Below are 57,671 nucleotides of genomic sequence, written 5' to 3' on the forward strand. Positions count from 1 at the left end.
TTGGTGGGGCGTGAGTGACTCGAACACTCGACCTACGGATTAAGAGTCCGCTGCTCTACCAACTGAGCTAACGCCCCGAAATAACCGGGAATAAAAAAGGCTGCACGGCGCAGCAGCTTTTTTCGGAATTCGTTTGGTGGGGCGTGAGTGACTCGAACACTCGACCTACGGATTAAGAGTCCGCTGCTCTACCAACTGAGCTAACGCCCCAACGAGACCGAGATAATATCGGCTCTTCCGCATGGGGTCAACCCTTAATGAAGAAAATCCGCAAAATGGCTCAGGCGAGCAGCGGGACGAGCTCAAACGCGAGTACCGCGAGCACGGCGCCGACCACGACGAGCAGCGAGCGCCAGCACATTCGCAGCGTGCCTTTGCAGGGCATGGCACCAACGACGATCGCACCGAATACCGCGATCGCGAACATGGTCACGAGTTGGGCGTTGGAGAGGTTGGGCATGAGCATCGTCGAATCTCCCTGCCTTGATTACGCGATGTGGAACGCGCTTCAAGTATAGAAAGCGGCACTCTCCAAGCAAAGCGGCGCGGCAACCGGGATTTCCCCAGTGGCCGCGCCGTGCGTGCTTGCGTTACGAAATTTCCGATGCGTTGCCTTTTTCGGCTGCCGTGCCGGCGTTTCGCCAACGTCTTGCCCGGATGATTCTACGATTCGAAGTTACTCGGGCAGATCGAGAATCAGAATGATGGTCCACGCGTCTTCGCCTTCGTGATGGTACTGACGTTCCACCACGATGAACGGTTGCTTCTTGTCGCCCTGGCCGAGGAACAGCACGTCGCCTTCGGCCGGCATGCATTCGATCGGTGGCAACGCGAGAGGAGTGCCCTTGGGGACGAGTCGTTCAGCCTTCTTGGCCGCACGTTCGGTCCACTCGATATCGAATTCGATCTGACTCACCGGATGATCCTGTCTATGCAAATTGAAACGGCTGCATGGTAGCACGCAGTCCGGGCAGGTCAAGACAAGTGGAGGGCTACGCTCGACGTCGGTGTCGGAAACGAGGTGACGCAACACAGGCCGGCGATGCCGTCCTGCCTGTGCGCGTCATGCCGCGCCACCGGGGTACGGCGACACGGCGAGGGGCCGCAAGTGCACGGCGATGCCGTGGCAGACAACATTCAGGGGTTCGAGTGCCGCATCTCGCCGTTCTGGCGCGCGCGGACCAGTTCCTCGTATACCTGCGCGCGGGTCTTCGCCGGCACAGTGGCGCGATCGGGGAACGCCGGGTATTCGTAATCGTTTTGCGGGATGAGACCTTGTGCGCGGGCTTCGGCCAGTTCCTCGCGCACTTGTTCGCGCGACACTTGCGAGGCGGGCGAGGCGGATGACGTTTGTGCGATCCAGGCGAACTGCGAACCTTCGGGGTATGCGTCGCTGGTTCGGCCTGACTGTGCAAAGGCGCTCCCGGCGGCGGTGATCAGCACGGCCGACATCAGGGCTGAGGCAATGCGTTGGCGATTCATGATGAGTTTTCCTGTTTTCTTCGACTGCGGGCGGGCAGTGCATCGGTACCGGCACCTCGCTGGAGACGGTGCGGTATGCATTGCCTGTGGCCGTTGAAAGCAGGATAGGGGTTCGGCTATCGCAGAAAAACAGCGATTGCGCCAAGGAATCATTACGTAAATCGCAATAATGCAGGCGGACGCCATGCGAAAAAGGAACGCCACCTCGGCGGTGGCGTTCTTTTGCTCTGCGCATGGGAATATCGAGGTTGCGGCAACCGCAGGCCTGACTTCTGCAACGCGTCCCCGGTGCGACCGCAACGCGTTGTCAGCGCGTGGCGATCGCGACGGCGGCGCCTGCCATGACCGTGCCTGTCGCGCGATTCAGGCGCCGCACCGCGCGCGCGGAGCTGAGCAGTCGTCGCGCCCGTGCGGCGAGCGCGATGTACGAGCCGAACACAATGGCGAGCACCGTGAGGGTGACGCCGACGACTTCGAGGTAACCGAGTGCCGTGACGCGCTGCAAGTCGAGCAGGTTGGGCAGCAGGGCAAAGTAAAACACCACGACCTTCGGATTGCCCATGGTCACCGACAGGCCGCCAAGGAACAGGCGCCACGATTGTTCTCGCGGCGCGGCGCTCAACGGCTCGGTGGGCGCGATGGCGGGTGCGTGCCACATCTTCCAGGCGAGGTAGAGGAGATAGGCGGCACCCGCGTACTTGATCGCCAGGAAAACGCCCGAGAAGGTGTGCGCCAACGCGGCCACACCGAGCACGGCCAGCGTGAGCCAGACGACGTCGCCGATCGCGACACCGGCGGAAAAGGCGACCGCGCCTTGCGTGCCGCGTCCAAGCACGCGCGCCACGATCGCGGCGATGCCCGGCCCGGGCGTGCCTGCGCCCACGAACAGGGCCAGGGCGAAAGTCAGCAAATGTGTCCAGTCCATCGCGGTGTCTCCTCGCGGTGATGACGATCCGTTTGATTCGGAAGGGGGCGCTCACGGGGCCCCGACGATTACCCGCGCGTGCCGTCGCCCGTCGCTGTTACGGTAACTCGGGCGTCTCAGGCGCCGATCCAGGGCAAATTGCGGAAGCACCAGCCGCTGACGTGCTTGCGGTGGCCGGCGCTGTCCTTGTCGCCCTCGAAGCCTTCAAGGATGTCGAACGACTTCGTGAACCCGGCCTCATACGCGACCTTGGCAGCCGCCTTGGAGCGCGCGGCGCTGCGGCACAGGAACAGCAACGGTGCATGCTTGTCAGGGGCCTGCGACGTCAACTGCTCCAGAAAATGCTCGTTGGGCACGCCGCCCGGATACCGCACCCATTCGACGTTGGCGTACTGGCCGTCCGGCACTTGCGGGCGGCCCACCCAGTCGAGTTCGGCGCGGGTGCGCACATCGATCAGACGCACGTTCGCGTCGGCATTGAGCAGCGCCATTGCTTCTTCGGGCGTCACCGCGCCGGCGTAGGCGAGTTGTCCGGTGGCACGGCGTTGTTCGGCTTGTTCGAGAATGGCTTTGGCGCTTGTCATATTGCTGTGATCTCGCTGGTCGAAGGTTGTCCTTCATTCTAGCGTGCACTTTGCGGGAGGTGCGCATTCCGTGAATCGGACAAATGTCGCCCGGCGGTGGGCGTGAGGCGGACGTGCAAAGGCGTGGCGCGGTATCGCGCATCCGGACGGTGCGAGTCGCTGCACAACTTCGGATCGTCGGTGACCGACGGCAGCACCGAAAAGGTGCATAATCCAAGAATGCACCATATCGGGGATGTTTTGTGGCGTGACGCACCGAAATGGAGAATCGCGGTCCACAAGCGGGAATTCGGCGCTGGTCGCACCAGAATCGATTATTTCCTTAGAAATCAGGGGGGGAGGATGATGCGAGGCGAGTCGATGCAGCATTGGCACGCTTCCTGCTTAACACAGGCGAATCCGAACACGGAGTTCGTTAAGAGGGTGCGGCGACGCGGGCGATGAGCGCCAGCAGCGCCAGATTGAATCTTTCGGGAGATAGCATGAGCAAATCTGTGGCAGATGTGATGAATCTGGTTAAGGAAGAGGACGTCAAGTTCGTCGACTTCCGCTTTACCGACACGCGCGGTAAGGAACAACACGTCTCGGTGCCGGTGTCGCACTTCGACGCGGACAAGTTCGAGAGCGGCCACGCTTTCGACGGTTCGTCGATCGCAGGCTGGAAGGGCATCGAAGCCTCGGACATGCTGCTGGTGCCGGACGCGAACACCGCGTACGTCGACCCGTTCTACGAAGAAAGCACGCTGGTGCTGACCTGCGACGTGATCGAACCGGCCGACGGCAAGGGCTATGACCGCGATCCGCGCTCGATCGCCAAGCGCGCCGAAGCCTATCTGAAGAGCACGGGCCTGGGCGACACCGCCTTCTTCGGTCCGGAGCCGGAATTCTTCATTTTCGACTCGGTCCAGTGGAAGACCGACATGTCGGGCACGTTCGTGAAGATCAACTCGGAAGAAGCCCCGTGGTCGTCGTCGCAAGACTTCGAAGGCGGCAACACCGGCCACCGTCCGGGCACGAAGGGCGGCTACTTCCCGGTCGCGCCGGTCGACACGTTCCAGGACATGCGCTCGGAAATGTGCCTGTTGCTCGAGCAACTCGGCGTGCCCGTGGAAGTCCACCACCACGAAGTCGCAGGCCAGGGCCAGAACGAAATCGGCACGAAGTTCTCGACGCTGGTTCAGCGCGCTGACTGGACGCAGATCCTGAAGTACGTGGTGCACAACGTGGCGCACAGCTACGGCAAGACGGCCACGTTCATGCCGAAGCCGATCGTTGGCGACAACGGCTCGGGCATGCACATCCACCAGTCGATCTGGAAGGACGGCCAGAACCTGTTCGCCGGTAACGGCTACGGCGGTCTGTCGGAGTTCGCGCTGTATTACATTGGCGGCATCATCAAGCACGCCCGTGCCCTGAACGCGATCACGAACCCGTCGACGAACTCGTACAAGCGTCTCGTGCCGCACTTCGAAGCGCCGGTGAAGCTGGCCTACTCGGCCCGTAACCGCTCGGCCTCGATCCGCATTCCGTACGTTGCCAACCCGAAGGGCCGCCGCATCGAAGCGCGCTTCCCGGATCCGATGGCCAACCCGTACCTGGCATTCTCGGCCATGCTCATGGCCGGCCTGGACGGCGTGCAGAACAAGATTCATCCGGGCGAGGCTGCCGACAAGAACCTGTACGACCTGCCGCCGGAAGAGGATGCAAAGATCCCGACCGTGTGCGCGAGCCTCGAACAGGCCCTCGAGTATCTGAACGAAGACCGCGAGTTCCTTACGCGCGGCGGCGTGTTCACCGACGGCATGCTCGATTCGTACATCGCACTGAAGACGGACGAAGCGCGCCGAGTGGCCATGACCACGCACCCGCTCGAGTTCGAACTGTACTACTCGCTGTAATCGAATCGCTGCGCAGGGAATGCGCCGGCATGACGGAACGCCAGCGGCCGACCGTCATGCTCGACATGCAAGGGGGGATGGCCGCGGCCGTCCCCCTTTTTTATCCGTCGCCGCAAGGCGAATTCCAGCGTAGCGGATCATGAACCTATCGCCCCGATCCTTGATGAAAAGTGTCCGCGCTGGTGCGAAAGGGCAGACTGCAAGTCCACACGCGCCTGCCACTGAAGACGCGCCTCCCGGCGTTGGCGCCGTGCCTGGCCAGGCGTCTGTGTTGCCCGCGAGTGTCGATCCGTGGGAGGCAAAGCTCCTGGCCACCGGCATCCTGCCCGGCCTCGAAGCCTTGCCCACCGTGCTGCTCGTGCTTGAAAAGCACTCGCTGCGCGTGGTCTTCGCGAACCCGGCGGCCGAGGCCCTGCTCGCGCTCTCGCGCCGCTCGCTGTCGCAGATGACGTGGAACGACGTGTTCACGAATGGCGAGGTGCTCGCGTCGACGATGGTCGACCTCATTGCCAACCGCTTTCAGACCACACGCCTCGATCTGGTGCTCGAGCGCACCGCGCAGGAGCCTTTGCACACACACGCGATCGTCGCGGCTCCCGAGTCGGCCCCCGATTTCGTGATCGTCGAGCTGATCGAGAACGAGCAGAAGCTCAAAAACGAGCGCGAAGAACGCATCATCGATCAGGCGCTGATGAACAAGCAGCTCATTCGCAATCTGGCGCATGAGATCAAGAACCCCCTGGGCGGCATTCGCGGGGCGGCGCAGTTGCTTGAATTCGAGCTGGACCAGCGCGAGTTGCGCGAGTACACGCAGGTCATTATCAAGGAGTCCGACCGGTTGCAAACGCTGGTCGACCGACTGCTCGAACCTCACCGGCATCCGTACATCGCCACCGACGTGAACATTCACGAGGTCTGCGAGCGCGTGCGCTCGGTAGTGCTCGCGGAGTTCCCGCAGGGCCTGTCGATCGAGCGGGATTACGACGTGAGCCTGCCGGATTTTCGTGGTGACAAGGAGCAACTCATTCAGGCGTTGCTCAACATCGTGCGCAACGGTGCGGAAGCCTTGCGCGAGCAGATCGCGCGCGGCGATGCACGCATCGTGTTGCGCACGCGCGTGGCGCGAAAGATCACGATTGCCAAGCGACTGCACAAGCTGGCATTGGAATTGCATGTGATCGACAACGGGCCTGGCATTCCCGCCGACATTCGCGATCGCATCTTCTACCCGCTCGTTTCCGGGCGCGAGGGAGGAAGCGGTCTGGGACTCACGCTGGCGCAGTCGTTCGTGCAGCGTCACGACGGTCTGATCGAATGCGAAAGCCGGCCCGGACGGACGGATTTTCGAATCCTGCTGCCCCTGGGCTGATTCGGCCCTCACGCCGTTGGCCGTAGCACCTGCGGCCGGGCATAGACGTTACACGGTGAACAATGAAGCCGATCTGGATAGTAGACGACGACCAATCGATTCGATGGGTGCTGGAAAAGGCGCTCACGCGCGCCAATTTGCCGGTGCGCAGCTTTACAGGCCCGCGCGAGGCGAGCGCAGCGCTTGAGCACGACTCGCCGCAGGTGCTGGTCTCGGACATCCGCATGGCGGGCGGGTCCGGGCTCGAACTGCTGCAAACGGTCAAACAGCGGTTTCCGGGGCTGCCGGTCATCATCATGACCGCATTCTCGGACCTCGACAGCGCGGTCGCCGCGTTTCAGGGCGGGGCGTTCGAGTACCTGGCCAAGCCGTTCGACGTGGATCGCGCGGTCGAGCTGATCCTTCGCGCGGTCGAAGAAAGTCTGCGTGAAGCCACCGATGATGAGCGCATCACCGAAGAGCCCGAGATTCTCGGTCAGGCGAGCGCGATGCAGGACGTGTTTCGTGCCATCGGGCGCTTGTCGCACTCGAGCGCAACGGTGCTGATCACCGGCGAGTCGGGCTCGGGCAAGGAACTGGTCGCGCGGGCGCTGCATCGGCATTCGCCGCGCGCGTCCGGACCGTTCATCGCGCTCAACACGGCGGCGATTCCCAAAGATCTTCTGGAGTCCGAACTGTTCGGTCACGAGCGCGGTGCGTTCACGGGCGCGCAGGCGACACGTCGCGGCCGTTTTGAGCAAGCCGAGAGCGGCACCCTGTTTCTCGACGAAATTGGCGACATGCCGCTGGATCTGCAAACGCGGCTGTTGCGCGTGCTCTCGGACGGCAATTACTACCGCGTGGGCGGGCACAGCCCGATCAAGGCGAACGTGCGCGTCATCGCCGCCACGCACCAGAATCTCGAAGACCGCGTGCGTCAGGGCCTGTTCCGCGAGGACTTGTATCACCGGCTTAACGTGATTCGTCTGCGCTTGCCGTCGTTGCGCGAGCGCAGCGAGGACATCCCGCTGCTGGTGCGCCATTTCCTGCAAAAGAGCGCGCGGGAGTTGGGCGTCGAGACCAAGCGCATCAGCGAGGCGGCGCTGGCGCATCTGACGCGCTTCCCGTTCCCCGGAAACGTGCGCCAACTGGAAAACCTGAGCAACTGGCTAACCGTCATGGCGCCGGCGCAGACCGTGGAGATCAAGGATCTGCCCCCCGAATTCCAGACGCTTGCGCCCGCATCGATTTCCGCCGGTGCAAGCGTCCCCGCGTATGCCGGGGCGCCTGCACCGGCGGGCGCCGCACCTGTGGGCGCTGGCGCGCCCGGTTATGGCGTCGGCGGCGGCGCATCGGTGTCAGGCGCGGCGGGCATGGCGAACGGGATGCCGATGGCATCGGGCGCGTCCGCACCCGCCGGGGTGGGCGCGACGCCCGGGGACATGGCCGGCGCGGAGAGCTGGGAGCCGATCTTGCGTCGCGAGGTCGCCCGGCTGCTGCGCTCGGCGTCGCCCGACGTCATGGATCAGCTCACGCGCCGCTTCGAAACGGCCCTCATCAACGAGGCCCTCGATTTCACGCGTGGACGAAAGGTCGAGGCGGCCAGCCGTCTCGGCATCGGTCGGAACACCATCACGCGCAAGATCCAGGAGCTCGGGCTGGAAACCTGAGGCGAATCGCGGTAGCCTTGCACGCTTTACGAACGAGCGACGAGGGGCCGACACATGGCAAAACGCATCCTGTTGACAGGCGCTACCGGGCAGGTGGGCTGGGAATTGGCACGTTGCCTGCAGGGCATGGGCGAGGTGCATGCGCCCGGCCGTCAGGCAATGGACCTGCTCGATACCGACAGCGTGGTGCGTACCTTGCGCGATTTCGCGCCCGACGTGATTGTCAATCCGGCGGCCTATACGGCCGTCGATCGGGCAGAGACGGACGAGGCGGCCGCGTATCAGGTCAACGCCGTGGTGCCGGGAATCATGGCCGAAGAAGCCCGGCGCCTCGGCGCGCTCGTCGTGCATTACTCCACCGATTACGTTTTCGACGGCACCTCCACCACGCCGTATCGCGAAGACGAACCCACCCATCCGCAAAATGCCTACGGCCGCACCAAACTGGCCGGCGAGGCCGCCATCGCGGCCAGTGGCGCGAATCACCTGATTCTGCGCACCAGTTGGGTCTATGGAACGCGCGGGGCGAACTTCCTGCTCACGGTGCAACGGCTCGCACGCGAGCGTGACGAGCTGCGCATCGTCGCCGATCAGCAGGGCGCGCCGACCTGGTGCCGAACGATCGCCGAGCTCACCTCCCAGGTATTGGTGCAGGGGATGGGCGAATCCGGAATCGACGCCGACTTCTGGCGCGAGCGTGGCGGTCTCTACCACCTGACGGCCGCAGGACAGACGACCTGGCACGGCTTCACCGAGGCAATCCTCGATTTGAGCCAACCGGAGAAGCGTCCCAACGTTGTGCCGATTCCGACTTCCGCTTATCCCTTGCCGGCAAAGCGTCCGGCGTATTCGGTGCTGGACAACGACAAGCTGGCGCGTACATTTGGCTTGCGGGCGCCCGACTGGCGTGACGCGCTCGCGCTCTGTCTCGCCTGACCCGACGCACGGTTGCCGCGTCCTCACGGCGCTGCGTGAAATCGGAAATTCCTTAGCGCGCAGCGCTCCGTTCCTTCGGCACTATGGTCGCTTTTTGCGCGCGCCCGGGCGCGCGCGAAGGAGCGATGCAGCATGCCGATTCCCTACGCCGTTTCCAGTCGGGGACACGCGTCGAATGCCGCCCACCTGCGCGATGCCGGCGGTGTCTCCCGCGATCCGGCATTGACATCCGTCGACGCCGCCGCGCACAGCGCCGCGCCCCCCGAGACGCTGCGGCGCATCTTCCTGCGAGCCAATGGCGACGAACGACGCGTGATGTCGTTGCAGGTGGCGTGGATGGTTCACGTTTTCACGCGCGATCGGGGCGGGGCTCGTGGTCACACCGTCGAGCGGCCGAACGTTCGCGCCGAGGCCGTGCGAGGCGACTTGCCGTTCGACAAGGCGGCTCTGAAACGGGCTTGGGCGACGCAGTTTCCCCACTTGTTGGACGATGGCCGGGCCGGGCCGGCGGTCAGGGACCTGATCGCGTGGTGTCGGGCACGTCGCGCGCCCGCTGCGGCCACGTCGCTCTGGCATTGGCTGCCGCTGGGGGAGAAAGCGGCTGCCGACGCGTCCGTCTGCGCGCAGCGGGTCATGCGCGAATGGCCGGCCTCCGTGCTTGGCGTTGCGCTGACGCTCTCGCAATTGCGCAACGCCGTGCTCCCCGATCTGCACCTTCCTAACGCCGATTTGCGCGGACTCGTGGCGCCGGGCGCCGACTTCCGCGGCAGTCATTTCAACGGCGCACGCTGGTGCGGCGCTTCGTTGCGCGGCGTGCGCATGACATACGCCAACCTGCTTCGTGCCGACTTCGAGCGTGCCGAGCTTCGCGAGAGCTGTTTCCGGGCGACCGATATCAGCGGGGCGCGGCTGGTTGCGACCGATCTGCGCGGCGCGGTCTTCGCTCATACGGTGGCGCGCAATGCCGACTTCAGCGAGGCACGATGCGATGGACTGGTGTCGACGAGCGCGCGGCTGGACGAGTCGTCGTTTCACCTCGCCGGCCTGCGTGGGGCGTCGCTCACGGGCGGAAGCGCGCACGGCGCGCGGCTGGTGGGGGCGGCGGCTCGGCGGTCGCGATGGACGGCCGTCGCCATGCGTGGCGCGAGATGGGTCGGCGCCGACCTGCGAAGTGCGGAATTCGGTCAGTGCGATCTGCGCGAATCGGACCTGCGGGGCGCGAAACTCAGCGACGTCCACTTCGACCGGTGCGATCTTCGCAACGCACGCTTCGCCGGAGCGGCGCTGAAGCGCGTGCGCCTGGGCGCGGGCTGCCAATTGGCCGGCACGCAGTGGCATGGGGCGCGGATTCGACTCGACGACGCATGGCTGCGACGTTTGGCACCGTCGGCGCTCGAGGGTGTCGTGCAATCGTGGATGACGCTCCCGCCCGATCAGCCGGCCACGCGTGCCGAAGTCTTCCGGCAATTGCTGATCGCGCTCGGCCCGAAACCCGGCTTGCTGGAGATGGCGCCGGAAGCGGTTCCGGCGATGCACCGCCTGCCTGGGTCCGTTCGGCACAGCGACTGGCTTGGCGCCTTGCTGACGGCATCCGGCGAGGCGGGCGGAGTGGGCGAGCACGAGGCGTTTGCAGGGCTTCGTAGGCAATGGCTGGTGCAGACGCTGCACGAACTTGGCGACACCCCGTTGCCCCGCCGTCGCGCCGAATGGGCGACCGCGCCGCTCGTCGCGGAACTGCATGCGCGATGCCGCCGCGCGGGCGACGAGGGCGGACAAGCCGTCTGGCCGCTTGCCGGCGCCGTCTGCCAGGCGCTCCATTGGACGGGCGAGGGCGTAGGTCAGACCGACGTGCGGCACGTGAACGCGCTGCGAGCCGCCTGGTCCTGTGCGCTGCCGCCAGGGGTCCGCGCGGCCTTGTCGGCGGACGGGGATGACCCGTCAGGCCCCGGCTACTCGGTGCTGCTCAGGGAAGATGGCGAGGTGGCGGCCCGGTTGCCGACGGCGCTGATCCGGTGCGTTCTCGGATCCGTCGACGGCGGCGCGCCCGAGGCGAGCGATATGTCGCTCGCGTGCGAAACGCTGCCGGGCTGGCGCTGGCGGGGCACACAGGTCGCGACCCGCGATCCGGAATCGGCGGTGGGTTATGGGCCGGGTACGATCGCGCACCTTCGGAGCCTGTTGCGCGAGTTCGGTTTTCTGTCAGGGCTCTGGCCACCGGAACCGCCGCTCGATGCGTTTGTTCGCCTGATGGGGCGTTGGTTCGGCGAGGAGGGCCGTCATCGTGCTGTCTGGGCATGCACGGAGCAAGGGCTTTCGCGGTCCTTCGAGGCCGGCATGGGTGGCGTGGATGGTATGGGAGGCACGGACGGGCCAGTGGTGTCGGTGGCCGGCCCCGACGCAAATGACTGCCTGAGCCTTGCCGACCGCCGCGAAGCGTTGCTGCGTGTCGGCCGGTCGCCGGAGCAGGTCCGTTGGCTACCGGCTGCGCAGGCGGACGTCGATGACGTGTTTCGTGGCGCTCCCATAAGCGCGTCGGGCTTGCCGGGCTCATCGAGCCTGTCGGCGCAAGAAGCGGCGCTTGGTCCCGCGGCGGTTCGCCGGGCCCGGTGGGCTGCCCTCGCGGCTGCCCTGAGTTGGCAGGCCACGCAACCGGCGTGGGGCAATATGCCGGGACGATCCGGCGCCACGCGATCGGCAGACGTGCTGGACGCCTGTCGGGCGTATGCGATCGCCGCGCTCAACGAAACCATGACCGACGTCGCAGCGTCGCGACATTTGCCGCAGGCGCTGGCGTTGCGGGCATGTTTGGCCGATCCGGGGAGCGCGACCGATCGCCTCGCCCTGCGGTTGGCCGAATGGTTGACGTGCGACGAGGTGAGGCAATTGCCGGGGCTGGCGCAGGCATGCGCACAGACACTGCCGTGGTTCTGGGCCATCCGTCTGCCGCTGCCGGGGCCCGCGACATCGCCGTTCGACGGCGCCGGCGCAATATCCGACCCGACAGCCGAGACCGGATGAGCGGGTAATTGACCTGCTTTTTGCCCCGTATTTCGCCCTCAGGTGCCTGGGGCTTTCATGGTAAAAATATGCACACGCATTCCGTTGCCACAAGCGGGTGGCGGTTCCGGCCGGCCGGGGCGTGTGTTTTTCGAAGTTGCCGACATTGGTGGGTTTTGGTCACGGATGCCAGTGCGAAGCGGGTCGCCCAAGACGCGTCCCCACGCGCGGGAATGCGGGGAAGACCGGAGCCTCGTTCCAGGTTTTCAAGGGGCTCACCCCCTCTCAGGCATCATGCACTCGACTGGTATCGCGTCAGGCTATCCGGGGTTCGTGGCGGTCAATCGTCGCGATCTTGACGCCCATGTTCCGCTTTCCTGGCCATTGTTCGACGCCGACGGCACGCCGTTGCTGGCCGCGGGCGAGCGTTTGCCGTCCGAAGCCGATCTGGACTGGCTGTTTACCATGTTCGCTCCGCACCGGCCGTTGCCCGAGGTCGCGGCGATCGGCGAGGCTGCCGGCCGCACCGAGGCTGCGAACGGGGCGTCGCCATTGGGCGGTGGGGCGTCGACCGTGTACTTGCAGGGATTGCCCGTGCCCTTGCCGATCGGGGCGTGGGTTCAGGTGCGGCTGTCGCCCGAGGGTGACACAACGCGCGTGCGGGCTCGGCTCATTGGACGCGCGCCGAACGGCATGCTGATCGTCACGCCACCGTCGTCGGCGCAGACGCGTTTGCCGGTGCAGGCCGGAGACAAACTCGCCATGTGGACGTTTCCCGGCGACAACCTTTACGAGTTCACCTGCGAAGTCGACAGCGTGCACCAAGGTCCGTTCGAGTATCTGGTGCTGTCGCGCCCGTCGCAGGTGCGCGAGACGCCCGTGCGCCGCACGCCTCGCGTCGATACGCGTCTGGTGGCGCGTCTGTCGCCGCTCGATGAATCGACGCGGGCATCGTTCACGCGGATGCTGGCCGAGCCCCGGGATACGCCCGAATGGCTCGTACTGGTGCGCGACATCAGTGCCGACGGCGCGGGTATTGTGACGAAAGCGCCGCTACCGCAGGATTGCCTGCATGTCGCGCTGCAATTGCGGGTCCCGATCGGCGCCGATGTCGTGCCGATCGTCGCCATGGCGGCCGTACGCGGTGTGGATGGACCACGGGCTGACGGAACCTGGGCCTACGGTCTGGAATTCATGCAAATGGACATGCGCAACAAGGCGGCGATCCGCTGCTTCGTCTACGAATCCCGCCTGGCGGACCCGCGCGGCGGTCAATGACCGGCACGCGGGCGCGGCTCAGTCCCTGAACGTGGCGACCACCGGCGCGTGGTCCGAAGGCTGCTCCCAGGTCCGGGGCACACGATCGATTTCGCACGCCGTGCAACGCTCGGCGAGCGTCGACGACACGAGAATGTGATCGATCCGCAGTCCCGCATTGCGGCGGAACGCGCCCATTCGATAGTCCCACCAGCTGAAGGTCTTCTCCGGCTGGTCGAACATGCGGAACGTGTCGCGCAGCCCGAGGCCTTGCAGTCGGGCGAACGCCTGACGCTCCTGGGGCGATACCAGGTTCTGGCCTTCCCATTTCGCCGGATCGTGCACGTCGCGGTCTTCCGGTGCGATGTTGTAGTCGCCCAGCACGGCGAGTTGCGGGTGCCGCTCCATCTCGTCGGAGAGCCAGTGGGTAAGGGCGTCGAGCCAGTTGAGCTTGTAGGCGAACTTGTCGGACCCCACGGCCTGGCCATTGGGGAAATAACCGCAGACGACGCGCACGCCGCCGATGGTTGCCGTAATCAGCCGCTGTTGCTCGTCGGCGAAATTCGGTAAATTCTTCACGAGGTCACTCGCCTCGCCGACCTTGGCGTGATTGACCAGCAGCGCGACGCCGTTGTACGTCTTTTGTCCCGTGAAGTGAGAGGTATAGCCGAGCGCTGCAAGCTCGGTGATCGGGAAGTTCTCGTCGGTGAGCTTCAGTTCCTGCAGGCACAGCACGTCGACGGGATTGCTGCGCAGCCAATCCTGCACATGGCCGAGACGGACCTTGAGCGAATTGACGTTCCAGGTGGCTAATTGCATGAATGTCCTTCGAAGTTGGGCGTCGGGCTCAGCCTTTGACGGCCGGTGCGTGGCTCGGCTGGTCGGATCCGGTGGCGCTCGCGACCGGCAATTGCGGTGCTTGCACGAAATCGTCCAGCGACAGTCCCTTTTCCTTGAGCAATGCTTCGAGCACCGGTTGCAGGCGGCCGAGGCTTTCCTGCACCGCTTCGCGCACCGTATCGACCACGACCTGCGTGCTGCGCTCGATCTCGATATTCACGCGCGTTCCGGCAACCTTTTCCTCGAACGTCGTCATGCGACGCGTCTCCGGAATGAGCCAGACCTCGAACCAGCCCTCCTGACGGTTGACTTCCGACACCGTGAGACTCGCGCCGTTGATCGCGATATAGCCCTTGGCGAATACATACTTCCGAAACGCTTCGGGTATCGCAATGCGCAATACGCGGTTCGTGTCCGACGTGCGCACACTGATGATCTCGGTTGAGAAATCGATGTGACCCGAAAGCGGGTGGCCGCCGATTTCCGCGCCATCCTTGGCCGCGCGCTCGACATTGACCTGTGCCCCGGCGCCGAAGCCGCCGAGTGTAGTGACGTTCAGGCTTTGCAGAATGACGTCGAACGACGCCGCAGTGGGCGAGAGCAGTTGTGTGACCGTCAGGCACACGCCATCGACCGAGACACTGGCACCCAGGGTGAGGTCTTCGCAGAAACCCTCGGGAAAGGCCAGCTCGAGCGTGCGCATGCCGTCGCGATCTTCGATGGACGACAGCGTGGCCGTGCCTTGAACAATTCCGGTGAACATCGTGATGTCGGTAAAAAGAGGTCTTAAGGGCGATGACGCCGTATTCTACTGCCTCGCGGCGATATGACGCTCGCAACGCGTCGTGCTACGATGCCGCCTTTTCCGCTGTTTCCACCATCTCCACGGTTTCCGCCATTTCGCGCGGAATGCAGGGTGGGGCGGCGTTTCGATTGAGCGACATGGGTTTTGAAGGCTGCCTGCTGGCGGAGAATTTCTACTACTGGGCCGAGACGTCGCCCGCGCCGCAAGGGCAATTCCACGGCGTGGTCCACTTCACCGGCTGGCGTGACGTGGACGACGTCATCGAGACGCTGGATCCGGCGCTCACTCACGTGACCCCGGCGTCATATCGCTGGGCCGACGACGCCCTCGAAGCGGCTCACGCACTGGCCGCATCGCTGGTGGCCGAGGGTGCGCTCGGGATCGATTGTTGAGCGCCGAAAGGCGAAAGCCGCAAGCAAAGACGAAAACGGTTCCGCGGGCCGTCCAGGCCCGCCCATCAATGACTGCAACATGACACAGACTAAATTTGAACTTCAGAAGCGTCGCGGTCTGAAGATCGGCGCCGGTGTGCGCCGAGGTCCGCCGACCGGCAAGCAGGTTGGCGCCCAGGGCAAGCGAAGCGCCGGGGGCAGCAAGCTGCTGGGCGCGCTGCTCGGCGCACCGGCCGATGACACGACGCCCGTCGACCCGGCCGGGCAGCGGGACAAGCAGGACTGAGCGGTCACCCGTCGGCTGGGCACTGGCAGCCCCGGCGGCACCTCGAGCGGATGCCCGGCATCGGATGTGAGCCAGGCGGCGACGTCGTTGACGGTGCCGCGCCCGCCGGTCGTTGTGGCGACTCCGATCCTGCGCCGGCCCGATTCAGGGCACGATCGCCAGGAACAGGAAGGCCGCGAAGAGCACCAGGTGAACGGCGCCCTGCAGCACCGTGGTGCGTCCGGTGCCCAGCGTGATCACGCCAACGAGCAGCGTGACGGCCAGCAACACCGTTTCCTTCGGCGCAAGGCCGAGTTCGATCTGCTGATCGAGCACCAGCGACACCGCCGCCACGGTGGGGATCGTCAAGCCGATACTCGCCAGTGCCGAGCCCAACGCCAGATTCAGACTCGTCTGCAGCTTGTTCGCCCGGGCCGCGCGCAGTGCAGCCAGTCCTTCCGGCAACAACACCAGGGCGGCAATCACGATGCCGACGACGGCCTTCGGCGCACCCGCCTGAGCGACCGCCTGTTCGACCGCCGGCGAGAGCTTCTTCGCCAACCCCACGACCGCGAGCAGCGCGACCACCAGCAGCCCCAGGCTCAGTACCGCCGTGCGACGCGACGGCGGGGGAACGTGCACCTCTTCGCTGGGTGCCTTGGCGAGAAAGTAGTCGCGGTGGCTCACTGTCTGCACGAACACGAACACCATGTACAGCACCAGCGAGATCATCCCTTCGAAGGCCAGTTGCGACGCCGTGAGGCCGGGGCCGATCACGGAGCTCGTGTAATTCGGCAATACCAGCGTGAGGACCGACAGGGCGCACAGCACCGCCAGCGCGGCGCTCGCGCCTTCCACGTGAAAGCCCTGCGTGTGGTGGCGCACGCCCCCGAACAGCAGGCACAGGCCGACGATGCCGGTCGACACGATCATGATCGCGGCGAACACCGTGTCGCGCGCGAGACCCGCCTTGTCGGGGCCACCGGAGAGCATGACCGACACGATCAGCGCCACTTCGATGATCGTCACGGCGACAGCAAGCACCAGCGTGCCGAACGGCTCGCCGACCTTGTGGGCGACGGTCTCGGCGTGGTGCACGGCGGCGAACACGGCGCCTGCCAACGCGGCGGCGCACAACACGAGCGCGGCGCCATTGGGCATGAATCCGGCAATACCCAGGACAACGAGGGCCACGATAGGCATATACATGGTCCAGTGGCCCAGCTTGGCGGTCTTTGAGGAGGACATCGTCGGAGACTCCAGAATTCGGGAAACGGGTGCGGCGCGAGATACGGCGGATCAGGCAACGGCGGGAACATTGCCCCGATGAGAACGTCGAGGCGGCGAATCATGGTCGCAGAAAAATGACACCCCGACAACCGAAAGACGTGGGTCGCGAGCGCGGCGACCCGCCAGTCACGGCGGCGCTGGAAGGCGCATGGACGCTCGATTGGCATCGCTCGCACCATGACCCCGACCCGGCATGCACGACGGCGTTCCTCGGTCAAACGGTGCTGCGTGCGCAGAGATGGCGGGCACGGCAGGCGAGCGGATGGACGCTCCGCCGTTGACACACCATCAGTGACAAGCGTAGTGTTTCGTTCATTGGTCTTACCACTAAATGCCAGAGCCGGCGGTTTTCGGTTGGCTTGCATCCTCGATTCATGTCTTTCGAACCCATTGTGCAGGTTTCCGTCTCGGAGCAGGTCGCGCAGCGCCTGCTCACGATGATCCGCACCGGTCTGCTCAAGCCCGGCCAGCAGTTGCCGCCCGAGCGCGACCTCGCGAGCATGCTCGGCGTCGGGCGTCCCGCGGTGCGCGAAGCGATTCGCGGCCTGGCGCTGCTCGGGCTGCTGCGCATCCGGCAGGGCGAGGGCACCTTCGTCGGCTCGCTGGAGATGCGCGAACTGCTTGAGCCGCTCGAGATGGTGATCGAGCTCAATGCGGGCACGCTCGAGGCGTTGTTCGATGCGCGTCTGGTGATCGAACCGGGGGTTGCCGCGCTCGCGGCCACTCGGATGCACGGCGCCGATCTGGCGCGCCTGCATGCGCTCGTCGACGACGAGCAGGCGCTGCTGGCGAGCCCCGAGCAGTTTGCCGCGGCGGACATGGCCTTTCATGAGGCGATCGTCGACGCCTGCGAGAACCCGTTCCTGCAGAGCATTGCGAACAGCCTTTATTTGCTGGGCAAGAAAAGCCGCGGCGTCACGTCGCAGGTGGCCGGCGTATTGGCGCGCAGTCTTGAGGATCATCGAGGGATTCTCGACGCGCTCGAAGCACGCGACCCGGAGCAGGCGGCTCGGGCGATGCGACGTCATCTCTGTCGCGTGCGTGACGCCTATGCCGCGTCGGCCTCGCAGACCCTGGAGGAGCATCCATGAATGGTCGACTGGCGGGCAAGACCGCCGTCATTACGGCAGCCGCGCAAGGCATCGGCCGCGCGACTGTCGAAGCCTACCTGCGCGAGGGCGCGCGCGTGATCGCGACCGACCTCAACGCGCGGACGCTCGCGCAACTCGACGACCATGCGAACCTGCTGCGCCGTCCGCTCGACGTTACCGATCACGTAGCGGTCGCGGCGCTCGCGCATGAACTGGGTGCGATCGACGTGCTATTCAACTGCGCGGGTTTCGTCCATCACGGCTCGATTCTCGAATGCGACGATGCGGCATGGGACTTCTCGTTCGATCTGAACGTCAAGAGCATGTACCGCACCACGCGCGCGTTCCTGCCCGCGATGCTGTCCGCAGGCGGCGGCGCGATCATCAACATGTCGTCGGCCGCTTCGAGCGTGAAGGGGGTGGCCAACCGGTTCGCCTACGGCACGACGAAGGCGGCCGTGATCGGCCTGACGAAGTCGATCGCCGCCGACTTCGTCGGCCGGGGGATTCGCTGCAACGCGATTTGTCCGGGCACGGTGGAGTCGCCTTCGCTGCGCGAGCGTATCGCGACACAGGCTCAGGCAGCGGGTGTAACGCTGGCCGCGGTGCGCGAGCAATTCGTGGCGCGTCAGCCGATGGGCCGCGTGGGGTCTCCCGACGAAATCGCCTCGCTGGCCGTGTACCTGGGTTCCGACGAATCCGCTTTTACCACGGGTGCCATCCATGTGATCGATGGTGGCTGGTCCAATTGATGTCGCAAGGAGATTTGCTTTGAAACTGCTGCGTTACGGCCCGAAGGGCCAGGAAAAGCCGGGCCTGCTCGACGCCGACGGCCAGGTGCGTGATCTGTCCAATGTGCTCGCCGACATCACGCCGGAGACGCTCAGTCCGCAAGGACTGGCGGCGTTGCGCGCGCTCGACGTCGCGACGTTGCCTGTCGTGCGTTCGCCGGGTCGGTTGGGCGTGCCGTATTCGGGGGTCGGCAAGTTTCTTGCCGTCGGCCTCAACTACAGCGATCACGCAGCGGAGGCGGGGCTGGCCGCACCGTCCGAGCCGGTGCTCTTCACGAAGTGGGAGAACTGTCTGAACGGTCCTAACGACCCCGTGGTGCTCCCCAAAGGCGCCGTGAAGGGGGATTGGGAAGTGGAGCTCGGCTTTGTGATCGGCAGCACGGCGCGTTACGTGCCGCTGGAGAGCGCGCTCGATTATGTGGCGGGCTACTGCATCGTGAACGACGTGTCCGAGCGCGAGTACCAGATCGAGCGCGGCGGCACCTGGGACAAGGGCAAGGGCTTCGACACGTTCGGGCCGGTCGGGCCGTGGCTCGTCACGACCGACGAGATTCGCGATCCGCAGCGACTTGGCATGTGGCTGGACGTGAATGGCGTGCGCCGGCAAACCGGCAATACGTCGACGATGATCTTCAACGTGGCCTATCTCGTGCACTACATGAGCCAGTTCGCCACGCTCAGGCCGGGCGACCTGGTGACGACGGGAACACCGCCCGGGGTCGGCATGGGGCACAAGCCGCCCCTGTACCTCAAGCCGGGCGACGTCATGCGTCTGGGCATCGACGGATTGGGCGAGCAGACGCAGGAAGTCGTTGCGTACGACACGCACTGGCTCGATTGAACGCGTGCCCGATTCTCGTCATCTGCATCGTGTACGGTGAAGGACGTTGCGCGGCGCGGCGCGCCGCGATTGTCCTCACCTTGAGACCGGAACGTCGCGGGAGCGATTCATCATGGAAGATCTGAAAGGCAAGTTTGTCCTCATCACCGGCGCGAGCACCGGCATTGGCGCCTCGGCGGCCAGGGCGTTCGCGGCGCATGGCGCGAACGTGGCCGTGCACTACAACCGTTCGGCGGACAAGGCCGAAGCGGTGGCGCAGGCGGTTCGCGCGCATGGCGTGCAGGCCATGACGGTGGCCGCGGACGTCGCCGACAGCGACGCGGTGGACGCGGCCGTTGCGCGCGTGCTCGACACGTTCGGGCGCATCGACGTCCTTATCAATAATGCGGGCAGTCTGGTCCGGCGAACGCCGTTCACCGAGGTGTCAGACGCGTACTTCGACGAGGTGATCAACGTCAACGCGCGCTCTGTCGTGGCGTTCTCGCGCGCCGTCGTGCCCGCCATGCGCAGGCAGGGCGGCGGTGCGATCGTCAATGTGACGTCGATTGCGGCGCGCCACGGCGGTGGGCCCGGCGCGCTGATCTACGCGGCGTCCAAGGGCTTCGTGAGCACGCTCACGCGCGGCATGGCCAAGGAGCTCATGCCTGATCGCATCCGTGTGAACGCCGTGTCGCCCGGCGTCATCATGACGCCGTTCCACGAGCAGTTCAGCACCGAAGCGCAGATCGAGGCCTTCCGCCAGAGCATTCCGATGGGGCGTCTGGGCGAGCCGGACGAATGTGCCGGCGCGTTTCTGTACCTCGCTTCGGAGACGCTGGCCAGCTATGTGACGGGGCAGATCATCGAGGTCAACGGCGGGCAGTTGATGGTGTAGGCACCAGGGCGACGTCCCCTGTTTGCGAGCGTGCCCCGGGGAGGCGGTGTGGCGAGGGCCGGAGCGTCGGAGCGTCGGAGAGCACCGGATTGCCGGTCTGTGCCGAATGGGCGGGGCGGTCACGGGCTGCGGCGGCCTCTGCCGGCCCGTGCGGCTTGGGCATTGTCTGGCGCGGGCCGCGGAAGATTCCGTACCGATATAGCCTCGTGACGCAAAATCGCGCCAAGCACGGAATGTCGATTCGCTTCGCCGGCGATTGCTGGCAAACTGGCTCCATTCGTCTGCATCGTTTCGCGGCGCAGTCGCGCGAACGCAACTATCGAGGGGCAAGGAACGCATGGAACGCTGTCCGTGGAGCGAGGGCTTCGAGCAATATCGCCGATATCACGACGAGGAGTGGGGGGTGCCGCTGCGCGATTCGCAGGCGCTGTTCGAGCTGCTGATGCTCGAGGGCGCCCAGGCGGGGTTGTCGTGGTCCACCATCCTGAAAAAGCGCGAAAACTATCGCGAGGCCTTCGACGGCTTCGATCCGATGCGTATCGCGGCTTATGGCCCGGACGACGAAGCGCGTCTGATGGCGAATGCGGGCATCGTGCGCAACCGTCTCAAGGTCGCCGGCGTCATCAAGGGGGCTCGGGCGTACCTGGCGATGGAGGCGGCGGGCACACGTTTCAGCGATTTCGTCTGGCAATTCGTCGGGGGGGAGCCGCTGCAAAATCGCTGGACGTCGCTCGACGAGGTGCCTGCCAGCACCGCTGTCTCCGACGCGATGAGCAGGGCACTGAAGAAGGCCGGATTCACGTTCGTGGGCTCGACCATCTGCTATTCGTTCATGCAGGCGAGCGGCATGGTGAACGACCATCTGGTCGCATGTCCGCGGCACAAGGCCGTCAAATCGCATCCGGGCGCAACGAGCTTGTTGAGTGTGTCGCCGCCCCGGAAACGCCGGGCGGGGGCGTCGTCGGCTACAATCGCGCCTGACGAATCAGGATCTGCCTAATGTTCAGCTACCGCCACGCCTTTCACGCCGGCAATCACGCCGACGTACTCAAACACTTCATCGCCGTCGAATGCATCGATTACATGCGCCAGAAGGACACGGCGTTCTGGTACATCGACACGCATGCGGGGGCGGGCGGCTACGCGCTCGACGGCAAATGGGCCGACAAGACGGGGGAGTACGAGACCGGCATTGGCCGCCTGTGGGGACGTGACGACTTGCCGCCTGCGCTCGCCGACTACGTTGCATTGGTGCGCGAATTCAATCCGGATGGCCATCTGCGTTATTACCCCGGATCGCCGTACTTCGCGCTGCAACTGCTCGGTGATCGGGACCGTCTGCGACTGTTCGAGATGCACCCGACCGAGCAGGACGTGCTGCGGGAGAACTTCGAAGCCCAGGGAAGGGCGGTGGCGCGCCGCACGATGATTTTCGGCGCGGACGGCTTCGCGGGCCTGAAGACGATCTTGCCGCCAGCGTCGCGACGTGCCTTCACGCTCATCGATCCGTCTTACGAGGACAAGCGGGATTACGCGCGTGCGACGCAGACCGTGCAGGAAGGCCTCGATCGTTTTCCGACGGGCATGTACGCCGTGTGGTATCCGCTGGTACAGCGCCGCGAGGCCTCTCAGTTGCCGGAGCGCATGAAGCGTCTCACGATCAACGGGCAGCCGATCAAAAACTGGGTGCATGTGGCGCTCACCGTATGTCATCCGGTTCCGGGCGGCCTCGGCCTGCACGGCAGCGGCATGTTCGTCGTGAATCCGCCGTACATGCTGCAAGATACCCTCAAGACCACGATGCCTTACCTGGTCAAGACACTGGGCCAGGACAAGGGCGCGCAATTCCTGCTCGAAGGTCGGCAGAGCTGACGCCGGCGGTTCGTTCTGTCGGCGCTTACTTTCCCGAGGCGGGAATGTCGTAGGGCAGGCAGAGCAATTCTTCCGGCGACAGGTAGCGCCATTCGCCCAGCCCGAGCGTGCCCATTGGCAGGCCGCCGATCGCCGTTCTGACCAGACCCTCCACGCGGTTGCCTGCCGCGGCGACCATCCGCTTGACTTGGTGATATTTGCCTTGCGTGATCGTCAGGGCGATCTCATGCGACGAAGGACTCATGACGTCCGTGGCCGCGAGCGGTTCCGTCTCGTCGCGCAACATTACGCCTTCGCGCAACGCCTTGAGCATGTCTTCCGTGACCGGATGCTTCGTGGTGGCCACGTACCGCTTGGGCACGTGCCGCCGCGGCGACATCATCGCATGCAGGAACGGACCGTCGTCGGACAGCAGCAGCATGCCGGTGGTGTCCTGATCGAGACGTCCGGCCGGTTGCACACCGCGTACGGCGAGCGGTAGTGGCAGGAGCGAATGCACGCCCTCATGATGCGTGGGGCTCGTGGAGCACTCGTAGCCGGCGGGCTTGTTCAGCAGCACGTAGACGTGTTCGCGGTACTCCCACGGTTCGCCATCCAGCGTGAACCGAAGCCCCGTCGGGTCGACGGACTCGCGCGGGTTGTCATGCACCACGCCGTCAATGGCGAATGCGCCGGTTGCGATGAGCTTGCGGCACATCTTGCGACTGCCGAAACCCTGCGATTGCAATAAGCGATCTAGCTCGATGATGCGTTCTCCGTCAGCCATCGTGAATTCAGGCCGCTATTGTAACGGCCCTGACGGCGTGCGCTGATGGAGGGGCGGTGTATGTGGGGCGTCTCGCCAAAACGGGACGTTGATGCCTAACGTCGGAATGCTGTGCGCTGCGCCGGAAATGAAAAAAGCCGATGATCTTTCGATCATCGGCTTTTCGTATTTTGTTGGTGCCCAGAAGAGGACTCGAACCTCCACGGTGTTACCCGCTAGTACCTGAAACTAGTGCGTCTACCAATTCCGCCATCTGGGCCCCGTCAGCTCGCTTACTGCCTGCTTGCTGCGAAGAAGTGAGATTATGCCGAGGACCTCACATGCTGTCAACAGCGAAATCGCGAAAATGTTCAAAAATGAACTGCGCTGCCGCCTGGGCCGCTTCCGCCGCGTGGTGGCCCGGATCTCACGCGGCCCGACCCATGTGCTCCGCGCGAATCATGTCGATCAGATGACGCAATCCCGGTAACGTCTGCCGACGACTCGGGTAATACATCGACAACGGTGGTCCGTCCACTGCCCAATCCGTCAGCACCGCTTCGAGCTTCCCGCTCGCCAGCTCCGTCGATACGTTGCGCTCGAGCACGTACCCCAGCCCCAGTCCGCCCACTGCCGCCGCAATCACGCCGTCGCTCTCGTTGATGCTCAACGCGCCTGGCACGTCCAGTTCGATCGCCGTCGGGCCGTTGCCCAGTTCCCATTTGTACAGCGTGTTGTCTCCCAGTCGCATCCGGATGCAGTTGTGGGACATCAGGTCCTGCGGCACCTTCGGGCGGCCGTACTTCGCCAGATACGCAGGCGACCCCACGACGATCCACTTCAGGGTGGGGGTGAGCGGCGTCGCAATCATGTCCCCGGGTACGGTGTCGCCATACCGCATGCCGGCATCGAACCCTTCTGCCACGATATCGAGCATCCGGTCATCCACGGTGACATCGAGTTCGATGTCCGGATACGACGCGACGAAACGCGGAAGAATCGGGTCGAGCAACAAACGCGCCGCATCGCGCGGCACGTTCAGGCGCAGTCGTCCCGCCGGCGACGCACGGTAACGGTCGAGCGCGCCGATCGCCGACGCAATCTGGTCCAGCCCCTGTTCGAGTTCCTTGGCCAGTGCCGCGCCCGCCGCCGTCGGCGACACCGAGCGGCTCGTCCGATTCAGTAGCTTCACCCCCAGGCGCGCTTCCAGATTGCGCATCGCGTGGCTCAAGGCCGAAGTGGTCACACCCAACTCCGTGGCGGCCTCCCGGAAACTCTGTCGACGGCAGATGGTGACGAAAACGTTCAGATCGGCAAGCTCGCCGCGAGTGAAAGCAGGCATGTATTTCCCAACAAGTGGCTGGCAACGAAAACAACTGACGTGCGACACACGCCCAACGAGTGGAATACCCGTTGAGCAATATTCATTTTTTTATGAGGCAAATTCTACCGAGTTCTTTTTCGAGTGCGCAGGTGTGAGCGCTTTTCGTGACGCAAACGCGACAATGCGGGGCAGGGGGGGTAAGGCGTGAATCGCATTTGACGCCCCCTCGACATCGTGTTCGGACGATGCTGAGCCCGCCTTGCGGGACACCTCGGCGGAGAGGAGCGTTCCGGGAGGGAATGAAAAAAGCCGATGATCGAGAGATCATCGGCTTTTCGTATTTTTTTGGTGCCCAGAAGAGGACTCGAACCTCCACGGTGTTACCCGCTAGTACCTGAAACTAGTGCGTCTACCAATTCCGCCATCTGGGCCCCGTCAGCTCGCTTACTGTCTGCTCGCTGCGAAGAAGTGAAATTATGCGGATGTGACGCGGGAGTGTCAACACTTTCGAGTAAAAAATTTTCGATTCCCTCGTGCTCCGCCACCTGCGCGCTCAAATTCCGCACAGGTGGCAGTTTTCGCGAGGTTTGCCGTATGATTGTCCCTGACCGTGCGCCGCCGCTATCCGCGCTACCGCACATCGACACGGACCGTAGGGCGCATGTTGCGCCACTCGGCCGGACTCAACCGGCACAGTAACGCTACCGACCTTTGAGCAAATATCCCTATCCGATCCCGAGCCGAGAAGAAATCCTCGGTGTCCTGCGTACCGCCGAATCCGCGATGTCCGCCAACGACATCGCCGAGTCGCTGGCCATCAAGAAGCAGGAACGCGAAGGCTTCTTCAAGCGCCTCGCCGCCATGGAACGCGATGACCAAATTCGACTCGATCGTCGCGGTTACTATCAGCTGACCCATCCTTCGAATTTCATCGCCGGCCGCGTCATCGGGCACCGCGACGGCTACGGATTCGCTGTGCGCGATGACGACGGCGACGACCTCTTCCTTCCCAACGAGGAGATGAAGAAGGTCATGCACAACGACCGCGTGCTCTTGCGCATCGCCGGCTATGATCGCCGGGGTCGCCCGGAAGGTCACATCGTCGAGGTCGTGAGCCGGGCCAATACCCATGTCATTGGCCGACTGCTCAACGAAAACGGTGTGATGGTGGTCGCACCGGAAGACAAGCGCATCAGCCACGACATCCTGATTCCGCCTCGCGCCCAGGGCAAGGCCAAGGTGGGGCAGGTCGTCTCGGTCGAACTCACGGATTACCCCAGCCGATACAGCCAGCCCATCGGCCGGGTGTCGGAAGTCCTCGGCGATATCGATGATCCGGGCATGGAGATCGAGATCGCCGTGCGCAAGTACGGCGTGCCGCATCAATTCTCCGCCGAGGCGCTTGCTGCCGCCGGGGCATTGCCCGATGAAGTCCGCGCGCCGGACTTGCGCCATCGCATCGACCTGCGGGACGTCCCGCTCGTCACGATCGACGGCGAAGACGCGCGCGATTTCGACGACGCCGTTTATTGCGAGCCCGCCAAGGTCGGTCGCGTCAACGGCTACCGCCTGATTGTCGCCATTGCCGACGTCTCGCATTACGTCTCGCCCGGCGGCCCGCTCGATGCCGATGCCCTGACCCGAAGCACGTCGGTCTATTTCCCGCGCCGCGTCATTCCGATGCTGCCGGAGAAGCTCTCGAATGGTCTGTGCTCGCTCAATCCCGACGTCGATCGCTGCGTGCTCGTGTGCGATGCGCTCGTCGCACCGAACGGCGACGTGAAGGCCTATCAGTTCTACCCGGCCGTGATTCATTCGGCCGCGCGCCTGACCTACACGGAAGTCGCGGCGGTGCTCGGCAACACGAAGGGCGCCGAGGCCCAGCGTCGCGCCGCACTCCTGCCGCATCTCCAGAACCTCTACGAGCTCTACAAGGTGCTGGCCAAAGCCCGGAAGTCGCGCGGCGCCATCGAGTTCGACTCGACCGAGACGTACATCGTTTGCAATGCCCAGGGCAAGATCGAACAGATCCTGCCGCGCACGCGCAACGACGCCCACCGGCTCATCGAGGAATGCATGCTCACGGCCAACGTATGTGCGGCCGATTTCCTCAAGCGCCACAAACAGCCGGGGCTGTACCGTATTCACGCTGGCCCCTCGGGCGAGCGCCTTCAGGTACTGCGCACGTTCCTCAAGACGCTAGGGTTGTCGCTCGGCGGTGGCGACGAGCCGGCCACGTCCGACTATTCGGAGCTGATGACGCAGATCGAATCGCGTCCCGACGCGCCGATGCTGCAGACAATGCTCCTGCGCTCGATGCAGCAGGCCGTCTACAGCCCGGACAACATCGGTCACTTCGGTCTCGCCTATCCGGCGTATACGCACTTCACCAGCCCGATTCGCCGCTACCCGGATTTGCTCACGCATCGCGCCATCAAGGCGATTCTGGCGGGCAAGAAGTACGAGCCGCAGATTCCCGAAGGCGTGGAGTTGACGACAGGACTTTCGCCGCACGCGCGCAAGCTCCAGAAAGACGACGACGCCAAGAGCAAGAAGTCGCCCAGCGCGCGCAAGCGTGATGCGATCTGGGACGAACTCGGCCTGCACTGTTCCGCCAACGAACGCCGGGCCGACGAAGCGTCACGCGACGTCGAAGCCTGGCTCAAGTGCTACTTCATGCGCGACAAGCTCGGCGAGGAATATGGCGGCACGATCAGCGCCGTCACGTCGTTCGGCATCTTCGTGCAACTCGACGATCTCTTCATCGAGGGGCTGGTTCACGTCACGGAACTGGGCAGCGACTATTTCCAGTTCGACGAAGTGCGCAATGAACTGCGCGGCGAGCGCACCGGCATCCGTTATCGCCTGACCGATCGCGTACGGGTGCAGGTCAGCCGCGTGGATCTCGATGCGCGCAAGATCGACTTCCGTCTCGTGCGCGAACCGAATGCCCGCACGCTTGCGAAGACGTCGGGGCGCGCGGAGCGTGGCGGCGCGCCGGTACCCGCACCGGCAGCCGGCACGCCCGGGCTGGCCGGGTCGGCGAGTGCGGGGCCGACCATTCGCCAGTTGCCCAAGGGCGGAGCACTGCTCAACGGTGTGCAGCCCGCACCGGCCGGCAAGCACCCCGCCAAGCCGAAGTCCGCGAAGGTGAAGGCCGCGCGCGCCGAGCGTGGCGCAGCCCCGGCCAAGCGCGGCGGCGGTGGTGGTGGCAAGGCGCCTGCGAAGCGTTCGGGAGGGCCGGCGAAGAAGCCGCGCCGCTGACCGGCGGGCCGCGGCGTACCGGCGGCGGCGCAACCGCCGCCGGTACGCCGCGGTGCTTCGGGCGGATTGCAGTAAGATGAGCGCCCTGTGCCGGCAACCACCGGCGCCTGACGCCCGCGATGGATTGCGGCGGCGGTAGCCCATGTGGGCTCCGCCGCCGTCGTGCTTTGTGCAGCGAGGCGAGCGCGTCGCGACCCTTGGGCGCCCGGCACACGCAAATTTTGAGGATGTGAAATGAGTCAATTGAAACTGCTGTTCGGCTTCCATGCGGTGACGGCGCGTCTGCGTCACGATGCGAGCAGCATCGAAGAGATCTACTACGACCCGAGCCGCCGCGATCGCCGCATGACCGACTTCCTGAAGGCCGTGGAGTCGGCCAAGGGCGCGCCTGGCGTGAAGATCAAGGTCATTCAGGCCGACGGCAAGCGTCTGGACGGCATGGCCGGTTCGTCGCGTCACCAGGGTGTGGTGGCGCGCGCCCAGGAAGTGTCGCTCGCGCTCAACCTCGACGAACTGCTTGATGGCATTTCCGGCCCGCCGCTGCTGCTCGTGCTCGACGGCGTGACCGATCCGCACAACCTCGGCGCGTGCCTGCGCGTGGCAGACGGCGCCGGCGCGCATGCGGTCATCGCGCCGAAGGATCGGGCGGTCGGCCTCAATGCGACGGCAGCCAAGGTCGCCAGCGGCGCGGCCGAGACCGTGCCGTACATCATGGTGACGAATCTCTCGCGCACGTTGCGCGAGCTCAAGGATCGTGGCATCTGGGTGGTCGGGACGTCCGACGATGCCCCGGCGGACATTTACGGCACGCAGCTCACCGGGCCCATGGCAATCGTCATGGGGGCGGAAGGCGAGGGCATGCGCCGTCTGGTGCGCGAAACCTGTGACTCGCTGATGAGCATCCCGATGGCCGGCGGCTGCGAAAGCCTGAATGTCTCCGTGGCGAGCGCGGTATGCCTTTACGAGGCCGTGCGTCAACGCGGCGCGGGGGCGCAATCGACGAAGGCTGGCAAATAACCGCTAACGGCGAGATCGCGCGCGAGCAGCGATCTTCGTCGGCCGTCGCAGCCGACGGCCGTGCCCATCGCGGGGCGATCGTGCGTGGCGCGATATTCGGCGGTCGGTGGGTGGCACGACATCGACGAGGTTACACCGCCGGCTCGCACTTCCTTTCCCGATTCGTGGATGCGGCGGCGTCGTGCAGGCGTATCTGGCGACGTTCCTGTTGCAGGGCATTCAGTCGGCGCTCGAGCGTCGCGACATCGCTCCCGCGCCGAGCGTCGGAACGGGCCGTCAACGCTGCCGTGGTCGCCTTGCTCGCGGCGGTCTCGCGCGCGCAATGGGCGCGTGCCGTCAGGGTTGCCTGGGTTGCCTGGGTTGCCTGAGTCGCCATTTCTTTCGCACTTTTCGCGCGTTCCCTTGCCTTTGCCTCGCTGGCCTCGAACGCGGCCAGCGCGATCCGGCGTGCCTCGTCCGCGCGCTGCGCCGCGGCTTTTCGCGCGGGCTCGGCGGCGACGCGTGTGGCCTGGGTCTTCGCCGCCGCGACGCTTGCCGCCGTTGTCGCAGCGCGGCTGGCCTTCGCGGCTTCGGCGCTCGTCGATGCCTGGCTTGCCACGTGCTGAGCGGCATGCCGCGAGGCGGCGGGCGGCGGATCGTCTTCGACGATCTCGCGGTAGCGTGCCTTCGCCAGATCGTATTGCCGATCAAATTCGCGCTGCACGGCCTCGGGCGCGGCGTCGGGATTCTCGTCGAGAAATCGGACATAGGCCTGCGTGGTGTCGTCGATCAGCGTGCGGATTGCCGCGCCACGATGGTCGACGAGGGCGGACCTGAACGCTGGCGCGGCGTCGTCGAGGAGCTCGCGCAGGAGCGTGGACGGCGGGTCCTCGCCGGGCAGAATGTCGCGCCAGGCCCGTTTGACCTCGTCGGCGAGCGACGCGCGGAACCGGCGTTGTTCGTCGACCGTCACGACGGGCATGATTTCGCGCAGCCCGGCGGCCAGACGCTCAGCCTGCAAGCGGTTCAGCGCGGTGTCGCGCAGGAGTTCGACGGCTTGCCGGAATGCCTGCGCCGGGAGCCGCTTGTCCAACGCCAGTGCGGCCGACGCCCCGGACGCCGCCATGCCGAGCCGGAGTCGCAGGCCGACGCCGCGAACGTGCCCCATCATTTCGACGATTTGAGCGTAGGCGGGCCTGAGACCCTGCGCACTCAGTCTGGCGAGCAGGGCATTTCGGCAGTCGATGCCGCGAAGGTGCACGGTGTCGAGCAATTCGACGTAAAAGTTGCGGCACAGTCCGTCGGGCTTGGTGAGCAACAATCGTATCAATGCGTCGCGCGGCTGGCCGGCGTCGAGCAATGCCTGCGTCAATCCCGCCCAACGTCGTCCTAGCGCAAATCCCTGGCCTACGCGCCGCCCGAGTTGGGACAGGTATCGCAATCCCGTCGGCGAAGCCAACATCTCGACGACCGATTGTGCCCGGAGCGCCCCGGTAGTGAGCAGGGCGCTCAGCACCTGCAGATAATGCGCATTGCACTGAATCTTGAGGGCTTCGCGCGCCTCGCTGTCCGTGTGCGATGCGAACAGCATGTGCGTGAGCATTTGCACGAGCGCGGGCTCGATGAGTTTGCGCGCGAGAGGCGTCATTGCCGGGATTTCGCCAAGTGCCCAATGCCATTGCAACTGCCGGGCCGTCACCGCCAGCGTCTGCATGGCGCGCACGATCCCTTCGGTGGCATTGGCGCGGTGCACGCCGTACGGCTGGTGATAGACGAACGTGATGGGGCATCCCGTGAGCGTCTGAAGAATGGACAGCGAGCTGGCACAGGAGTCGCAGGTATCGAGAAGGCTGTTGACGTGGATGTCGGTCACCATGGGCACCCGGCGCATGTCGTGTTCGACGACGGCCGCGACGAGCTGCTCGGCATCCGTGGTGCGCACGTGCCGGTGCAGTGGCGACGACGCGAGCTCCGGCAGGTCGACATGCGTCGCGCCGGCAGTGAGCCGGTCGCGCGTGACGCCGAGGCGCTCGAGGCGGCGCTTCGCGCAGACGAACCGCACATTGCCCAGGGTGATCTCGTCGTCGTCGCCCATGAGGTCGTGAATGGCGAGTTTCATATCCTGCACGCGCCGGCCGCCGGACAACGAAAAGTACACCGTTTGCATGCACCGATGGTGGCCCAATCGCGCAAATGCCAGGTTCGACATCAACAGGTGCTTGCGCAAGTCCCTTATGCCGCTGGGCAGTTCGAGGTTCCAGCGATCGCCGATGCGAAACACGTGCGTGTTGCCGAGCAAGGTCTGGTAAATGCGCAGATCGAACTCATGCTCGACCGGATCGAACGCGCGGCGCTTGAAAAGGCTGGATCGGCAGGTGTCGATGTAGTCACGCTGGGCATGTCGCGAAGACACGATGTCGAATGGGTCGACATCGCGCATCGTTGCTGCGCGCGACGCCGGATCCGCACGCAGGCATCGATCGAGAATCTGCCGGTGATGGGTCGCGTTGCGATAGCTGTCGGCCGTGCCAATCGGGTAGGGGAAGGTGCCCGAACGGCGCCAGTGTTGCCAGTACAGGTCGATGCATCGATTGTCTTGCGCGATGGCCGGATCCAGACGGCGCAGGGCGATCGCGCCGGCCGTGCTGGGCAACGTGCTCGCAACATAGAACACGTCGTTGTCGGCCTCGACCACGATGTGCGGAGAGGTGCCGCCCGGTGCGGCTGTCGAGTGTGTTCCGATACGCACGCCTTGAACGATCTTCGCAAACGGCACGTTCGCGACGAGTCCCCTGAGTTCCATTTCCACGGTGGCGGCGTTGTCTGCGTTGTGGGTGCTGTCAGTGCTGTCCGCCGTGTCGCTTGCGTCGACATCGGGACCGGGGGATGGCGTGCGAGAGGCGTTTCGCGGAATGCCGACAATGAGGGGTTCGTAGCGAGGCGCGTCGGGAAGGCCAAGTGTTGCCAGCCATCTCGACGGGACGGGGCAGATGTTGTGGCCGGGCACGGAGATGCTCACGTATCGGCCTTGGTGGACGAACATGCCGAAGTCCTTATCGGGATGCGGTGCCGGATGCGTTGGCGGTGGCAGGATCGAGGGGCGATCGTTCGTGCCGCGTGCCGCACGGACCTGCGCGGGCAAGATTCGCATGCGGACATCACCGGTTCGCGACTGCGCCCGTGCATCCGGTGTTCGTTCCTGAGGGAAGGCGCAAGTGCCGACGGCGTCGCGAGCGGCGCATGTCGGCATCGTGTCGTGCCGGGGTGCCGCCGTGCCGAGGGCTACGAGATCGCTGAGCCGTGGACGCAATTCGCGCGCGCCGATCGATGGCCAATCCTGGTCCCGATCCGTGTCAAGCCGCTCGGGCGATGCACGCGCCGCGCTGAATCCGCTCGCGAAGCGGCGACGCGCCGCCGGTCGGTCCCGAGGCATGACCGACCGATCGGTCGCCGCATCGGGGATGGGGGGAGGCCTGTGGGCAGTGGATATCGCCTGCATGCTCGATACGGGTCATGGGGTGAGGCCGGAGCGGGCGGAGGGCGACACCCGCATTCCAAGAGGGCGAAATGATGGCACCGCGCGTGGTGCCGGACACGTTCGGCGAACCGCCATGCCGAGGGCGTCACATTGTCGCCAGGCGGCCGTCGGCGGTTGCGCAGTCGTGTCCGAAATTGCGAACTACGTTCCGTACGACGTGCCGACATGGCCCGATTCCTCGAATTGCCGCCCGGCGATGCGTCCGGTTGTCGCACGTTCTTGCCGCCGTGACGGTCCTGGCGATTCGGACGGTGGCGTGGGAAACGCGTTGGGTAGCAAGTCATTGCAGGCGGGCGGCGCAAATTCGAGCGGATAGAGCCATGCCGCCTGTTCGTCACGGGCTCGCCTTTCGCGTTCTGCCCGGTCGAAGGCTTCGCTGCGGGCTTTCTCCAGCGCATGTTGGGCGGCCTGCTTGCTCGCTTCGAGACTGGCCGCAAGGCTCGCTTGTCGCGCTTGTTCCAGAGCGACGCGTTTCGCCTCGCGCTGCGATGCCTCGCGAGCCTCGTGCGCCGCGCTCGCCATGGCCGACTCGCGCGCGGTCGATGCGGCGCGAGCGTCGGCGGCCAGTTGCGCCGTTCGTGCCGCGGCATTCGCCTGCTGCCGCGCCAACGCGCGACTCCGCGCTGCCGTCACCTTCGCGGCCTGCGCCTGGGCCGACGCCCTGGCGTGCTCGCCCCCCGGGATGTCCGCGTCCCGAGGCGAGTCACCCGAACCCAGCACGGCGTCGCGATAGGCCGCCCGGCCCGATCGAAACCGTGCGTCGAACTCGTCCTGCAATGCCGCCGGGCTCGCGGTAGGGTGATCGCGCTGGAACGCGGCGTAGGCTTGTACCTCGTCAACGATGACGGCGTCGACAAGACTGCGGCGGGCGCTGCCAAGTGCGCGACGATAGTCGGGACTGGTATCGGACATGATGCGCCGTGCAATGTCGGATGGGGGGGCGGTCCCCGGCAGCGTCTGCTTCCACGCCTGCGAGACCGCGTCGTGGATCATCTCGCGAAATTCGTACTGCTCGGCGATCGTGACGGTCGGCATGACTTCGCGCAGTTTCGTGGCCAGGCGCTCGCCCTCGGACTCGACGATGGTGCGTTCGGAGAGCAGGGTTCGCACGGTGTCGAGCGCGTCCTTCAGGGGAACATAGTGGAATGTCAGCGGTGCCTCGGCGGACCGCGTGCGCAGTGCCAGCCGAATCGACAGCGTGACGGCTCGGCGAAGGCTGACATACGCCGGGAGTTCCGCTGGCGTGGGGATCAGATTCGCGGACTTCAGCCATGCGACGAGAGCATTGCGCGCGTCACCGGCCACGTGCGGCGCGCGCAGCAGTTCGACGTAGAAGCATCGGTGCAGCCCTTCGGGCTTGCTCAGCAATACGCGCAGCAGCGTGGCGCGGGGCGATCCGGCTTCGCGCAATTCGCCGAGCAGGCTGGCCCAGGCGCTCGCCAATTCGGAGTGCATCGCAACGCGTCGGCCCAGCAGCGCCACGTACGCCCGGCCTTGCGGCGACAAAAGCATGGCGGTCACGTCGTGCGGTGCCAATGCGGCGTTGCGGGTGAGCGATGCCAGCATTCGCAGATACTGGGCGTTGCTCCTGTGCGCGAGCCTGGCGGCATCGCTGAATTCGGTACGATCGACGATTAGCCAGTGCGAGAGCGCCTCGACCATGTCGGGCGTCGGCAGTCGGCGCGACACGGCGGCCAATGCGGGGAAATCGCCGGTCATGAGATGCTCGCGTATGGCATTGGCCGTCGCCGCCAGGCGCTGCATTGCCCGAATCTTGCGGTCCGCGCTGTTGGCCGTCTTCACGCCGTAGTCATGGTGGTAGATGAGGTTGACGGACTGACCCGTGGCCGTCTGCAACATCGAGAGCGTGCTCGCGCACGCGTCGCAGGTGTCGAGCAGACTGTTGACGTGAATGCGGTGCGTGACGGGATCGTCGCGCGTATCGTGAAGGAGCACCGACGCGATAATCTGCTCGGCATCGTTGACGCGGTCGATGAACGTCTTGCAGCTCGGGTCGAGCGACGGAAGGTTGACCTGGATATCCTCGCCCACCCGGGCTCCCGGGTCGGCGCGTAACCGGGCGCGCCTGCGTCTGGCGTCGACGAACCTGACGCGTCCGATGCGCACTTCGTCGTTCTCGCCCATCGCGTCGTGAATGCGCAACTGCAACGTGTCCTTGTGGTTGCCGCCGGACAATGCGAAGTAGACCGCGCTTCCGCCCTTGGCCGTGTCCACGCCCGCGAAGGCCAGATTGCCGTCGCGCAGATGGGTACGCAGATCCGCAATGCCGGCGGCGGTGCCGATATTCCACTGGCCGTCCGCTTGGAAGACCAGCTCCGGTCCCAGAATCGCGCGGTAGACTGAAATATCGAACTCGTGTTTGCCGGCGTCAAACCGCTCGCGGCGGCGCAGGCTCGCCTTGATGTCGTCGACGAAGCGCCGCTGCGCGGGGGCGGACGTAAAGACTTCGTAAGCCGCGTCGCGCGCGTCTTGCGGCGGAGTGGCGTTGGCGTTCCATGGCGCGGTCGGCTGCGCGATGCGCTGTTCGATATGGCGAACGATATTGCGGAAGCTGCCGTCGTTCCCGAGCGACGAGGGCGTGGCCTTGAGCTGTTGCCGGCATTCATGGAAGGCGTCGATGAACTGCTGGTCGTCCGGGACTTCCGGGTCGAGTTCGCGAAAGGCGCCAGTGCCGCAGCGTTGGTGCGCCGACGCGCAGGCATACAACCGGCCGGAATCGGCCTGGACCACGACCGTTGCCTGACGATCGGCAAATTGCAGGCCATGGACCTCGCGCTCGTACGGGACCTCCTGGACGAGGTCGAACAGCGTCACCGGAACGAGGCGGCTGCCGTCCTTGGCGAGCGGCAGGGGCGTGGGACTGACGGTGTCGATGGTGCCGTGAATCGTCCCGCTCAGCGCGGGCGCCGGCGGCAAACCGAGTCGTTCCGCCTCCTTTCGGGACAGCGGCGACACTTGCTTTCCGGTTGCATTCGCCTTGAGGTATCTGCCGTCCTGCACGAAGACATAGAAGGGGGGCGCAGTCGATCTCGCACCCGCCGCATCGTCCTTGTCCCCGTGCGCGGACGCCAAGGTCCTTGCGAACGCTGGACGAACGGTGACGCGCGACAATGAGGCCGCCGAGGATTCGGTGCCCGTCGGGGCGTCGAAGCCAAGACGCCGGATGGCCGGGGACGAGCCCACCGGCGGTGTCCCCGCGGCCGAGACGACGAAGTCGGACGGCTTTCGCGGCGATACGAACGCGACGAGCGAGGGCGCGCCACAGGGCGTGGATCGCGACGTACCGACGGTAGCCAGGTCGTCGTCGAAAGCCGGATGCGGGACGTTTGAGCGGGTCTGCGGCGGCGTCGGCATCTGCGCGGACGCCGGCGGTGTGGGCGATTGCCCGTGACGGCTTGCTGAAATCAAGGGGCGAAGCGCGAACAGACGTCACGCCGCCGGGTAACCGACTCGGCGGGCCCTCGGCCTGTCATGCGGCAAGAAGTGATTGACGCTTCCAGTGTCGCCGGTGCAACGTCGAGTCACTTCTATTATTCGCCCGCTCCCGACGCTTCAGGCAAGTCTGGCGCCGCCTGCGCGATCGACGGCGCTCGCACGAGACGCGCCGTGGTGTCGCAACGCCGGACCGGCTTCAGCGAGCGGCGTCGATCAGGCCTTCGAGCTTGACGGCGTCGGCGGCGAACGCACGAATGCCCTCGGCGAGCTTCTCCGTGGCCATGGCGTCGTCGTTCAGGGCGAAGCGGAACGACGGCTCGTCGGTTCTCACGCGATCGACGGCGGCCGAGCGCGCTTCCTTCGGATCGAGCGCTCGGGGCACTTCCCCTTCGGTCGTGCGCAGTTGTTCGAGCAGCGCGGGGCTGATGGTGAGCAGGTCGCACCCGGCAAGTGCAAGGATCTGGCCGGTCGAGCGGAAGCTTGCGCCCATGACTTCGGTGTCGTACCCGAAGTGTTTGTAGTAGCGATAGATCGACGCGACCGAGCGCACGCCGGGGTCGTTCACCCCCGCATTGGCCGCTTCGTCCCAGTTGGCGCCCGCCGACTTCTTGTACCAGTCGTAGATGCGGCCCACGAACGGCGAGATCAGCCGGGCGCCAGCCTCGGCGCAGGCGGCGGCCTGCACCAGCGAAAACAACAGCGTCATGTTGCAGCGGATCCCGTCGCGCTCCAGGATTTCTGCCGCGCGAATCCCTTCCCATGTCGACGCGATCTTGATGAGCACGCGATCGCGCTCGATGCCTTCGGCTTGGTACATCGCGATGAGCTTGCGCGCGCGGGCGACCGTGCCGGCCGTGTCGAACGACAGGCGGGCATCGACTTCCGTCGATACCCGGCCCGGCACGATGTCGAGAATTTCACGCCCGAAGGCGATCAGCAGGCGGTCGATGATCTCGTCCGTCGATTCGGCACGGTGCTCGGCGACGACGCGCGTGAGCATCGGGCGGTAGGCGTCCTTCTGCACCGCGCCGAGGATCAGCGAGGGGTTGGTGGTGGCGTCTTGCGGCTTGTAGGCGTCCATCGCCTGGAAGTCGCCGGTGTCGGCCACGACGATGGTGTGGCGCTTGAGGGTGTCGAGCTGATTCATGAGGACGGCCTTGCGAGAGATGCACTGCGTGACATGAAGTCCGGCGAGAGGCCGGATGGCGTTCGGGCGACGCCCGGATGGCGCCCTCGAGACGTTCAAGGGACGCTCAAAGGACATTCAAAGGACGCAAAAGACGGCGCGTCGGGCCCGACTCCGGTAAACTTCCGACTTTACCAAACTTTGCCGGAATTCCCCATGACCCAGGACGAACTCAAACGCCTGGTCGGCCAGGCCGCTGCCGACTATGTGAACCAGCACGTGCCCGAGGGCAGCGTGATCGGCGTGGGCACCGGGTCCACCGCCAATTGCTTCATCGACGCGCTTGCCGCGCACAAGGGCCGCTATCGCGGCGCCGTGTCGAGCTCCGAGGCCAGCACGGAGCGCCTGCGCAAGCATGGCATTGAAGTGTTCGATCTCAACCAGATCGAAAGCCTGCCCGTCTACGTCGACGGCGCCGACGAGATCAATGCCCTGGGGCACATGATCAAGGGCGGTGGCGGCGCGCTCACGCGCGAGAAGATCGTGGCTTCGGTGGCCAGGCAGTTCGTGTGCGTCGTCGACGCCTCCAAGGAAGTGGCCGTGCTCGGCGTTTTCCCGTTGCCGGTGGAAGTCATTCCGATGGCCCAGGCCAGCGTGGCGCGTGAACTCGTCGCCCTCGGCGGCAAGCCGCAGGCGCGCGTGCGCGCGGACGGCAGTCCGTACGTGACCGACAACGGCTGCACCATTCTCGACGTGCACGGTCTGCAGATTCTCGATCCCGTGGCCTTCGAGACGCAGGTCAATCAGATCGCCGGCGTGGTCACGGTCGGCCTGTTCGCAAAGCGCGGCGCGGACATCACGCTGATGGGCACACCGCAAGGGGTGCGCACCATCGACTACAAAAACTGATACCGGGAGGGCAGGATGGCTGGATCACGTCGTCTTCCCGAAACCTGGTTCCGCCGCGGACTATGGTTGATCGCCGTACTGTTCGCGGTATTTCTGATCGGTCTGGGCGGTCTTGTCGTCGACAAATTGCCGGGCGTCGCGCCAGCGCCCACGCTCGATTCGTTCGTCGATCGCGCACAGGCCGATCGCGCCGATGCGGCGATCAAACAGGCGGAAACCCAGCTTGAAGACGTGCAGAGCCAGCTGGAGACGGCGCGGCTGCAGCTCAAGGCGCGCAGCACGGCCTATCGCAATGCACGCGAATCGTTCAACGACTGGGTGGCCACGCGTACGGCCACGGCCCAGTCCAGTCAGGATGCCGAACTGGTAGCCCGCACGCGGGCGCTCGATTCGCTCAAGGCCGCGCAGCGCGACGCGCAAACGCAGGTCGATGCGCTCGAAGCGAAGCAGCTCGAGGCGCAACGCGGCCTGCAGTCGGCGCGTGCGACGCGCTATGCCCTCAATGCCGACGCGGGTGAGCGCCTCGCGGCGATCCAGCGTTCGCAGGAACTGAAGGTGTTCGGCATCCGGCTGGCGTTGACCTTGCCGTTGCTTGCCGTGGCGGGCTGGCTGTTCGTACGTCAGCGCAAGAGCACGTGGTGGCCGTTCGTCTGGGGCTTCATCTTCTTTGCGCTATTCGCGTTCTTCGTGGAGCTGGTCCCCTATCTGCCGGACTACGGCGGCTACGTGCGCTACCTCGTGGGTATCGTGCTCACGATTCTGGTCGGACGCTACGCCATCGTGTCGCTGCAGCGCTATCTGGCGAAGCAGAAGGCGGAAGAACAATTGCCGGACGAAGAGCGGCGCAAGACGCTGTCTTACGATCTGGCACAGGCACGACTGGCCAAGTCCGTATGTCCGGGGTGCGAGCGGCCGGTGAAGCTTGATGACCCCGACCGGGACTTCTGCGTGCATTGCGGCATTTGCCTGTTCGACCGTTGCGGCGCGTGCCGTACGCGCAAGAACGCGTTCGCCCACTTTTGCCACCATTGCGGTGCCCGATCCGCAGGCATCCAGACCGAGGGCGGTCCTGCCCGGGCCGGCTGACAGGCGGTCGGCTCCGGCGCTTCCATTCAATCGGCTCCAATGCCCGGTGCGCCGCTTCGCGCGGCGCACGTGCAATCTCCTGGCGAGGGCCCGGAGCGGTCCGCGCGACGGAGTCGGGCCGCGGGAGAGGGTGGCTTATTCCGAAGTCGGTGGAACGTAGCCTTGCGCCACATCGGCGCCGTCGCCGAAGAAGTACTTCTCGGTTTGCTTCACGAGGTACTGGCGCGCGCGCGGGTCGGCCATGTTCAGGCGGTTTTCGTTGATGAGCATGGTCTGTTGCTTGAGCCAGCCGGCCCAGGCTTCCTTGGAGACACTTTCCCAGAGGCGTTTGCCGAGTTCACCGGGCATCGGGGGGAAATCGAGACCTTCGGCTTCTTTGCCGAGCTTGATGCATTGAACCATGCGGGCCATGGGAGGACTCCTTCGTAGTCTTTGTTGAGGCTTGAGTGGAAGCCGGGCTTGCCACGTGGGCCGCGTCATGTCGACGGACGGCTCGGGCGAAGCGGCGGCCGATATCCGGAAATGGGGGCAGGGCCGCAATATGCAAGGGCACCGACGGATGCCGATGATTGCGCGCCCGGCCGTCCTGAATTACAGCTTCTTGATGAGCACCAGCGAGCGGCGCTGCCAGTTGTACAGGCGGCGGCGGTCGGCCGGGAGGTCGTCCACACCGGCCTTGACGAAGCCTCGCTTGAGGAACCAGTGCTCCGTGCGGGTCGTGAGCACGAACAGACGTTCCAGTCCGCGTGCACGGGCACGTTGCTCGATGTGCTTGAGCAGGCGTTCGCCGTCGCCCGAGCCCTGCGCTTCCGGATCGACGGTCAGGCAGGCCATCTCGCCGATGCGCTCGCTCGGGTAGGGGTAGAGCGCGGCGCAGCCGAACAGGCGTCCGTCGTGCTCGATGACCGAGAAGTGATCGATGTCGCGTTCGAGCTGATGGCGGCCGCGGCGCACCAGGGTGCCGTCGGCTTCGAGCGGTTCGATCAGTTGCAGGATGCCGCCGACGTCGTCGATCGTGGCTTCGCGCAGGCTTTCCAGATTCTCGTACGAAATCATCGTGCCCACGCCGTCGTGCGAGAACAGCTCGAGCAGCATGCTGCCGTCGAGCGAGAACGGCACGATGTGGGCGCGGCCCACGCCGGCGCGGCACGCGCGCGTGGCGTACTTCAGATAGAACGCCGAATCCCGGTCGAGCGTGCCCTGCGACTGCATGCGCTGGGCGTCCTCGAGCGTGAGCTCGCGCTGCAACTCGTTGTATTCGTTGAGAACGCCGGGCGTCTCGGTAATGAAGATCAGCTTGTCGGCGCGCAACGCAATGGCGGCCGACGACGCCACGTCTTCCATCGTCAGATTGAACGACTGACCCGTGGGCGAAAAGCCCAGCGGCGAGAGCAGCACGATCTTGCCGTTGGCCAGCGAGAGGCGGATCGATTCCGCGTCGACCTTGCGGACCACGCCCGTGTGCTGGAAGTCGACACCGTCGACGATGCCGACCGGGCGGCCCGTGACGAAGTTACCCGAGACCACGCTGATGCGTGCGTTGCCCATCGGCGTATTCGGTAGCCCCTGGCTGATCGACGCTTCGATGTCCAGGCGCAACTCGCCGGCCGCTTCCTTGACCGCTTCGAGCGCGGCGGCATCGGTGATGCGCAACTGCTGCGAAAAGTGCGACTCGATGTGTCGCAGGCGCATCTGCTCCTCGACCTGCGGTCGCGAGCCGTGTACCAGCACGATGTGCATGCCCATGGCGCACAGCAGGGCGACGTCCTGTATCAGGGAGTCCAGTCCGCCCGCCGCGACGAGCTCGCCGCCGAAGGCAACCACGAACGTCTTGTCGCGAAACGCATGGATGTAGGGGGCGACCGATCGCAGCCAGTCCACGAACTGGGCTTGGTGGGCGGTCTCTTCGTCTTGTACGTCGGGGTCGGGTTCGGTCAGCATGGGTGTACGTGCGCAAACATGCGCAGATTATATAATGCGCGCCCATGGCAAGTGATGAACGAAATCGACAATCTCAGCCCCCGAAGCCGAAAGTGACGGCGCCGGGGCAAACGCGAGCCCAACCCAGGGACTCGGTGCAATCGCAAACGACGCCCAAACCGGGCGGCGCGCCTGCGAACGCGGGCCATCGCCCCGGACGCTCCCGCCAACCGGATCGCGGCGGCGAGGCGGGCGTCAACGCGGGCGATCGCGCGACGCAAGCCGCACAGGGGCCGGCCAACCCCGCGACGGCCTCACGCCGTCCGTCGCCGGCCGAGCGTGCCGCGCGCGATGCCGAGCGCCTCGCCGCGCGGCAGGCCGCCGCCAACCGCGTGCCCGAAATCACGTTCCCCGAAGCGCTGCCGGTGTCCGGACGCCGCGAGGAGATCGCACGCGCCGTCGCCGACCATCAGGTGGTGATCGTGAGCGGCGAGACCGGCTCGGGCAAGACCACGCAACTGCCGAAGATTTGCCTCGCGCTCGGGCGTGGCCTCGGCGCCGGCGGCACCGGCCTGATCGGGCATACGCAGCCGAGGCGCATCGCCGCGTCGGCCACCGCGCGCCGCATCGCGGACGAACTCGGCACCCCGCTCGGCGAAATCGTCGGCTTCAAGGTGCGTTTCAACGACACGCTGTCCAATGGGGCATCGGTCAAGTTGATGACCGACGGCATCCTGCTAGCCGAGACGCAGACCGACCCGCTGTTGCGTGCTTACGACACCATCATCATCGACGAGGCGCACGAACGCAGCCTCAACATCGACTTCCTGCTGGGCTATCTGAAGCAGTTGCTGCCCAGGCGTCCGGACCTGAAGGTCATCATCACGTCGGCCACCATCGATGCGGACCGCTTCGCACGCCACTTCGGCACCGGTGAAGGCGAGACCCTGCGCCCGGCACCCGTCATCGAAGTGAGCGGCCGGCTGTACCCGGTGGAAGTGCGCTACCGGCCGATTCAGGATGACGCTCGCATCGCCAACGCGGAAGGTCGCGAGAACAGTCGCGCCAGCGCCCGCGATCGTGAGCGCGATCTCATGGACGGTATCGTCGACGCCGTGGACGAACTTTGTCGCGAGGGGTCGGGCGACGTGCTCGTGTTCCTGCCCGGCGAGCGCGAAATTCGCGAAGCGGCGGAGGCGCTGCGCAAACATCATCCGCCGCACACGGAGATTCTGCCGCTCTTCGCGCGCCTGTCCGCCGCCGAACAGGAACGCGTTTTCAAGCCGTCGAACGCCCGTCGCATCGTGCTCGCGACCAATGTGGCCGAGACCTCGCTCACCGTACCGGGCATCCGCTACGTGGTCGATGCCGGCACCGCGCGCGTGAAGCGCTACTCCTACCGCAACAAGGTGGAGCAGCTTCAGATCGAGTCGATCTCGCAGGCCGCGGCCAATCAGCGCGCAGGGCGTTGCGGTCGCGTGGCCGACGGCGTTTGTATTCGCCTGTACGACGAAGCCGACTTCCAGTCGCGCGCGCGCTTCACCGACCCGGAGATTCTGCGCTCGTCGCTCGCCGCGGTGATTCTGCGCATGCAGTCGCTGCGCCTGTCGAAAGTCGAGGAATTCCCGTTCATCGAGCCGCCGCCCGGCCGCGCGATTGCCGACGGCTACCAGTTGCTTGGCGAACTGGGGGCGGTCGATGACGCCAACCAGCTCACGCCGCTTGGCCGTGAGCTGGCACGTTTGCCGCTCGATCCGCGTGTCGGGCGCATGATCCTGGCCGCGCGCGACCAGCAGTCGCTGCGCGAAGTCCTCATCATCGCGAGCGGACTGGCCGTGCAGGACCCGCGCGACCGGCCCATCGAAGCCCAGGATGCCGCCGACAACGCCCACCGCAAATTCGCGGACGAGAAGTCCGAATTCCTCTCCTGGCTCAAGATCTGGAAGTGGTTCGAGGAGGCGGTGGCCCACAAGAAGTCGAACCGGCTATTGACGCAGGCCTGCCGCGAGAATTTCCTCTCGCAACTGCGTCTGCGCGAATGGCGCGACGTTCACAGCCAGTTGCTGACCGTGGTGCGCGAGCAGGGCTGGCGCCTCAACGAGTCCGAAGCCACGTACGAGCAAGTGCACCTCGCGCTGCTCGCCGGTTTGCTCGGCAACATCGGCTGCAAGGCCGACGACGATCCGCACTTCCTTGGCGCGCACGGCATCAAGTTCCACATCTGGCCGGGCTCGTCACTCGTGAAAAAGGCGGGGCGCTGGGTCATGGCCGGCGAACTCGTGGAGACGAGCCGGTTGTACGCGCGCTGCATCGCGCGCATCGAGCCGGAATGGATCGAGCGTGTGGGCAAGCACCTCGTGAAGACCTCGCTGTCCGACGCCCACTGGGAAAAGAAGGCCGCGCAAGTCACGGCGTATGAGCGCGGCACGCTCTACGGGCTGACGATCTACGCCCGCCGTCGCATGAACTTCGGCCCGCGAGATCCGCGTCGCGCCCGCGAGATATTCCTCCGCAGCGCGCTTGTCGAGGGCGACTGGGAAACGAAGCTGCCGTTCTACGCGCACAATCGCAAGCTGATCGCGGACATCGAACAGCTCGAACACAAGTCGCGGCGTCAGGACGTGCTCGTCGACGACGAATTGATCTACGCCTACTACGACGCACACGTGCCCGCCGGCCTGTACGACGGCGCCAGCTTCGAGCACTGGTATCGCGAGACGTCCAAGGGCACGCCCAGACTGCTCTACCTCGTACGTGACGACCTGATGCGCCACGAGGCCGCGGGTGTCACGACCGACCTGTTCCCGAAGAAGACGGCGATCGCCGGCGTCGAAATGGCGCTCACTTACCACTTCGAACCGGGGTCGCCGCGCGACGGGGTCACCCTGGCCGTTCCGCTCTACGCGCTCAACCAGGTCGACGCACGTCGTTGCGAATGGCTCGTGCCGGGCATGCTCAAGGAGAAGGCGCACCTGCTGATGAAGTCGCTGCCGCAGAAGCTGCGCCGTCACTTCGTGCCGTTGCCCGAATACGCGGCCGGGTTTCTCGATCGCGCCACGTTCGGCCAGGGCGCACTGCTCGACGCGCTGATGGCCGATGCGCGCGAGCAGACCGGCGTCATGCTCAAGTCGAGCGATTTCAAATTGGAAATGCTCCCGGCGCACCTGTCGATGAACTTCAAGGTGATCGACGAGCATGGCCGTCAACTCGGAATGGGCCGCAATCTCTCGCAGTTGCGTGCCGAACTCGGGCAGCAGGCGCAGCGCACATTCCAGGCGTTGGCTGCCCGAAGCGGCGCCACACCCACTGGCGGTGCCGTGACCGAATCGCCGTCACGTGGCGGTCCCGCGCCGCGCAGCGATGGCAAGGCCGGCGCGCAGGTCGTATCCGGTACGTCTGCTGCATCGGGGGCGGGCGCCGCGGCGGTCGAGCCCGGTCGCTACGACAACCTGACGACGTGGAGTTTTGGCGAGTTGCCGGAAATGCTCGAGATACGCCGCGGCGGCCAGACGCTGTTCGGCTATCCCGCGCTGGTCGATCGCGGCGATCACTGCGACCTCGAAGTGTTCGACGACCCGGACGAGGCGCAACGCCAGCATCGGGCGGGGCTGCGGCGACTGTTCGCGATTCAGTTGCGCGAGCAGGTGAAGTACCTGGAGAAAAACATCCCCGGACTGCAGCAGATGGCCATGCAGTACCTGCACCTGGGCACGCAGGAGGCATTGCGCGATCAGATCGTCGATCTGGCGCTGGAGCGCGCGTGTCTTCAACTGCCCTGGCCGAGCGACAACGCCTCGTTCGTCGCTCGCAAGGACGAAGGGCGCGGACGTCTCACGCTGCTCGCGCAGGAAATCGCACGTCTGGCCGGGCAGATCCTGGCCGAGTACGCGGCATTGCAGAAGAAGCTCGCGCAGGCAAAGCCGTTCGCGCAGGCGCACGCGGATCTCACGGCGCAATTGCAACGCCTGGTCGGCAAGCGTTTCCTGATCGACACGCCCTACGCCCAGTTGGCGCACTTCCCGCGTTACCTCAAGGCGATGGCCGCGCGCATCGACAAGCTCAAGGCCGACCCGTCGCGCGATGCGCGTGCCATGAGCGAGCTGGGCCCGTTGTTGCAGAACTGGCAACGGGCCACGTCACAACGCCGGGATCAGGGCGATGCACGACTCGACGAATTTCGCTGGCTGCTCGAAGAGTTGCGCGTCTCGCTTTTCGCACAGGAACTGCGCACGCCGATGCCGGTGTCTGTCAAGCGACTGCACAAGGTCTGGGAGGCGTTGCAGCGCTGATCGGCGGCCGTCAACGGCAGGTCATGGGATGGCGTTCGGCGTGTGCGCCCGGACGCCACTTTTGCCTGCAATCCCCGCGCCGGTTTGCGCTGGGTCAGAAAGTGGTGAAGTGTTGTTTCGCCTGATCAAAAAAGGGGCGCCGCCGACGCGTCGCGAGGGGGTTCCGGCCCTACAATAGCGACAGCGTTTCGCGACGCCTGCGGCGTCGTTGGCCACGTTTCCCGATATTCTCCGCACCTTTTTCTCCCGAGAGATTCTGCAATGCGCAAAGTTCTGATCGCCGCCGGTCTGGCTGCTTCCCTGGGGCTGGCGGCGCTGGCCGGCCCGGCGCGGGCGGCAGCCCCGGCCCCCGACAGCGTGGTGGTCGTGCTCAATTCGGCCGACGCCAGCGTGAGCCTCATCGACAAGGCCACGCAGAAGGTCGTCCAGACCTTCCCGGTGGGCAAGGAGCCGCATCACCTGATGGCCACGCCCGATAACCAGTCGCTCATCGTGGCGAACTCGGTGGGCAACAACCTGGTGTTCCTCGATCCGAAGACCGGACAGATCCAGCGCAAGATCGAAAATATCGAAGACCCGTACCAGATCGGCTTCTCGCCGGACAAGAAGTGGTTCGTGGCCAACGCGCTGCGCCTCGACCGCGTGGACGTCTACCGCTTCGATGGCAAGAACCTGAGCGTGGCCCAGCGCATCCCGCTCAAGAAGATGCCCAGTCACCTGGTCTTCACCCAGGACAGCAAGCTCGTGTTCATCTCGTTGCAGGAGTCGAACGAGATCGCCGCCATCGATCTGGCCAGCCAGAAGGTGCTGTGGACGCTGAAAGTGGGCGACAGCCCCGCCGGCGTGTGGCTCACGCCCAACGACAAGTACCTGCTCGTGGGCATGACCGGCGCCGACTACGCGGCCGTGGTCGACTGGCGCGCCCGGAAGGTGATCAAGACGATCCCGACCGGAAGGGGCGCGCACAACTTCCGGTCGCTCGCCGACGGCAAGCACGTGCTGATCTCCAATCGCGTGTCGAGCACGATCAGCATCATCGATCAGGACGCGCTCACGAATGTCGGCAACATTACCGGCCTGCTGCCCGGCCCCGACGACATGGAGCTCTCGGCCGACAAGAAGACGCTGTGGGTCACGTTCCGCTGGGCGCGCAAGGTCGGCATCATCGACCTGGCCTCGCGCAAGCTGATCAATACGATTGCCGTCGGACGCTCGCCGCACGGGATCTATTTCTACGACCGTGCGCCGGTGCTGTAACATCGGGGCATTGCCGTAAGGGCTTCACTCGCCGGGCGTCGTCGACGCCCGGTCCTGTTTCTGCATGAACGATATCCTTCGCGCGCTCGGGCGCGCGCTCGTGAGCCTGCTGCACCCGCGCATGCTCTGGCTCACCGCCATGCCCTTCGTCGTCTCCGGACTGATCTGGGGTGCCGTGATCTGGTTCGGCTGGGAGCCGTTCACCGACTTCCTGCGCGTGTGGCTCGAGCAGTGGGAATTCACCCAGTGGATCTACCGCTTCTTCGGCTTCTTCGGTGTGGACAGCGTGCGCATGGCGCTCGCTCCGTTCATTCTGGTGGCGCTGCTCGTGCCGCTGATCGTGGTCACGTCGCTGCTGCTCATTGCGGGATGGTCGATGCCTGCGGTGTTGCGCCATCTCTCGCGCCGGCACTTCATTCATCTCGAGGCACGTCAGGGCGGCTCGTTCTGGGGCAGCCTCGGGCAGTCGCTTGGGGCCACGTTCATCTTCCTCCTCGCCGCGCTCGTCACACTGCCGTTATGGCTCGTGCCGCCATTCTTCGCCATCGTGCCGCCGCTGCTGTGGGGCTGGCTAACTTACCGCGTGATGACCTACGACGCGCTCGCGTACCACGCCACAGCCGAGGAGCGACGCCGCATCGTGCGGGAGAAGCGTTTGCCGCTGCTCGTGATCGGCGTGGCGACCGGGTTGCTCGGCTCGCTGCCCACGTTGCTGTGGGTCTCTTCGGTCATCATGATCGTGCTGTTCCCGGTCATCGCACTGCTCGCGATCTGGCTCTACGTGGTGATCTTCGTCTTCTCGGCGTTGTGGTTCGCCCACTACTGCCTGCGCGCACTCGCGCGCCTGCGCGCGGAGGACGCCCGGCATGAGCCGACGCTCGCCGGCACGGTATTGCCGGTGGTCGACGACGCCCCGCCGGAGACCGAAGACCTGCCCCCGGCGCTGCCCCCTCCGGGCAGCCCCAACGGTTCGCCCTGAAAGTGGCACAATCGTCACACCGCGTGCTGCCGGGTTCTCCCTTCGTCATCTGAATTCCGGCGGCGCCGCGCTTTTCTCTCCCCCAAGGCCCTGACGACAAGAAAAGGAAGCATCATGGCGGTCGGCATCATCATCATCGGCGACGAGATTCTCTCGGGACGCCGCCAGGACAAGCATCTGCCCAAGGTCATCGAACTGCTCACGGAGCGTGGCATGCAGCTCGGCTGGGCCGAGTACGTGGGAGATGATCCCGCGCGCATCACCGCCACCCTGAAACGCACGTTCGCGAGCGACGACATCGTTTTCGTGACGGGCGGCATCGGCGCCACGCCGGACGATCACACGCGTCAATGTGCCGCGGCCGCGCTCAACGTGCCGCTGGTGCTCACCCCGGAGGCCGAGGCACTCATCATGGAGCGCATCGCCGACACGAGTCCGGACGGCCGCGCCGACATGACGCAGCCCGATAACCGGCACCGCCTCAAGATGGGCGAATTTCCGGTCGGCGCGCGCGTGCTGCCCAACCCATACAACAAGATCCCCGGGTTCTCCATCGACCACCACCATTTCATGCCGGGGTTCCCCGTGATGGCCTGGCCGATGATGGCCTGGGTGCTCGACACCTGTTACGCGGATCTGCACCACCTCACCAAGCACGCCGAGCGCTCGGTCCTGGTCTTCGGGCTGGCTGAATCCACGCTCACGCCCCTCATGGAGGCTATCGAGGCCGAATATCCGGGGGTAAAGGTGTTCAGCCTGCCGAGCGTGGGCGACGCGCAGCGCGGCCCGGTGTACGCGCGCCGTCACATCGACCTGGGTGTGAAGGGCGATCCCGCGCTCGTCGGCGCTGCATTCGAGCGCCTGTTGGCCGGCGTGAAGGCGCTCGGCGGGGAGATCGTCCATCCGGCGGACGCCGCCGCCTTGCCCGAAGCAACGGCGCCTTCGGCGCAGTGACGTCATCGCGGCTGAACCGTTCAGCCATGAGACCGCCAACCCGCCCGGCCGCTCCGCCGTCAAGCCGATCCGCGGCGACTCAGAAGCCGCTCAGGACGAGCTTGCCGATGGTACGTCCGCCTTCGAGCTGGGCGTGGGCGCGCCGCAGGTTGACGGCGTTGATCGGACCGATCACCTCACCGAGCGTGGTGCGAAGGGTGCCGGCGTCGACCAGGCGCGCAACTTCGGTGAGCAGCTTGTGCTGCGCAATCATGTCGGGCGTCTCGTACATGGCGCGCGTGAACATGAACTCCCACACGAAGGTGGCGCTCTTGTTCTTGAGCAGGCCGATGTCCAGCGGCCGGGCGTTCTCCACGATCGAACAGATCTTGCCCTGCGGTGCGACGGCCTGTGCCAATGCCGCGAAGTGCTCGTCGGTGTCGTTCAGGCACAGGACATAGTCCACCTGCGGCACGCCTGCCGCCAGCAACTGCGCCGGCATGTCACGATAGTGGTCGATCACGTGTTGTGCGCCGAGCTGACGGCACCAGTCGGCCGACGCTGGCCGCGACGCCGTGGCCACGACCGTCAGCCTCGCCACGCGCCTGGCAAGCTGAATGGCAATGGAGCCGACACCGCCCGCGCCGCCGACGATCAGCACCGACTTTCCTTCATCGCTGCCATCGGGCGCCACCCCGAGGCGGTCGAACAGTGCTTCCCAGGCCGTGATCGTCGTGAGCGGCAGGGCGGCCGCATTCACGAAGTCGAGCGACGCGGGCATGTGGCCGACGATGCGCTCATCCACCAGATGGAACTCGCTGTTCGCGCCCGCGCGGGTGATGCTGCCCGCGTAATACACGGGATCGCCTACCCGGAAGAGCGTGACGTCCGGGCCGACCGCGGCCACCGTGCCCGCGGCGTCCCATCCGAGTACGCGCGGCGTGGCTTCGATCTTGTCTTTCGGGGCGCGCACCTTGGTGTCGACCGGATTGACCGAGATCGCCTCCACTTTGACCAGGATGTCGCGCCCCGCAGGGGTGGGGGTCGGCAATTCGACGTCAACGAGGGATTCGGGATCGTCTATCGGCAGGTAACGGGTCAATCCAACGGCTTTCATATGCACTCTCCATCAAGTTTGGGCGGCCGGCCGGATGTCGTCGGCGGACCACGCGAAGCGATAGCGAAAGACTACCGCTAGTCGATTGCGTTGAAAATTCGCATAATGTCGAAAAGATTTTTCGGAGAATCCGTTAAATGGCGTTGGACCTCGATACCGTGGCGTTGTTCGTTCGCGTGGCGGCGCTGGGCAATGTCTCGGCGGCCGGGCGCGAACGGGGGCTTTCGCCTGCCACGGCCAGCACCCGGCTGGCGCAACTCGAGGCCAGACTTGGGGCGCGTCTGCTGCATCGCACGACCCGACGCGTGGCGCTCACGCAAGAGGGGGAAGCGTTTCTCGCACAGGCACAGACGTTGCTGACAGCCGAGGCACAGGCGCTGGCGAGTGTTGGGCAGGGGCGCGCGGCGCCGCAGGGACGTTTGCGGGTGTCGTGCTCCTCGTCGTTCGGTCGTCAGCATGTCTCGCCCGCCTTGCCCGCGTTTCTCGATCGCTACCCCGGGATTTCGCTGGACTTTCGGTTGACCGATCGCGTGGTCGATCTGCTGGAAGAGGGCGTCGACCTGGCGATTCGCGTCGGGGCGCTGCGCGACTCAACGCTCGTGGCCCGCAAGCTCGCGAGCAATCGTCGCACGCTGTGCGCGTCGCCCGCGTATCTGGCGGCCCACGGCACGCCGAAGCATCCGGGCGATCTCGCCTCGCACGAGTGTCTGATTCTGGCGGGGCAGCGCGATTGGCGGTTCGTCACGCCGGGCGGGGAGTTGAACGTGCGAGTGGGCGGGCGACTGGTTTCCGATAACGGCGAGGTGCTGCGCGACGCGGTGCTCGCGGGCATGGGAATCGCGCTGAAATCGACGTGGGACGTCGGCACGCACCTGCAGCGCGGTGACCTGGTGCCGGTACTGCCTGCCTATCCACTGGCTGAAGACGTCGCCATCTGGGCCGTCTACCCCAGTCGGGTATTCGTGCCACCCAAGACGCACGCGCTGATCGAGTTTCTGCAGACCCGCTTCGGCCCCGGGCCGGTGCCGTACTGGGATGCGCGGCTCGACGCCTCGTAGCGTGGCTCAGGTGCATGAGTGGCCAGCGGCCAGCGGCCGGCGGCGCGAGTGCCTCAGTGAAGGTGATGCGTGCGGGCGAGCGTCGCGCCGTTATCTTCGTGTCCGATCGCGGGACTGGCGTGATGCAGCACGAGCCGCCAGCCGTCCGCCTCCTTCAGGTAGACGTTCGTGGCGAGTACGAAGGCGTAGCGCGCTTCGGGGTGTGATTCCACCTGGATCTGCTCGAGCACGTTATGCACGGCACATAGTGGATTGCGGGCCACCTGAAGGTGACTGACCGACACCGATAGCCCGCCGTTGGCCAGGATCTGCCGCCAGCTGCTGCGCACGGCCGCGGGGCCTACGTGCCGGGGGCCGGACGGATGGATGCAAACGACTTCCTCATCTTCCGACCAGACGTCCATCAGCGCGTCGGGGTCGCCCGTGCGCAGCGCCTCGTAATAGGCGTGCTCGGCGTCTTCCGGACTCAGAAAAATGGCAGCGGGCATAACGGCGGCCTCCGTCGGGATTTGGCGTCGGGCGGCAAATGCGCCGTCCGGCGATCGCGCCGACGATTATGGAGGGTTTGCCCGGGCTTGTCGAACGTCGAGCGTCTGACGGCAGCAGTGCGTGTCTCTTGATCTGGCGCAAGGCGGCGGGCGTCTTTGGCCGGTAGCGTATGGGGGTAACGCGGGGAAGCGTAACCGGTGAAGGGGGCGTGCGAGGCAAACCGAGGGCGGGGACGCCTGCGCGCCCCCGGTGACCGGTCTCAGCAGTGAATGCCGGAGACGCCGGCGAGTTCGCGCAGGGCGACGGCGTCGATGATCTTGACGTGCCGCTGGCGGATTTCGATCATGCCGTTTTGCGCGAAGCGCGAGAACAGGCGGCTGACCGTCTCGAGCTTGAGGCCGAGGAAACTGCCGATTTCTTCGCGGCTCATGCGCAGGACGAATTCGTTGGCGGCGTAGCCCCGCGCCGACAAACGCTCGGAGAGGTTGAGCAGGAAGACCGCGAGCCGCTCCTCGGCGCGCATGGTGCCCAGGGCGAGAAGCTGCTGATGCTCGTTGCGGATTTCCTGGCTCATCAGACGATGCAACTGGCGTTGCAGCGACGGCACCTGACGCGAAAGCGTCTCCAGTTCGCCGAAACGCGCGATGCACAGCTCGCTGTCCTCGAGCGCAATGGCGGTGGTGGGGTGATGACTGTCGGCCACCGCGTCCAGGCCGATCAACTCGCCCTGAAGGTGGAAGCCGACGACCTGCTCACGGCCGTCGGGCGCCGTGACGCAGCTTTTGAGCGACCCGAAGCGGATGCCATAGACGGCGCTCAGGTCATCGTTGGCGTGATAGAGCACCTCGCCTTTCTTGAGGCGACGGCGCTCGCTCACGAGTGCATCCAGTCGTTCCAGTTCCGCTTCCGGAATGCCGACGGGCAGGCAGAACTGGCCCAGCGAGCAAGTGGAACAGCGGGGCTGGACGACGGGAATGCGACCGATTTCTGTGGTCATGAAGGCCCCTGAAGTTATTTTGAGAGTTTACCATGGGGCGTCGACCTGTCGATTCCGCGCCAGGAATGGCGAGGGTTTGCACGACGCTTTACGGGCGACAGTGTTTCAGTAATAATTGCGCACATACCGGACGTCCGTCTCGCCGCACCATCGGCCTGGGCGTTTTCCCGGCAGGTCGTTTCGAAGCATCCAGGTTGCGCCGCCGTCACTACGACCGAACACAAACGGGCGCGCGCTTATGCGAAGCGGTTGTTTTTTCGATCTACGACCGTTTCTCGTGTTCCAAGCATCCATTTATTCCTGATTCCGGGTTGCCAAGCCCCCGGTTTGCTTAGTCGCACATGAATACCCAAGAGGCGAAACTCGTCCTCGAGACCGCGTTGATTTGCGCGCAGGAGCCGCTCAAGGTCGGCGATCTGCGCAAACTCTTCAATGACGCCGTGTCTGGTGACACGGTGCGCGCGCTACTCGAGGAAATCCGCATGCAATGGGACGGCCGCGGTGTGGAATTGGTGGCGCTGGCCACCGGCTGGCGTTTCCAGAGTCGTCCGCGCATGCGCGAATACCTTGACCGTCTCAATCCGGAGAAGCCGCCGAAGTATTCGCGTGCCGTGATGGAGACGCTTGCGATCATTGCATATCGCCAGCCGGTCACGCGTGGCGATATCGAGGAAATTCGCGGCGTGACGGTCAATACGCAGATCATCAAGCAGCTCGAAGACCGTGGCTGGATCGAGGTGATCGGTCATCGCGATGTGCCGGGGCGCCCCGGCCTGTACGCCACGACCAAGGACTTTCTCGACGACCTCGGGCTGCGCGCGCTCGATGCGCTGCCGCCGCTCGAGGACCCGGCGGCGCAAGCGCAAATCGACCTGCTCGCGCAGCAGAACATCGAGTTCGGCGAGCGGGCCGAGGGCGAGACGGGAGACGACGCGGCGTCTGACGACGCGCCGGTGGCCGATGCCGAAGCCCTGGCGCGTTTGGCGCAGGATTGCGCCGACGACCTGCCGCTCGCGCAGGGCCTGCCCGAAGGTCAACGGCCAACTTCCGGCGACGATGCGGTGACGGAAGACGTTTTGCTCGACGCGGTCATGGCCGAAGGCGACGCCCCCGCGGATGCGGCAGACTCCGGCGTATCCGAGGCGGCGCCTGGCGCCGCCGATGGCGATGTCGGCGCCGATGTCGGGGCAATTCCGACGGATGGCGAGGAACTCGTGCAGGCGGGACGCGTCAGTGAGCAGGTCGCCGCGCCGCAAGGTGAAGCGTCTGTTGATGAGATCGGTCGGGAGGTTGAGGGCCGTCACGGCGCTGAGGAAATTTCCGAAGATTCGGGGGCTGCGGCTAAGGAAGCCGGCGGTCCGCCGCAAGATGCGCAGTACCTCGCAAGTGAAGCAAACGATGCACCGACGCAGGCGGATGGTCCCGCGGCGCCGGTCGCGCAGGAGGTTTCCCCGCGCGCTGTCGACCCGGCAGCGAACGAAGCCGCCACCGGTCAGCCCATGTCCGGTGGGATGGATGACGACGAGAACGACGGGGACGACAAGACTCTCGTCACGGGCACCTGAGGCGCCAGCGCATTGCGTCACGCGCAACAGCAGGGCCACTAGCGATAAGAACGAAGTCGCGGCAAGGATTTGCCGCGCATTCATGGTGCGAACACGGATCAGGGCAGCGCAACTTGCCGGCCCGCAACGATCCCGTTTTCCAATGAGGTTGTGTTGAAACAGAACGAAGAATCCCAGGACCTGCACGCACGCGATGCCGGTGCCGAAGCACGTGCGCCGGAAGGCGAGGGTGGTGACGACAAGGCGTCGCGCCGCGGCTTGCGTCGCGGGCCGCGTAGTCTGATCGCGCGTCGCCGCGCGGCGCAGCAAGCCAAGCGCGAGGGCGACGACGGCGGCGCGGGCGAATTTGCCGCGTCCGACGCTTCGCAGGGCACGCCGTCCGGCGAAACGTCGAACGGCCAGGCGCCCGGCGCCGAAGGGGCGCCCACCGCCGCCGCTCAAGCCCGTGGCCGCCAGGGGGCACGCAAACCGCGCGGCGGCAAGCGCGACGGCGCCTCGCCGGCGTCGAACCCGGCGCAGGCCGCAGGCGGTGCCACCAGTGGCGAACCGGCGGGCAAGGCGCAACCGGGTGCCGGCAAGGGCCGCGGCCGCAAGGGTGCCGCCGCAGTCGGCGGCCGCAGTGCCGGCGCCGGCAAGCCGGGCAAGGGTGGCAAGGGCGGCAGGGATGGCGACGACGACCTCTTCGCGTTCGTGACGTCGGGCGGGTTCGACAGCGACAACGCTGAGGGGGATGCCAAGGCGGCCGCCAAGCGCGGACGTCGACCCGCCGATCGTCGTGTCCTGTCGCCGGACGATGAAGCGCCGAAGCTCCACAAGGTGCTCGCCGAGGCCGGCATGGGCTCGCGTCGCGAGATGGAGGAGCTGATCCTCGCCGGGCGAGTGTCCGTCAACGCCGAACCGGCGCATATCGGCCAGCGTATTCTCCCGACCGATCAGGTGCGTATCAACGGCAAGCTCGTCAAGCGTCGCATCACCAGCAAGCCGCCGCGCGTGCTGCTGTATCACAAGCCGGCGGGCGAGATCGTCAGCCACGCCGATCCGGAAGGTCGCGCCTCGGTGTTCGACCGTCTGCCGCCGATGAAGACTGCCAAGTGGCTCGCCGTCGGACGGCTGGACTTCAATACGGAAGGTCTGCTGATCCTGACGACGTCCGGCGATCTGGCGAATCGATTTATGCATCCGCGTTACGGCATCGAGCGTGAGTACGCCGTACGCACCGTCGGCCAACTGAGCGAGTCGTCGCGCCAGCAGTTGCTGCGCGGCATCGAGCTCGACGACGGCCAGGCCAATTTCTTGCGCTTGCAGGACGGCGGTGGCGAGGGCTCGAATCATTGGTATCACGTGGCACTGACGGAAGGTCGCAACCGCGAAGTGCGTCGCATGTTCGACGCCGCCGGATTGATGGTCAGTCGTCTGATTCGTACGCGTTATGGCCCGCTCACGCTGCCGCGCGGCTTGAAGCGAGGACGTTACGAGGAACTTGACGACGCTCAGGTGCGTTCGTTGTTCGCCGCCGTCGGCATGAAGATGCCGGGAGCGAGCGCGGACGACAAGGGCGGCAAGCCGGGCCGTGGCGGCAAGGCTGGCGCCGTCAAGGAGCCGCGCCGACAGCCGGATCCGATGCAGACCGCGCTGGGAGTGTTCAGCCGCGAGCCGGGGCAGTCGCGCCGTCCGCGTGCCAATCCGCTCACGGCGTTCGTCGGCCCGAGCGGCGGCTATCCTGGACAGACGCCTTCGCCTCGCGGCGAGGGCCGCCGTTTCGGCGGTGGCAACGCGGCGGGCGGTGGCGGCTACGGCGGTCAGCCGCGAGGCAACGGCAACGGAAACGTCAACGGCAATCGCAGCCGTGGCGGCAACCGCGCCGGTGGCGGCAACCATGGCGGCGGCAATTCCGGCAACCGTGGCAACCGCGGCGGCAACCGTTCTCGTTGATGGGATGGCGCGCGCCGCAGGCGTGCGGCGCCTAGGGCGCTGAACGCGCCCCGGCCGGATGGCGCCGCGGAGCGGGCTTTGCCCGCTCGCGTATTGCGCTGCGGCAACGTCGCGCCGGTGCCCGTCCTTCGGGCATTTGCGGGCGCAAGCGTTGCAAATCGGCCCAAAACCATATAAAATCAAAGAATAAGCTGTATTGCGTGCCACACGTTCTGTTGCGGCGCGCACCTCATGCGCAATGAGGCTGCAAGAAATGGGCGTTTCGCCCATTTTTTTTTGCCGCGAGCGTTTCGCGGCCGATGCCGCCGCGTCGGGGAGTGGGTGTGTCGACTCAGGCATGCCGGCCCGGACGGTCGAGGCAGGTATCGTGCGACGTCCCATGCGGGGCGCGCAGACATGTCGGGCGCTGTTGATGCGCGCGAGTTTTTCTAGGGTGAGCAAAGTTGCAATTGCCAGAACTGATCGAGACCACGGTCGAAGGCCTGGGTTACGAGCTGGTCGATCTTGAACGCGCCGGCGGCGGTTTGCTGCGGGTGTACATCGACAAGCCGGAAGGCATCACGATCGATGACTGCGAGACGGTGAGCCGTCAGCTCTCGCATGTCCTGATGGTCGAGAACGTCAATTACGACCGACTCGAAGTGTCGTCGCCGGGGCTGGACCGTCCGCTGCGCAAGCTGCGTGACTTCGAGCGCTTCGCCGGCACGGAAGTGAGTCTCACGTTGCGTGTGCCGCTCGAAGGTCGCAAGCAGTTCCGCGGCATTCTTCAGGCGCCGCAAGGCGAAAACTTGAGCCTGGAGTTCGAAGGCAAGGGCGGCCCGGCGCTGCTCGAATTCACCCTCGCGGATATAGACCGTGCGCGCCTTGTGCCGCAGATTGATTTTAGGAGTCGCAAACGATGAGTCGCGAAGTATTGCTGTTGGTCGATGCGCTCGCGCGCGAAAAGAACGTCGACAAGGATGTCGTGTTCGGCGCGCTGGAAGCGGCATTGGCTTCGGCCACCAAGAAGCGCTACACCGAAGACGTCGACATTCGCGTGCACATCGACCGTGAGTCGGGCGAGCACGAGAGCTTCCGTCGCTGGCTGGTAGTGCCGGACGAGGCGGGTCTGCAGGAGCCGGACAAGCAGATCCTGTCGTTCGAAGCCAAGGAAGAGAATCCGTCCATCGAGATCGGTGAGTTCATCGAGGAGCCGGTGGAGTCGGTCGAGTTCGGCCGCATTGGCGCCCAGGCGGCCAAGCAGGTGATTCTGCAGCGTATTCGCGATGCCGAGCGTGAGCAGATCCTGTCGGACTTCCTCGAGCGCGGCGAAAAGATCATGACCGGTACGGTCAAGCGTCTCGACAAGGGCAACCTGATCGTCGAGTCGGGCCGTGTCGAGGCGCTACTGCGCCGCGATCAGCTGATTCCGAAAGAGAACCTGCGTATCGGCGACCGCGTGCGTGCCTTCATCGTGAAGGTCGATCGCACGGCGCGCGGCCCGCAGATCGAGCTGTCGCGTACGGCGCCGGAATTCCTGATCGAGCTTTTCGGCATGGAAGTGCCGGAAATCGAGCAGGGCCTGCTGGAGATCAAATCGGCTGCCCGCGATCCGGGCGTGCGCGCCAAGATCGCCGTGGTCGCCTATGACAAGCGTATCGACCCGATCGGTACGTGCGTGGGCATTCGCGGCACGCGCGTGCAGGCGGTGCGCAACGAGCTGGGCGGCGAGAATGTCGATATCGTGTTGTGGTCGGAAGACCCGGCGCAGTTCGTGATCGGTGCCCTGGCGCCGGCGGCGGTGCAGTCGATCGTCGTGGACGAAGAAAAGCACAGCATGGATGTCGTGGTCGACGAGAACGAACTCGCGGTGGCGATCGGCCGCAGCGGTCAGAACGTGCGCCTCGCGTCGGAGCTGACCGGCTGGCAGATCAACATCATGACGCCGGACGAGTCGGCCGAAAAGCAGAACGAAGAGCGCGGCACGCTGCGTACTTTGTTCATGCAGCGTCTCGATGTAGACGAGGAAGTGGCGGACATCCTGATCGAGGAAGGATTCTCGAGCCTGGAAGAAATTGCCTACGTGCCTCTGAACGAAATGCTCGAAATCGAAGCGTTCGACGAGGACACGGTGCACGAGCTGCGCAATCGTGCGCGCGACGCACTGCTCACGCAGGCGATTGCCACCGAGGAGAAGGTCGAGGGCGTTGCGCTCGATCTGAAGAGCCTCGACGGCATGACGTCCGAGCTGTTGGCCAAGCTGGCCGAGCATGAAATTCAGACGCGCGATGATCTGGCCGAGCTGGCCGTCGACGAACTGACCGAGATGACCGGCGTCGACGAGGAAGCCGCCAAGGCCCTGATCATGAAAGCGCGAGAGCACTGGTTCCAATGATGACCTGCCCCGGCACGCATATGGAACAGTGAACTTTGAAGTTAACCGCAAGGCGTCTGGCCTTGCTTGAAGAGGTTTGAATGGCGAGCATCAACGTAGCCCAATTTGCTGCAGAACTGAAAATGCCGGCCGGCGTGTTGCTGGAGCAACTCAAGGCCG

The 57,671-nt window shown here is 65.4% G+C and carries 46 protein-coding genes, 4 tRNA genes and 1 pseudogene (1 of these 51 running past the window's edge); 29 read left to right on the top strand and 22 right to left on the bottom strand.

From position 1 onward, the window contains the following. Position 1 precedes the first annotated feature (1 nt). From PMO31116_RS16410 to PMO31116_RS16440, 7 genes are all read right to left on the bottom strand, one after another. Positions 2–77 (bottom strand) — tRNA-Lys (locus PMO31116_RS16410). 57 nt (positions 78–134) lie between these two features. After that, positions 135–210: transfer RNA gene (locus PMO31116_RS16415), tRNA-Lys, on the bottom strand. Positions 211–280: 70 nt separating this feature from the next. After that, the gene (locus PMO31116_RS16420; protein ID WP_023596388.1) at positions 281–466 is read right to left on the bottom strand and encodes a hypothetical protein; all 186 of its coding nucleotides are present in this window, start codon (positions 464–466) and stop codon (positions 281–283) included. 210 nt (positions 467–676) lie between these two features. Beyond that, complete coding sequence (locus PMO31116_RS16425; RefSeq protein ID WP_039410578.1) at positions 677–916, bottom strand: hypothetical protein; 240 nt, start codon at positions 914–916, stop codon at positions 677–679. 221 nt (positions 917–1,137) lie between these two features. Beyond that, on the bottom strand, positions 1,138–1,482 hold the full coding sequence (locus PMO31116_RS23755) for a DUF4148 domain-containing protein (protein ID WP_174971394.1): 345 nt from the start codon (positions 1,480–1,482) through the stop codon (positions 1,138–1,140). 307 nt (positions 1,483–1,789) lie between these two features. Further along, positions 1,790–2,407, bottom strand: a complete 618-nt coding sequence (locus tag PMO31116_RS16435; RefSeq protein ID WP_150567683.1) for a LysE family translocator — start codon at positions 2,405–2,407, stop codon at positions 1,790–1,792. A gap of 116 nt (positions 2,408–2,523) precedes the next feature. Further along, on the bottom strand, positions 2,524–2,991 hold the full coding sequence (locus PMO31116_RS16440; protein ID WP_150567684.1) for a rhodanese-like domain-containing protein: 468 nt from the start codon (positions 2,989–2,991) through the stop codon (positions 2,524–2,526). A 482-nt stretch (positions 2,992–3,473) separates the two neighbouring features. Here PMO31116_RS16440 and glnA point away from each other — a divergent pair, with 482 nt between their 5' ends. The 6 genes and pseudogenes from glnA (at position 3,474) to PMO31116_RS16470 (ending at position 13,118) form a co-directional block, all read left to right on the top strand. Next, positions 3,474–4,889 (top strand): type I glutamate--ammonia ligase, encoded by a 1,416-nt coding sequence (gene glnA, locus PMO31116_RS16445; RefSeq protein WP_023596383.1) that lies wholly within the window; start codon positions 3,474–3,476, stop codon positions 4,887–4,889. Positions 4,890–5,205: 316 nt separating this feature from the next. Continuing rightward, positions 5,206–6,258: pseudogene (gene glnL, locus PMO31116_RS16450) on the top strand (nitrogen regulation protein NR(II)); the annotation flags it as partial. A 62-nt stretch (positions 6,259–6,320) separates the two neighbouring features. Further along, entirely contained in the window at positions 6,321–7,907 is a 1,587-nt protein-coding gene (gene ntrC, locus PMO31116_RS16455) for a nitrogen regulation protein NR(I) (RefSeq protein WP_150567686.1), read from the top strand. 54 nt (positions 7,908–7,961) lie between these two features. Continuing rightward, positions 7,962–8,843, top strand: a complete 882-nt coding sequence (gene rfbD, locus PMO31116_RS16460) for a dTDP-4-dehydrorhamnose reductase (RefSeq protein ID WP_150567687.1) — start codon at positions 7,962–7,964, stop codon at positions 8,841–8,843. 132 nt (positions 8,844–8,975) lie between these two features. After that, positions 8,976–11,861: a pentapeptide repeat-containing protein gene (locus PMO31116_RS16465; RefSeq protein WP_150567688.1), complete on the top strand. Its 2,886-nt coding sequence runs from the start codon at positions 8,976–8,978 to the stop codon at positions 11,859–11,861. A gap of 273 nt (positions 11,862–12,134) precedes the next feature. Further along, positions 12,135–13,118 carry a flagellar brake protein gene (locus PMO31116_RS16470; protein ID WP_174971397.1) on the top strand — a complete coding sequence of 328 codons (984 nt, stop codon included), beginning with the start codon at positions 12,135–12,137 and terminating at the stop codon, positions 13,116–13,118. 18 nt (positions 13,119–13,136) lie between these two features. On the opposite strand, the gene xth is transcribed toward PMO31116_RS16470, so the two are convergent. After that, entirely contained in the window at positions 13,137–13,916 is a 780-nt protein-coding gene (xth, locus tag PMO31116_RS16475; protein ID WP_150567690.1) for an exodeoxyribonuclease III, read from the bottom strand. 28 nt (positions 13,917–13,944) lie between these two features. Then, complete coding sequence (locus tag PMO31116_RS16480) at positions 13,945–14,700, bottom strand: riboflavin synthase subunit alpha (RefSeq protein WP_150567691.1); 756 nt, start codon at positions 14,698–14,700, stop codon at positions 13,945–13,947. Positions 14,701–14,879: 179 nt separating this feature from the next. On the opposite strand from PMO31116_RS16480, the gene PMO31116_RS16485 reads away from it, so the two are divergent. Both PMO31116_RS16485 and PMO31116_RS16490 read left to right on the top strand, forming a co-directional pair. Continuing rightward, positions 14,880–15,134 (top strand): hypothetical protein, encoded by a 255-nt coding sequence (locus PMO31116_RS16485; RefSeq protein ID WP_150567692.1) that lies wholly within the window; start codon positions 14,880–14,882, stop codon positions 15,132–15,134. A 79-nt stretch (positions 15,135–15,213) separates the two neighbouring features. Further along, entirely contained in the window at positions 15,214–15,420 is a 207-nt protein-coding gene (locus PMO31116_RS16490; protein ID WP_150567693.1) for a hypothetical protein, read from the top strand. A gap of 144 nt (positions 15,421–15,564) precedes the next feature. On the opposite strand, the gene PMO31116_RS16495 is transcribed toward PMO31116_RS16490, so the two are convergent. Further along, positions 15,565–16,647 carry a calcium:cation antiporter gene (locus PMO31116_RS16495; protein ID WP_023596373.1) on the bottom strand — a complete coding sequence of 361 codons (1,083 nt, stop codon included), beginning with the start codon at positions 16,645–16,647 and terminating at the stop codon, positions 15,565–15,567. Between the two features lie 416 nt (positions 16,648–17,063). Between PMO31116_RS16495 and PMO31116_RS16500 the strand changes: the two genes are divergently transcribed. The 6 genes from PMO31116_RS16500 (at position 17,064) to PMO31116_RS16525 (ending at position 22,158) form a co-directional block, all read left to right on the top strand. Continuing rightward, a complete protein-coding gene (locus tag PMO31116_RS16500) occupies positions 17,064–17,780 on the top strand; it encodes a FadR/GntR family transcriptional regulator (RefSeq protein WP_150567694.1) in 717 nt (238 codons plus the stop codon). Then, positions 17,777–18,532, top strand: coding sequence for an SDR family oxidoreductase (locus tag PMO31116_RS16505; RefSeq protein ID WP_150567695.1), 756 nt, complete (start codon positions 17,777–17,779; stop codon positions 18,530–18,532). Before PMO31116_RS16500 ends, PMO31116_RS16505 begins: the two co-directional genes overlap by 4 nt. A 19-nt stretch (positions 18,533–18,551) precedes the next feature. After that, positions 18,552–19,412 carry a fumarylacetoacetate hydrolase family protein gene (locus PMO31116_RS16510; RefSeq protein WP_150567696.1) on the top strand — a complete coding sequence of 287 codons (861 nt, stop codon included), beginning with the start codon at positions 18,552–18,554 and terminating at the stop codon, positions 19,410–19,412. A gap of 112 nt (positions 19,413–19,524) precedes the next feature. Continuing rightward, on the top strand, positions 19,525–20,286 hold the full coding sequence (locus tag PMO31116_RS16515; RefSeq protein ID WP_150567697.1) for an SDR family NAD(P)-dependent oxidoreductase: 762 nt from the start codon (positions 19,525–19,527) through the stop codon (positions 20,284–20,286). A gap of 337 nt (positions 20,287–20,623) precedes the next feature. After that, positions 20,624–21,286 (top strand): DNA-3-methyladenine glycosylase I, encoded by a 663-nt coding sequence (locus PMO31116_RS16520; protein WP_150567698.1) that lies wholly within the window; start codon positions 20,624–20,626, stop codon positions 21,284–21,286. After that, positions 21,286–22,158, top strand: coding sequence for a 23S rRNA (adenine(2030)-N(6))-methyltransferase RlmJ (locus PMO31116_RS16525; RefSeq protein WP_150567699.1), 873 nt, complete (start codon positions 21,286–21,288; stop codon positions 22,156–22,158). The genes PMO31116_RS16520 and PMO31116_RS16525 overlap by 1 nt, the downstream gene beginning before the upstream one ends. 25 nt (positions 22,159–22,183) lie before the next feature. On the opposite strand, the gene PMO31116_RS16530 is transcribed toward PMO31116_RS16525, so the two are convergent. The 4 genes from PMO31116_RS16530 to PMO31116_RS16545 all read right to left on the bottom strand — a co-directional run bounded on the left by PMO31116_RS16530 (position 22,184) and on the right by PMO31116_RS16545 (position 24,658). Beyond that, the gene (locus PMO31116_RS16530; protein WP_246185339.1) at positions 22,184–22,924 is read right to left on the bottom strand and encodes a pseudouridine synthase; all 741 of its coding nucleotides are present in this window, start codon (positions 22,922–22,924) and stop codon (positions 22,184–22,186) included. A 174-nt stretch (positions 22,925–23,098) separates the two neighbouring features. After that, a tRNA-Leu gene (locus PMO31116_RS16535) sits at positions 23,099–23,183 on the bottom strand. A 147-nt stretch (positions 23,184–23,330) separates the two neighbouring features. Further along, entirely contained in the window at positions 23,331–24,245 is a 915-nt protein-coding gene (locus PMO31116_RS16540) for a LysR family transcriptional regulator (protein ID WP_150567700.1), read from the bottom strand. 328 nt (positions 24,246–24,573) lie between these two features. Then, positions 24,574–24,658, bottom strand: a tRNA-Leu gene (locus PMO31116_RS16545). Positions 24,659–24,938: 280 nt separating this feature from the next. On the opposite strand from PMO31116_RS16545, the gene rnr reads away from it, so the two are divergent. Further along, positions 24,939–27,491, top strand: coding sequence for a ribonuclease R (gene rnr, locus PMO31116_RS16550; RefSeq protein ID WP_150567701.1), 2,553 nt, complete (start codon positions 24,939–24,941; stop codon positions 27,489–27,491). 234 nt (positions 27,492–27,725) lie between these two features. Further along, the gene (rlmB, locus tag PMO31116_RS16555; protein ID WP_038617238.1) at positions 27,726–28,508 is read left to right on the top strand and encodes a 23S rRNA (guanosine(2251)-2'-O)-methyltransferase RlmB; all 783 of its coding nucleotides are present in this window, start codon (positions 27,726–27,728) and stop codon (positions 28,506–28,508) included. Between the two features lie 130 nt (positions 28,509–28,638). On the opposite strand, the gene PMO31116_RS16560 is transcribed toward rlmB, so the two are convergent. Both PMO31116_RS16560 and PMO31116_RS16565 read right to left on the bottom strand, forming a co-directional pair. Continuing rightward, positions 28,639–31,638, bottom strand: coding sequence for a hypothetical protein (locus PMO31116_RS16560; RefSeq protein ID WP_150567702.1), 3,000 nt, complete (start codon positions 31,636–31,638; stop codon positions 28,639–28,641). Positions 31,639–32,166: 528 nt separating this feature from the next. Then, positions 32,167–35,001 carry a hypothetical protein gene (locus tag PMO31116_RS16565; RefSeq protein ID WP_150567703.1) on the bottom strand — a complete coding sequence of 945 codons (2,835 nt, stop codon included), beginning with the start codon at positions 34,999–35,001 and terminating at the stop codon, positions 32,167–32,169. A 142-nt stretch (positions 35,002–35,143) separates the two neighbouring features. On the opposite strand from PMO31116_RS16565, the gene PMO31116_RS16570 reads away from it, so the two are divergent. After that, positions 35,144–35,437: a hypothetical protein gene (locus tag PMO31116_RS16570; protein ID WP_150567704.1), complete on the top strand. Its 294-nt coding sequence runs from the start codon at positions 35,144–35,146 to the stop codon at positions 35,435–35,437. Positions 35,438–35,677: 240 nt separating this feature from the next. Here the strand turns inward: PMO31116_RS16570 and tal are convergent, their stop codons facing one another. Further along, entirely contained in the window at positions 35,678–36,628 is a 951-nt protein-coding gene (gene tal / locus PMO31116_RS16575) for a transaldolase (RefSeq protein WP_150567705.1), read from the bottom strand. Between the two features lie 195 nt (positions 36,629–36,823). On the opposite strand from tal, the gene rpiA reads away from it, so the two are divergent. Both rpiA and PMO31116_RS16585 read left to right on the top strand, forming a co-directional pair. Next, positions 36,824–37,516: a ribose-5-phosphate isomerase RpiA gene (gene rpiA / locus PMO31116_RS16580; RefSeq protein WP_150567706.1), complete on the top strand. Its 693-nt coding sequence runs from the start codon at positions 36,824–36,826 to the stop codon at positions 37,514–37,516. Between the two features lie 15 nt (positions 37,517–37,531). Then, entirely contained in the window at positions 37,532–38,602 is a 1,071-nt protein-coding gene (locus PMO31116_RS16585) for a serine endopeptidase (RefSeq protein ID WP_145863558.1), read from the top strand. A 135-nt stretch (positions 38,603–38,737) separates the two neighbouring features. Here the strand turns inward: PMO31116_RS16585 and PMO31116_RS16590 are convergent, their stop codons facing one another. Both PMO31116_RS16590 and argA read right to left on the bottom strand, forming a co-directional pair. Next, positions 38,738–39,013, bottom strand: a complete 276-nt coding sequence (locus PMO31116_RS16590; protein WP_145863559.1) for an oxidative damage protection protein — start codon at positions 39,011–39,013, stop codon at positions 38,738–38,740. Between the two features lie 180 nt (positions 39,014–39,193). After that, positions 39,194–40,543 (bottom strand): amino-acid N-acetyltransferase, encoded by a 1,350-nt coding sequence (gene argA, locus PMO31116_RS16595; protein WP_150567707.1) that lies wholly within the window; start codon positions 40,541–40,543, stop codon positions 39,194–39,196. A 44-nt stretch (positions 40,544–40,587) separates the two neighbouring features. Here argA and hrpA point away from each other — a divergent pair, with 44 nt between their 5' ends. The 4 genes from hrpA (at position 40,588) to PMO31116_RS16615 (ending at position 48,001) form a co-directional block, all read left to right on the top strand. Further along, entirely contained in the window at positions 40,588–44,811 is a 4,224-nt protein-coding gene (gene hrpA, locus PMO31116_RS16600; protein ID WP_150567708.1) for an ATP-dependent RNA helicase HrpA, read from the top strand. A 261-nt stretch (positions 44,812–45,072) separates the two neighbouring features. Continuing rightward, on the top strand, positions 45,073–46,068 hold the full coding sequence (locus PMO31116_RS16605; RefSeq protein ID WP_150567709.1) for a YVTN family beta-propeller repeat protein: 996 nt from the start codon (positions 45,073–45,075) through the stop codon (positions 46,066–46,068). 64 nt (positions 46,069–46,132) lie between these two features. After that, positions 46,133–47,047: an EI24 domain-containing protein gene (locus tag PMO31116_RS16610; RefSeq protein WP_150567710.1), complete on the top strand. Its 915-nt coding sequence runs from the start codon at positions 46,133–46,135 to the stop codon at positions 47,045–47,047. A 114-nt stretch (positions 47,048–47,161) separates the two neighbouring features. Continuing rightward, positions 47,162–48,001: a competence/damage-inducible protein A gene (locus PMO31116_RS16615; RefSeq protein WP_150567711.1), complete on the top strand. Its 840-nt coding sequence runs from the start codon at positions 47,162–47,164 to the stop codon at positions 47,999–48,001. 79 nt (positions 48,002–48,080) lie between these two features. Here PMO31116_RS16615 and PMO31116_RS16620 read toward each other — a convergent pair whose 3' ends face one another. Further along, a complete protein-coding gene (locus PMO31116_RS16620; protein ID WP_150567712.1) occupies positions 48,081–49,097 on the bottom strand; it encodes a zinc-binding alcohol dehydrogenase family protein in 1,017 nt (338 codons plus the stop codon). Between the two features lie 137 nt (positions 49,098–49,234). On the opposite strand from PMO31116_RS16620, the gene PMO31116_RS16625 reads away from it, so the two are divergent. Then, positions 49,235–50,155 (top strand): LysR family transcriptional regulator, encoded by a 921-nt coding sequence (locus PMO31116_RS16625; protein ID WP_150567713.1) that lies wholly within the window; start codon positions 49,235–49,237, stop codon positions 50,153–50,155. A gap of 53 nt (positions 50,156–50,208) precedes the next feature. Here PMO31116_RS16625 and PMO31116_RS16630 read toward each other — a convergent pair whose 3' ends face one another. Then, positions 50,209–50,643, bottom strand: coding sequence for a YybH family protein (locus tag PMO31116_RS16630; RefSeq protein ID WP_150567714.1), 435 nt, complete (start codon positions 50,641–50,643; stop codon positions 50,209–50,211). Between the two features lie 260 nt (positions 50,644–50,903). Then, positions 50,904–51,641, bottom strand: a complete 738-nt coding sequence (gene fnr / locus PMO31116_RS16635; RefSeq protein ID WP_150567715.1) for a fumarate/nitrate reduction transcriptional regulator Fnr — start codon at positions 51,639–51,641, stop codon at positions 50,904–50,906. Positions 51,642–51,982: 341 nt separating this feature from the next. Here fnr and scpB point away from each other — a divergent pair, with 341 nt between their 5' ends. The 5 genes from scpB to infB all read left to right on the top strand — a co-directional run. Beyond that, positions 51,983–53,206: an SMC-Scp complex subunit ScpB gene (scpB, locus tag PMO31116_RS16640; protein ID WP_150567716.1), complete on the top strand. Its 1,224-nt coding sequence runs from the start codon at positions 51,983–51,985 to the stop codon at positions 53,204–53,206. 153 nt (positions 53,207–53,359) lie between these two features. Beyond that, positions 53,360–55,138: a pseudouridine synthase gene (locus PMO31116_RS16645; RefSeq protein WP_425494801.1), complete on the top strand. Its 1,779-nt coding sequence runs from the start codon at positions 53,360–53,362 to the stop codon at positions 55,136–55,138. 443 nt (positions 55,139–55,581) lie between these two features. Continuing rightward, positions 55,582–56,040 carry a ribosome maturation factor RimP gene (gene rimP / locus PMO31116_RS16650; RefSeq protein ID WP_023596338.1) on the top strand — a complete coding sequence of 153 codons (459 nt, stop codon included), beginning with the start codon at positions 55,582–55,584 and terminating at the stop codon, positions 56,038–56,040. Beyond that, a complete protein-coding gene (gene nusA / locus PMO31116_RS16655; RefSeq protein WP_150567718.1) occupies positions 56,037–57,512 on the top strand; it encodes a transcription termination factor NusA in 1,476 nt (491 codons plus the stop codon). Before rimP ends, nusA begins: the two co-directional genes overlap by 4 nt. Positions 57,513–57,592: 80 nt before the next feature. After that, a protein-coding gene (infB, locus tag PMO31116_RS16660; protein ID WP_063599251.1) for a translation initiation factor IF-2 crosses the window boundary here: on the top strand, positions 57,593–57,671 show its 5' portion. It continues 2,876 nt past the right edge of the window; only the first 79 of its 2,955 coding nucleotides appear in the window; the start codon lies at positions 57,593–57,595; its stop codon lies off the right edge, out of view.

The sequence above is a fragment of the Pandoraea morbifera genome (assembly GCF_902459575.1).
GTDB lineage: Bacteria > Pseudomonadota > Gammaproteobacteria > Burkholderiales > Burkholderiaceae > Pandoraea > Pandoraea morbifera.

Coding starts and splice junctions, on each gene's coding strand:
- PMO31116_RS16420 (WP_023596388.1), bottom strand. CDS start 466: ATGCTCATGCCCAACCTCTCCAACGCCCAACTCGTGACCATGTTCGCG.
- PMO31116_RS23755 (WP_174971394.1), bottom strand. CDS start 1,482: ATGAATCGCCAACGCATTGCCTCAGCCCTGATGTCGGCCGTGCTGATC.
- PMO31116_RS16435 (WP_150567683.1), bottom strand. CDS start 2,407: ATGGACTGGACACATTTGCTGACTTTCGCCCTGGCCCTGTTCGTGGGC.
- PMO31116_RS16440 (WP_150567684.1), bottom strand. CDS start 2,991: ATGACAAGCGCCAAAGCCATTCTCGAACAAGCCGAACAACGCCGTGCC.
- glnA (WP_023596383.1), top strand. CDS start 3,474: ATGAGCAAATCTGTGGCAGATGTGATGAATCTGGTTAAGGAAGAGGAC.
- ntrC (WP_150567686.1), top strand. CDS start 6,321: ATGAAGCCGATCTGGATAGTAGACGACGACCAATCGATTCGATGGGTG.
- rfbD (WP_150567687.1), top strand. CDS start 7,962: ATGGCAAAACGCATCCTGTTGACAGGCGCTACCGGGCAGGTGGGCTGG.
- PMO31116_RS16465 (WP_150567688.1), top strand. CDS start 8,976: ATGCCGATTCCCTACGCCGTTTCCAGTCGGGGACACGCGTCGAATGCC.
- PMO31116_RS16470 (WP_174971397.1), top strand. CDS start 12,135: ATGCACTCGACTGGTATCGCGTCAGGCTATCCGGGGTTCGTGGCGGTC.
- xth (WP_150567690.1), bottom strand. CDS start 13,916: ATGCAATTAGCCACCTGGAACGTCAATTCGCTCAAGGTCCGTCTCGGC.
- PMO31116_RS16480 (WP_150567691.1), bottom strand. CDS start 14,700: ATGTTCACCGGAATTGTTCAAGGCACGGCCACGCTGTCGTCCATCGAA.
- PMO31116_RS16485 (WP_150567692.1), top strand. CDS start 14,880: ATGGGTTTTGAAGGCTGCCTGCTGGCGGAGAATTTCTACTACTGGGCC.
- PMO31116_RS16490 (WP_150567693.1), top strand. CDS start 15,214: ATGACACAGACTAAATTTGAACTTCAGAAGCGTCGCGGTCTGAAGATC.
- PMO31116_RS16495 (WP_023596373.1), bottom strand. CDS start 16,647: ATGTCCTCCTCAAAGACCGCCAAGCTGGGCCACTGGACCATGTATATG.
- PMO31116_RS16500 (WP_150567694.1), top strand. CDS start 17,064: ATGTCTTTCGAACCCATTGTGCAGGTTTCCGTCTCGGAGCAGGTCGCG.
- PMO31116_RS16505 (WP_150567695.1), top strand. CDS start 17,777: ATGAATGGTCGACTGGCGGGCAAGACCGCCGTCATTACGGCAGCCGCG.
- PMO31116_RS16515 (WP_150567697.1), top strand. CDS start 19,525: ATGGAAGATCTGAAAGGCAAGTTTGTCCTCATCACCGGCGCGAGCACC.
- PMO31116_RS16520 (WP_150567698.1), top strand. CDS start 20,624: ATGGAACGCTGTCCGTGGAGCGAGGGCTTCGAGCAATATCGCCGATAT.
- PMO31116_RS16525 (WP_150567699.1), top strand. CDS start 21,286: ATGTTCAGCTACCGCCACGCCTTTCACGCCGGCAATCACGCCGACGTA.
- PMO31116_RS16530 (WP_246185339.1), bottom strand. CDS start 22,924: ATGGCTGACGGAGAACGCATCATCGAGCTAGATCGCTTATTGCAATCG.
- PMO31116_RS16540 (WP_150567700.1), bottom strand. CDS start 24,245: ATGCCTGCTTTCACTCGCGGCGAGCTTGCCGATCTGAACGTTTTCGTC.
- rlmB (WP_038617238.1), top strand. CDS start 27,726: ATGAGTCAATTGAAACTGCTGTTCGGCTTCCATGCGGTGACGGCGCGT.
- PMO31116_RS16560 (WP_150567702.1), bottom strand. CDS start 31,638: ATGCGAATCTTGCCCGCGCAGGTCCGTGCGGCACGCGGCACGAACGAT.
- tal (WP_150567705.1), bottom strand. CDS start 36,628: ATGAATCAGCTCGACACCCTCAAGCGCCACACCATCGTCGTGGCCGAC.
- rpiA (WP_150567706.1), top strand. CDS start 36,824: ATGACCCAGGACGAACTCAAACGCCTGGTCGGCCAGGCCGCTGCCGAC.
- PMO31116_RS16585 (WP_145863558.1), top strand. CDS start 37,532: ATGGCTGGATCACGTCGTCTTCCCGAAACCTGGTTCCGCCGCGGACTA.
- PMO31116_RS16590 (WP_145863559.1), bottom strand. CDS start 39,013: ATGGCCCGCATGGTTCAATGCATCAAGCTCGGCAAAGAAGCCGAAGGT.
- argA (WP_150567707.1), bottom strand. CDS start 40,543: ATGCTGACCGAACCCGACCCCGACGTACAAGACGAAGAGACCGCCCAC.
- hrpA (WP_150567708.1), top strand. CDS start 40,588: ATGGCAAGTGATGAACGAAATCGACAATCTCAGCCCCCGAAGCCGAAA.
- PMO31116_RS16605 (WP_150567709.1), top strand. CDS start 45,073: ATGCGCAAAGTTCTGATCGCCGCCGGTCTGGCTGCTTCCCTGGGGCTG.
- PMO31116_RS16610 (WP_150567710.1), top strand. CDS start 46,133: ATGAACGATATCCTTCGCGCGCTCGGGCGCGCGCTCGTGAGCCTGCTG.
- PMO31116_RS16615 (WP_150567711.1), top strand. CDS start 47,162: ATGGCGGTCGGCATCATCATCATCGGCGACGAGATTCTCTCGGGACGC.
- PMO31116_RS16620 (WP_150567712.1), bottom strand. CDS start 49,097: ATGAAAGCCGTTGGATTGACCCGTTACCTGCCGATAGACGATCCCGAA.
- PMO31116_RS16625 (WP_150567713.1), top strand. CDS start 49,235: ATGGCGTTGGACCTCGATACCGTGGCGTTGTTCGTTCGCGTGGCGGCG.
- PMO31116_RS16630 (WP_150567714.1), bottom strand. CDS start 50,643: ATGCCCGCTGCCATTTTTCTGAGTCCGGAAGACGCCGAGCACGCCTAT.
- fnr (WP_150567715.1), bottom strand. CDS start 51,641: ATGACCACAGAAATCGGTCGCATTCCCGTCGTCCAGCCCCGCTGTTCC.
- scpB (WP_150567716.1), top strand. CDS start 51,983: ATGAATACCCAAGAGGCGAAACTCGTCCTCGAGACCGCGTTGATTTGC.
- nusA (WP_150567718.1), top strand. CDS start 56,037: ATGAGTCGCGAAGTATTGCTGTTGGTCGATGCGCTCGCGCGCGAAAAG.